The following is a 51,871-nucleotide window of genomic DNA, read 5'->3' on the forward strand; positions in this document are numbered from 1 at the left end:
GACGATCACACCGACGTCCACCCCGGTGTCCAGCGCCGCCTGACGGGCCGCGTCCAGCACGATCTCCAGCGCGGGCGTCAGGCCGCCGACGAACGGCGCGTACGACGTCGGGTCCACCTGGATCTCCAGCCGGCCTGATCCCTCCGCGGCGTCGTCCTGCGCCGCCTCCGCGACGATCCGTCGCATGTCGGCCTCGCTGCGCACGCACGCGCGTGCGGCGTCGTACAGCCGCTGGAACCGGAACCAGCCGCGCTCGTCGGCGGGCACGTGCAGCGGGTCGGCGTCGAGGAGCGCGGACGGGAGCCGGATGCCGTGCGTCGTCGCCAGGTCAGCCAGCGTCGAGACGCGCATCGACCCCGTGAAGTGCAGGTGCAGGTGGGCCTTGGGGAGCCGGCTCAGGTCTCGGGTCACACGCCAGCCGTGGTCGCGGTTGCGTCGATCAGCCGGTACCCGACACCGCGGACGGTGTCGAAGTGCTCGGCGCCGACCTTGCGGCGCAGGTACCGCACGTACACGTCGACGACGTTCGAGCCCGGGTCGAAGTCGAAGCCCCACACCTCCGACAGCAGGCGCTCGCGCGTCAGGACGTCGCCGGGATGACGCAGGAACGTCTCCGCCAGGGCGAACTCCCGGGCCGACAGGTCGACCTCCTGGTTGCCGACCTTCATCCGCCGCGTCCGCAGGTCCAGCTGGAGCGCGCCGTGCTTGAGCACCGACGTCTCGCCCGACGGCGTCCCCTGCGCCCGCAGCCGCAGCCGCACCCGGGCCAGGAGCTCCTCGAAGCGGAACGGCTTGGCCATGTAGTCGTCGGCCCCGGACTCCAGGCCGGTGACGGTGTCGGTCACGGACGACCGCGCCGTCAGCACGATCACCGGAACGGTCTCGCCGGCCGCGCGCAGCCGGCGCAGGACCTCGAAGCCGTCGATGTCGACGAGGCCCAGATCGAGGATGAGCAGGTCGACGCCGCCGGACTGCACGCGCGTCAGGGCCTCTTCGCCGGAGGTCACCGCGCTCGTCTCGAAGCCGGAGGCACGCAGGCCCTTGGCGACGAACGCGGCGATGCGTTCCTCGTCCTCCGCGATGAGGATGTGCGTCATAGGTACTCCACCATCTCGGTGACCGGTTGGGGTTCGCCGTCCACGAGGTCGACGGCCGGGAGGTCCAGCACGAAGACCACGCCGGAGCCGACGTTAGCCGGTGGATGCTCCACGAACACGCGTCCGTGGTGGGCGTGTGCGATGGCGGCGACGATCGGCAGCCCCAGTCCGGCACCGTGCGAGATGCGGTCGGCCTGTCCGCGGTGGAACCGTTCGAAGATGCGGTCGGCCTCGTCGGCCGGCACGCCGGGGCCCTCGTCGCGGACCCACAGGAGCAGCCGGTCGCCCGCCACCTCGCTGCCGAGCCGCACCGTGGAGCCCGGCGCGGAGTAGCGGTGCGCGTTCGCGAGCAGCTGCAACCACGCCTGGGTGATCCGCTGGGCGTCCAGGAGCACGTTCACGTCGGCCCGCGACGCGACCACCCAGCGCCGGTCCCCGAGACCCCGCGCCTTGTCGTGCACGTCGTCCGTCAGACGACCCACGTCGGTGGGAGCGAGCCGCACGAAGTCCGGCCGGTCCGCGGTCGCGAGCGTCATCAGGTCGTCGACCAGCCGCTGCATCCGGTCCAGCTCGTCCAGGGCGAGCGCCTGCGTCGCGCGGACATCGTCAGGGTCGTCCGCATCGACCAGCTCGAGGTGCCCGCGCACGATCGTCAGGGGCGTCCGCAGCTCGTGGCCGACGTCGTCGAGAAGCTCCCGCTGCGAGCCGAACGCGCGCTGCAGCCGGTCGAGCATCGCGTTCACCGTGCGGGCCAGGTTGGACAGGTCGTCCTTGCCGGTCACCGTGATGCGTTCCGAGAGGTCGGACTCCGTGATGCGACGGGTGGTGTCCCGCAGGAGCCGGATGGGTCGGAGCAGACGGCCGACGACGAACCACGCGACCACCGCGATGACGGCAAGAGCGCCGAGCCCGACCGCCGAGTAGGTGAGGAACGTGCTGCGCAGGCCCGACATCTCCGCGGACCGGTCGAACGCCACCACGAACAGGCCGAGGCCGGGGTCCCCGGCGATGAGGACCGGGACGGCGATCAACCGGTACTGCGTCGCGGACGTGGACACGGTCTGGGGCACGGCCGGGGTGTCGGCGTCCATCTGGGCCAGCACCGCGACCAGCTCGAGGTCCTCCTCGAGCCGGATCGACCGGGTCTCCAGCGCCGGCAGCCACTCCGCCTCGCCCTCGAGCAGCGCGAAGACGCCCTCGTTCTTGCCGGGGATGCGCCCGCGCACACCCTGCTTCAGGACGTCGCTCACGCTGCTGAACGGCTGCTTGGTGGCCTCGTCGCCCTTCGCCTCGATGTTGCGCAGCGCGGCGACCGCGCGGGACAGGGAGTTGTCCATCCGCTCGTCGGTCTCGGCCGCCTGCAGCGCGAACGCCGTCCCGCCGGCGATCATCACGGTCAGCGCGGAGAGCACCACCACGGCGGTCAGCAGCCGGGCACGGACCGTCAGGTGCGCGAGCGTGCGCTGGTAGGCGGGGATGGCACCCGTCGTCGCGCCGGGAACGTCGGCGCGGCGACCGGCGCTGGCGCTGCGTGACATGGACGCAAGTATGTCCGTCGCGCACGCTCGTGCGCAGGCGTCTCAGTCCAACGGGCGCATGAAGGACCAGAGGTGACCTTCGAGGTCGTAGGCGCTGTACACGCGGTACCCGTAGTCCTGGTCCACCGGTGCCTGCCGGACCTCGACGCCGGCCTCGACGGACCGCTGGTGGTGCGCGTCGACGTCGTCCACCAGCACCGCGACCGAGGCGGTCGTCGCGCCGACCGTGGCGGGAGAGGCCAGCCGGTACGAGGCCTGCTCCGGGTGCAGCCAGATCACGCCGTCGCCCGCATGGACCTCACCGTGCACCACCCGACCCGCACCGTCGCGCACGAGCGCGCCCGGCAGGAGCCCGAACCTCTCGACCAGCCACGCCTGCGCCGTGCCGATGTCCGCGTAGACCAGCAGCACGATGCGCTGCTGCGCGGGGGGCTCGAGCGTCGACAGCTCCTCGAGGACCGCGACGAGGTCGGTGCCTCCCGCGGCGAGCGCCCCGGCGACCTTGGAGCGCAACCGAGCCGTCGCGTCGAGGCGTGCGTCGAGCGCGCCCAGGTGGGCCTCCATGGCCGACCTGAGGTCCCACGCGGGGTCGTCGAGCGCGCGCTGGACCTCGGCGAGGTTCATGCCCAGCCGGCGCAGCAGACCGACCCGGTAGAGACGAGCCGCGTCGGCGTCGTCGTAGATCCGGTGGCCGGCGGGGCTCCGACCCGACGGGGTCAGCAGCCCGATCTGCTCGTAGTAGTGCAGCGTCCGGACGGTCAGCCCGGTCGCCTCCGCCAGCTCGCCCACCCGACGTCCTGTCGCCATGCGACCGACGCTAGGACCTCACGCCGCGTCAGGGGCAAGAGCTGGGCTCAGCCGTCGTCGCGACGCTGCCAGCGGAACGTCCGGACCCCGACGACCAGGGCGGCGACGGCCCACACGACCAGGACCACGGCGGTCGCCCCGTGCTGCCAGGACCCGCTGACCTCCCACGACTCGGCGCTGGGCGGCAGGAAGACCGAGCGCATGCCCTGCGCCATCCACTTCAGCGGGAACACCGACGCCACCTGCTGCATCCAGGTGGGCAGGTCGTTGAACACGAAGAACACGCCCGAGATGAACTGCAGCACGAGGACGATCGGCGTCACGACCGCGCTCGCGGACTTCCCCGAGCGGGGGACCGACGAGAACGCGACGCCGCAGAGCGTGCCGGCAGCGGTCCCCAGCACGAACACCCACGCGAACGTCGCCCACGCCGTCGCCGTCGTCGGCATCGGGACCCCGAACAGCAGCGCGGCCGCCGCCAGGAGCAGCGCGGTCTGGACGAGCGACGTCACGAGCACCTCGCCGGTCTTGCCCAGGAAGAACGCGGACGACGGCAGCGGGGTGCCGTGCAGGCGCTTGAGGCCACCCTCGTCGCGCTCGACCGCGATCGAGATCGCGAGGTGCTGGAAGCTGGAGAGCATGATGCCCGTGGCCAGCATCCCGGGCAGGAAGTACTGCGCGAACGGGATCCCGGGCGGCGGGCCCACCGTGGCGCCGTCCTGCCCGAACACCGTCGCGAAGATGGCGAGCATGATGATCGGGTACGCGAAGATGAAGACGACGGCGTCGCGCTCGCGGAAGAACGTCCGCACCTCGTAGCCGGTCCGCGCCACCCCGAGGCGCAGCACGCCCGGGAGCCGTGTCCGGGTGCCGACCTCGCTCATGACACGGGCCCGTCGATCAGGCTGAGATAGACGTCCTCGAGCGTGGGCCGCAGCACCTGCAGCCCGGGGACCTCCCCGCCCAGCGTGCCGGTCAGCTCGACGACGGTCTGCGTCGGGGTGTCGGTGCGGACCTCGCGCACCTGCCCGTCCTGCGTCCAGCGCACCACCGCCTGCCGCGCGGTGCGGCCGCCGAGGTCCGCCGGTGGCCCCTCCGCGACGACCTGCCCGTCGCGCACGACCACCACACGGTCGGCGAGGCGCTCGGCCTCCTCCAGGTAGTGGGTCGTCAGCAGGATCGTCGTGCCGTCGGCCGCGAGCTGCTCGATCAGGTCCCAGAACGAGCGCCGGGCCTGCGGGTCGAACCCCGTGGTCGGCTCGTCGAGGAACAGCAGCTCGGGTCGGCCGACGATGCCGAGGGCCACGTCGAGCCGACGCCGCTGCCCGCCGGACAGCTGCCGCGCGCGCGTCTTCACCTTCTCCTGCAGGCCGACGGACGCGATCACCTCGTCGGGATCGCGCGGGTCCGGGAAGAACCGCGCGAAGTGACGGACCAGCTCGGCGACCGTCGCCTCGGCGAGGTCGTTGTTGCTCTGCAGCACGATGCCGAGCCGCGAGCGCCACGCCCGGTCGCCGTCCTGCGGGTCGCGTCCGAGCACCCGCACGTCGCCGCCGTCCCGCGACCGGTAGCCCTCGAGGATCTCCACGGTCGTGGTCTTCCCGGCGCCGTTGGGCCCGAGGATCGCCACGACCTCGCCGTGCGCCACGTGCAGGTCCAGCCCGTCGACCGCACGCTTCTCGCCATAGAGCTTCCGGAGCCCGGCGACCTCGACGGCGTGCGGCACGGCTGTTACTCGGCCTCGGCCAGCAGCGACTGGATCCGGGTGACGCCCTCGACCAGGTCGGCGTCGCTCAGCGCATACGACAGCCGCAGGTAGCCGCTCGGTCCGAACGCCTCACCGGGCACCACGGCGACCTCGGCCTGCTCGAGGATGAGCGTGGCCAGCTCCGCCGACGTCCGCGGGGTCACCCCGCGGATCGTGCGGCCCAGCACGCCCTCGACGGACGGGTAGACGTAGAACGCCCCCTGGGGCGCGGGGATCCGCACCCCGTCGATCTGCGACAGCATCTCCACGATCGTGCGCCGACGGCGGTCGAACGCGGTCCGCATCTCCTCGACCGCCGCGAGGTCGCCGGTGAGCGCGGTGATCGCGGCCCGCTGCGACACGTTCGCGACGTTGGACGTGAGGTGCGACTGGAAGTTCGTCGCGGCGGTGATCACGTCGGCGGGGCCGATCATCCAGCCGACCCGCCAGCCGGTCATCGCGTAGGTCTTGGCGACGCCGTTGACGACGATCGTCGTGTCCGCCAGCTCCGGCACCGCGCGGACGATGGGCGTGAACACCGCGTCGTCGTAGGTGAGGTGCTCGTAGATCTCGTCGGTGATGACCCAGACGCCGTGCTCGAGGGCCCAGCGCCCGATCGCGGCGGTCTGCTCGGGGGAGTACACCGCACCCGTCGGGTTGGACGGGGAGCAGAACAGCAGGACCTTGGTCCGCGGCGTGCGCGCGGCCTCGAGCTGCTCGACGGTCACCAGGTAGCCCTGGTCGACGCCGGCGAACACCTCGACGGGCACGCCACCCGCCAGCCGGATCGCCTCGGGGTAGGTGGTCCAGTACGGCGCCGGCAGCAGCACCTCGTCGCCCGGGTCCACGATCGCCGCGAACGACTGGTAGACCGCCTGCTTGCCCCCGTTGGTGACCAGCACGCTCGACGGCTTCACCTCGTAGCCGGAGTCGCGCAGCGTCTTCGCGGCGATCGCCTCGCGCAGCGCCGGCAGACCGGCAGCCGGCGTGTAGCGGTGGTTGACGGGGTCCTTGGCCGCCGCGACCGCGGAGTCGACGATGTAGCCGGGCGTCGGGAAGTCGGGCTCTCCGGCGCCGAAGCCGATGACGGGGCGGCCGGCGGCCTTGAGCGCCTTGGCCTTGGCATCGACGGCCAGCGTCGCGGACTCGGCGATCGCGGCCAGTCGGGCGGACACACGGGGACGGGGAGAGGTCTGCTCGCTCACGGGGCCCATAGTGGCAGAGGTCACGTCGGGGGGTGCCAGGCGATATCGGTGGGTGACACGTTGCCCGGGCCCACCCACACGAGGCCGCGGGGGACGGTTCGACCCACGCGCGCTCGTCGCGTACAGTGGACCCCCGGCGGTTGACGTCCGCCATGATGAGCCGTGCCCCGGAGAACTCCGGTAGCTGCACGGACCCCCTCCGGGTGGTGTCCGTGAGTGTCGCGCGGGTTGTGTCATGGGGGCCAGGCCGCCGTAGGGCAGTGGCGCAATTGGTAGCGCAGCGGTCTCCAAAACCGCAGGTTGCAGGTTCGAGTCCTGTCTGCCCTGCGCACGCGTCTGGTCCTCCGGGTTCGCCCGGTGGCCCAGGAGAAGCGAGCAGGACCGCCGGTCGGTCCGGCGCGACGCGTCGGCCCGTCCGTCCGTCAGGTTCCGAACGGAGCCTGACCACCACGAGACGTAGGGGTCAGACGTGAGCGAAACAGCACCGGCTGCGGCGTCCGACGCCGAGGGTTCGGCGGCGCGCCCGTCGGCATCCAAGGCCGCCCGCAAGGGTGACTCGCGTGGCGGACTGTTCGCGCGCATCGCGCTCTTCGTCCGCCAGGTCGTCGCAGAGCTGAAGAAGGTCGTCCGGCCCACGCGGTCGGAGCTGATCACCTACACGAGCGTCGTGCTCGTGTTCGTCGCGGTGGTCATGGCCTTCGTCACCGTGGTCGACCTGGGCATCGGCAAGCTCACGTTCTGGGTCTTCGGAGGCTGACAGGTCATCGGGGCTCCGGTCCCGACGAACGAGGCTGTCGCCCCACCCGGGTCGAGCACCCACCGCACCGGCCCGCCGGTGCGCACACGCAGGAGAAAGCAGGTTCGCACGTGTCGCAGGAGTCGCAGGAGCCCACCACGGGCGCCGAGGCGGAGCTCGAGGACGCCATCGCGTCGGTTGAGGCCGTCGAGTCGTCGGCTGTCGAGGACGCCTCCACCGAGGATGTCAGCGCCGACGCCACCGAGAGCGACGAGCCGGCCGACGAGGGTGCCGAGCCTGCCGCTGACGAGGTCGACGCCGACGAGGCGGACGCCGAGGAGGACGAGCCCGACGTCGAGGAGGACCCGGTCGCCGCGTTCAAGGCGCAGCTCCGGAGCCAGCTCGGTGACTGGTACGTCATCCACTCCTACGCGGGCTACGAGAACCGCGTGAAGGCGAACCTCGAGAACCGCCGCCAGAGCCTGAACATGGAGGACTTCATCTACGCGGTGGAGGTCCCCATGGAAGAGGTCGTGGAGATCAAGAACGCGCAGCGCAAGGTTGTCAAGCGCGTCCGGATCCCCGGCTACGTGCTGGTCCGCATGGACCTCACCGACGAGTCGTGGGGCGCCGTCCGGCACACGCCGGGCGTCACCGGCTTCGTCGGCCACACGCACCAGCCCGTGCCGCTGACGCTCGACGAGGTCTTCTCGATGCTCGCGCCGTCGCTCGAGCCCAAGCAGCCGACCACGGCCGCCGGTGCCGCGAAGGCCGCGTCGCAGATCAAGGTCGACTTCACCGTCGGCGAGTCGGTCACCGTCACGGACGGTCCGTTCGACACGCTGCCCGCCACGATCTCCGAGATCAACGCCGAGAACCAGAAGCTCAAGGTCCTCGTCTCCATCTTCGGCCGGGAGACCCCGGTCGAGCTGTCCTTCAGCCAGGTCGCCAAGATCTGACTGACGCTTCCCCGCGTCTGCGGGTGAGCACTGCAACCGGGTCATCGCCCACGGCGTCGGCCCACGACACGAACGGAAGTAGCAATGCCCCCGAAGAAGAAGGTCACCGGCCTGATCAAGCTCCAGATCAAGGCCGGCGCGGCCACTCCTGCGCCGCCCATCGGTCCGGCACTGGGCCAGCACGGCGTCAACATCATGGAGTTCTGCAAGGCGTACAACGCGGCCACCGAGGCGCAGCGCGGCAACGTCATCCCCGTCGAGATCACGGTGTACGAGGACCGCTCGTTCACCTTCATCACGAAGACGCCGCCGGCCGCTGAGCTGATCAAGAAGGCCGCGGGTGTCGCCAAGGGCTCCCCGACGCCGCACACCGTGAAGGTCGCGACCCTCACCAAGGCGCAGATCAGCGAGATCGCGAGCACCAAGCTCGAGGACCTCAACGCGAACGACCTCGCCGCGGCCGAGAAGATCATCGCCGGCACGGCCCGCTCGATGGGCATCAAGGTCGAGGGCTGAACCAGCCAGCAAGAAACAGCGGGCTGAGTCCAGCTCGCTGAGACATGTGGAAGGGCCTGAACAGCCCGACTGACCACGAAGGAGAACAGCATGGCCAAGCACAGCAAGGCGTACCGCGCCGCGGTCGAGAAGATCGAGGCGGACCGCCTCTACACCCCGCTCGAGGCCGTCCGCCTCGCGCAGGAGACCTCGACCACCAAGTACGACTCGACCGTCGAGGTAGCCTTCCGCCTCGGTGTCGACCCGCGCAAGGCGGACCAGATGGTCCGTGGCACGGTCAACCTGCCCCACGGCACCGGCAAGACCGCCCGCGTCATCGTCTTCGCGACGGGCGAGCGTGCCGAGCAGGCCCGTGCGGCCGGCGCCGACGAGGTCGGTGGCGACGAGCTGATCGACAAGGTCGCGGCCGGGTACACCGACTTCGACTCCGCCGTCGCGACGCCGGACCTCATGGGCAAGGTCGGTCGACTGGGCAAGGTCCTGGGCCCGCGTGGTCTCATGCCGAACCCGAAGACCGGCACCGTGACGATGGACGTGGCCAAGGCCGTGTCCGACATCAAGGGTGGGAAGATCGAGTTCCGCGTGGACCGTCACGCGAACCTGCACTTCATCATCGGCAAGACCTCGTTCAGCGACACGGCGCTCGTGGAGAACTACGCCGCCGCGCTCGACGAGATCCTGCGTCTGAAGCCGTCCGCCTCGAAGGGTCGCTACATCGCGAAGGCGACCTTCTCGACGACGAACGGCCCCGGTATCCTCGTCGACCAGAACAAGACGCGGAACCTGCTCGACGAAGACGCCGCCTGACGGTCGTCCTCTGCACGACGAAGGCCCGGTCCCCCCTGCGGACCGGGCCTTCGCCGTTCGTGGGTGTGGCCGACCGTCAGTACGGCAGCCACTGCGTGAGGCAGGTGCCTCGCTCGCTCGAGCACTCCAGCCGCAGCGGCCCGTCCGGGTGGACGTCGAACCGGAAGTACCCCACGTCGTCGGTCTCGATGGTCGCGACGACACCCTCGGGCGTCCGCAGGCTCACCCGTCCCGGCGTCGCCGGCAGCAGCTGACCCTCGATCGACGACGACTCGACCTCCACCTCGACGCCGAGGTCATGACCCTCGAAGACGAGCGTGCGCGAGCTCCCGCCGGAGCGGTCGCGGACGCCGACGGGCGAGTCGAGCGCGGTGGAGTCGTAGACGAGCTCGAGCAGCAGGAGGTCCATCTCCAGCCCCGCGCGTGCGTCGACCATGCCGCGGTGCGCGCGGAACGCCACGTCGGCGCTGGCGACGACCCGGTCGTAGGTCTCTCGTTCGGTCAGGGCTGCGATCAGCTCTGCTCCGAGGGCCTCGTCGTCCACCCAGGGCGAGGCGGGGCCGGTGGAGCTGTGGGCGCGGTCATCCGAGTGCCAGGACATCGCGTCCTCCTTCTTCAGCCGTGGAAGCCGTCCAGGCCTTCACGTAGTTCTTGATCGCTGCCGTCTGTCGCAGGCGGGCGAGTCCACGGCCCCGGGTGGGGCCGATCGAGCCGACGGGAACGCCGAGCTGCTCCGCGATCTCCGCGTAGCTGAGCGGTGGGTCCACCGCGAGCATCAGCAGGATGTCGCGCTGGTGGTCGGGCAGCTCCGCGAGGCCCTCGCGCAGCGCACGCTCGCGTTCGACCGCCAGCATCCGCTCGTCGAGGTCGGAGTCGGACACACCGTCCAGCCGGCCGGTCTGCGGGTCGACCGGCACGGTGCGCCGGTTGACGTTGGTGACCCGGATGCACTCGTGCCGGGCCGTCGTGGCGATCCACCCGGGCAGGGCGTGCGGATCGCGGAGCTTCTCGAGGTTCTCGAGCAGGTTCAGCCACACGGTCTGTGCGACGTCTTCGGCCTGGTGCGGGGTGAGCCGGAACTGACGCACCCGCGCCACGACCGCCGGCGTGTGCCGGCGCACGATCTCGCCCCAGGCCCGTGAGTCCCCGGCCAACGCGCCCACGACCAGCGCGGGGGCGTCCCAGCGACGGTACGGATCCTCGTCATCCATGTCTGCATCCCTTCGTCCTGCGACTCGGGTGCCATCATGGCGCGCGGTGGGAACGGTGCCCAGCACTTCAGACTCCCGGCAGGATGTCGAACGTCTGGCCGAAGTCCGGCATGGCTCGGCCGGTGGCCAGCAGCTGGACGTACGCCTGGCGTGCGGAGAGTCCCCGCTCGTGCATGAGTCGCGCCACCGCCCCGGCCACCTGCGGGGCCGCGAACGACGTCCCGCTCCAGCGCGAGAACGCGTCGGCGGGGAAGGACTCGGGGTCCTCGGTGAAGTCGGGGGACTGCTCGCCCTCGACATAGGTCGACAGCACGCCCTCGCCGATGGCGGAGCAGTCCACCCACCAGCCGCGGCTCGAGAACGCGCTCGGTCGCAGGTCCGCGGTGAGCGCGCCGACGGAGACCACCCGGCGGAACGCTGCCGGCCAGGTGGGCGTGGTGTCGCCGAAGTTGCCGGCCGCGGCGACGATCAGCGCGTCCTCGCCCCGCTCGCGCTCGATCTCGCGGACGGCGTCGAGTGCGGCGGCCATCGCGAGCGACGGCTGGTCGTACTGCGTCTGCGTCCCGAGCGACAGGTTGACGATCTGTGCGCCGTCGCGGATCGCGCGGACGATCGCGCAGGCTACGTCGATCTCGCTGCCGGTCCCACCCGTGCCGAGCGCGCGGTACATCGTGATGTCGGCGGTCGGCGCGACCTGGGCGACGACGCCGCTCACGAACGTGCCGTGCCCGGCGGAGAAGTCGAGGAAGCCGTCCAGCGGGTCGGCATCGAGCGGGTCGACGTTGATGTCGTCGGCGTGCGTGGCCGGGTCGTTCTGGGTGACCCGCGGGATACCCGTCAGCCATCCGTCGCCGCGCAGCGCACCGTCGATGCCCGTGTCGATCACCGCGACGCGTGCACCGTCGCCCTCACCGGTCGCGAACGTGGCGTACGAGTCGAAGTCGCCGATCGTCGGCACCGCGACGCCGCTGAACGGCTTCACGATCGGTCCGAGCGGGGCGATGTGGGTGAGCGAGGCGGCGAACCCGCGGGCACGCAGCTCGCTGACGGTGTCCTCGAGGTGCTCCGTCGTGGTGGGCTGCTGGGTGACCAGCCGGACCAGTCGGCTCTCGAGGTCCGCACAGCCGAGCTCGGCCTCGACGAGCCCACGACGCTGGACGTACGTGCGCACGCCACGGTCCTGCCAGGACGACTCGGTCACCAGGATCTCCCCGGTCACCACCATCGTCTCCAGCCCGTTGTCCTTGACGAGCACCGCGAGCCGGGTCGCGTGGCGCAGGTTCCACCGCTCCTGGACCGCAGAGTTCAGCCGGCGACGGAGTCCCGCGTCCGTCCGGCGTTGTGCCAGCTCGTCGACCTGTCGTTGCACGCGCTGCCGTACTCGCGCCGGGACAGGCTCGACGGCCGCCCCGGTCCGGTAGTCGCGCCCGAAGGGTCGTCCCGGGATACGGGGTTCGTCCGATGACGTGCTCACATGCACTCCTTGCTCGCCTAGACTCCGAAAGATGTGCCCGTCCGGCCCCGGGTCCGACCCGCCACCGCCGAACGACAAGCCTCTTGCCCTACCAGAGGCCCGAGCCGACCTCCTGATACATCTGAGTTCTCTGATGGACGCCGTCGACGTCGATCCGAGGTCGGTGGAGCCCCAGGCGCAGGCCGTCGTGGTGGTGGCGCGTGCGCGAAAGGACCCCGAGCTGCTCGGGTTGAGCCTACGGCTGCTGGCTGCGACATTTCGGGCACGATGGGACGATTCGTCCGCGCGTCCGCTGCTGGACGAGGCCCTGCGGGTCACCAGGCGGCACCGCGTGTGGCACGTCGCGGCCACCGTGCTCGCCAGCCGCGCGTCCGTCCAGCACGAGCTGGGCGACGTGCGCGCGGCCGCGCGCGACCTGGACGCCGCGCTCGCTGCGATGAGCCGGGCGACGTCCATCGAGCCCGCCGAGCGTGCGCGGTTCCTCGTCCGCGTCGGGCTCTCGCTCGCTGTGGTCGAGCAGCATGCAGGTCGGCTCGCGGAGTCGGAGCAGCGGTACCGCACGCTGCTCGCGTCCGATGCCCTGGACCCGCGTTCGGCGGCGATCGCGACGAACAACCTGGCCCTCGTGCTCGCGGAGCGCGGGGAGTACGACGAGGCGATCGACGCCGCGGACGCCGCCGTGGCCCTCGCGACGTCGCAGGTGCCGAGCCTCGAGGCCCCGCTGGTGCAGAGCCGCGCATGGATCGCGGTGCGGGCCGGGCGACTGCAGGAGGGTATGCGCGACTTCGACCGGTCGGCGCAGGCGTACGTCGACGCGGGCATCCCGCTGGGGGAGTACTACACGGAGTACGCCGACGCGATGACCGACCTGCGGCTCCTCCCCGAGGCGGCTGCCGCTGCGGCCCGGGCGGTCGAGGAGCTCGACGCCGCCGGGCTCCAGCTCATGCTGACCGAGGCGCAGATGCGGCTCGCTCGGATCTTCCTGCTGACCGGTCGTGCGCGGGAGGCCGGCGACCTGGCAGACGTGGCCGCCCGAGCAGCCCGACGTCAGCGTCGCGCGACGTGGTCCGCCCGCGCCCAGCTCATCGGCGTCGAAGCGCGGCTGCAGGCGGGCACGGCGGGCCTCGACGAGCTCGCGGTCGCGCGTCGCGCCGCCGGTCGGCTCGAGAGCTCGGGCGACCTGCACAGCGCGGTGGAGGCGTACCTCGTCGCCGGGCGGGTGGCACTGGACCAGGACCGGCCGCGCTCCGCCGGGCCAGCCCTGTCCCGAGCGCGGGCGCTCGCGGGGAGGGGGCAGGTGCTCGTCCGGCTCCGCGGCCGGCTCGCGGGTGCGCTGGCAGAGCGGGCGTCGGGGAACCCGGCCGCGGTGCTCGCGGAGTGCCGGGCGGGGCTGCGAGACCTCGCCGTCCACCGCTCGGTCCTGCCCACCATCGAGCTGCGTGCGCTCGCGTCGGGGCACGGCGCCGAGCTCGGGGAAATCGGGCTGGGCGTCGTGCTCGCCGGGGCGTCGCCGGCCAAGGCGCTGGCGTGGATGGAGCGGACGCGCGCGGCGGCACTGAGCACGCGCCTGCCGTCGTCGGAGGCTCCCGCCGTCGACCGCCGCAGGGCCGCCCCGAGCGCGGGCGGCGGCGTCCGCGACGCGCCCGTGACGGGTGCGGACGTGCACGTGCCGGTGCTCGACTGGGCCGCGGGGCCGGACGCACCCACGAAGGTCGTGGCGCTGCCGCGGGTGCCCGGGCTCGCGGCCACCCGCGAGGCGCTCGACGGCCGGACCTTGGTCGAGTTCGGGAAGTTCGAGGGTCGGCTCGTGGCGGTGGTCGTCGAGCCGCGACGGACCCGGCTCGTGGAGCTGGGGGCGGAGCAGGACGTCGCCACCGAGCTCCGGCCGCTCCTGTTCGCCCTGCGCCGCCTGGCCAACCCCCGCGGCGGTGCCGCAGCGGACGCCGCACGCGCGAGCGCCGACCTGCGGATCGCCCGGCTGCGGGACCTGCTCATCGCGCCCCTTCGTGTCGGAGAGCAGGACGAGCTCGTCGTCGTCCCGGTGGGCATGCTGCACGGCGTGCCGTGGTCCTGCCTGCACGACGGCCCGCTCGCCCAGGCACCGTCCGCGACGTTCTGGGTCCGCACCCGCCGCGCCGCGCTGGCACGGGACGGAGCCGGTCGGACGGTCCTCGTGGCAGGTCCGGACCTGACGGGTGCGAGCGAGGAGGTCGACGCCCTGCGCGCGGTCCATCCCGGCGCCCTGGTGCTGGCCGCGGGGGACGCGCAGGCGGAGCCGGTGCTCGCCGCGCTGGCCGATGCCGACCTCGCGCACCTCGCCTGCCACGGCTCACCCCGTGCCGACAACCCGATGTTCTCCTCGCTGCTCCTCGCGGACGGTCCGGTGACGGTCCAGGAGCTGCACGGAGCGGGCGTCGCGCCGCACCGCCTGGTGCTCGCGTCGTGCCACTCGGGCGCCGACGTGGCGTATGCCGGCGACGAGGTGCTCGGCTTCGTCAGCGCCATGCTCGCGCAGGGCACGGCCGGCGTCGTCGCCAGCATCGCCGCGGTGCCGGACGTGGCCGCGGTCGACCTCATGCTCGAGCTGCACCAGGGACTCGGGGACGGTCTGACGCTCGCCCGGGCGCTGCACGCGGCCCGCGGACGCGTGGACCGGTCGACCCCCGAGGGCTTCGTCAACTGGTGCACGTTCAGCGCCCACGGCGCCGCCTGAGCGCGGATTTGGTCGGCCTCGGCCCGTGCCGTACTCTGGGAGCACCCAAAGACCGCCGGTCGTCGACCGTGTCGCGCGCACGCAGTGCTCGCGTCCCGATCGCCCGAAGTCCCGCAGCAGCGGAGGCCAGCGCAGGTGAGAGTTCCCGGATGGTTCGGCTTGCGCCGAGCTGCCTGCCGAGCCCCGCGCCTGCGCGGGGCTCTTTCGTCTGTTCGGGGCGTGACGACCGGTGGCACCACCATCGGAAGGATTGCCATGGCGAGGCCGGACAAGGCAGCCGCTGTCGCAGAGCTCACGGACCTGTTCCGTGACTCCAACGCGGCCGTGCTGACCGAGTACCGCGGGCTCACCGTTGCGCAGCTCAAGAAGCTGCGCAAGGCGCTCAGCGGCAACGCAACCTACGCCGTGGTGAAGAACACGCTGACCGCGATCGCGGCCAAGGATGCCGGCCTCGAAGGCCTCGACGACGCGCTCAAGGGCCCGTCGGCGATCGCCTTCGTCTCCGGTGACCCGGTCGAGGCCGCCAAGGGACTGCGTGACTTCGCCAAGGCGAACCCCGCACTGGTCATCAAGGGCGGTGTCCTCGAAGGACGCGCCCTGACCGCTGCGGACGTCACCAAGCTCGCGGACCTCGAGTCCCGTGAGGTTCTGCTGGCCAAGGCGGCCAACGTGTTCAAGGCGTCGCTCTTCCAGGCGGCCTACCTGTTCACCGCGCCCGCCGCTCAGGCTGCACGCACCGTCGACGCTCTCCGGCTCAAGCTCGAGGAGTCGACCGAGGTCGCTGCCTGAGCCATCCGGCCCTAGGCACTCAATGAACCCCCGCTCGGGACGGCCGCACCGGCCCCCGGGCATCGATCGGAAGGAACCGCCACCATGGCGAAGCTCACCACCACCGAGCTCATCGACGCGTTCAAGGAGCTCTCCCTCATCGAGCTCTCCGAGTTCGTGAAGGCGTTCGAGGAGACCTTCGAGGTCACCGCTGCCGCTCCCGTCGCCGCTGCGGCCCCCGCCGGCGCCGGTGGCGCTGCCGAGGTCGAGGCCGAGGAGGAGAAGGACTCGTTCGACGTCGTCCTCGAGGCCGCCGGTGACAAGAAGATCCAGGTCATCAAGGAGGTGCGCGTCCTGACGTCCCTCGGTCTGAAGGAGGCCAAGGACGTCGTCGACGCCGCCCCCAAGGCCGTCCTGGAGGGTGTCACCAAGGAGGCCGCCGAGAAGGCCAAGGCGCAGCTCGAGGCCGCTGGCGCCACCGTCACCCTCAAGTGATCGCCGCCTTCGTGCCGGCCGGTCCGCCGGCAGCACGGAGGTAGCACGCAGCTCGCACACGAGGCCCGCGTCCCGACAGGGAGGCGGGCCTCGTCGCGTTCGCGGCCCGGTCCGGATGGGGGACGGACTTTCGCGGTCACGCCACGTGTGCCACCATGTGCGCGGCGACAACGTCGTCGCCGTGCGGGCGGAGCCGCCCGTTCGTACCGGACGCCTCAGGGTCCGTCGCCCGACTTGTCGGGTGGCGCCAGGAGGTGTCGATGCCGGGTGGACTTTGACTCGGCGGCCGAGTATGCTAGCGCTTTGCGCTGGCCTGTGCCCGCGATCCCGTATAACCCGAGCCCACCCTCGTCGTCAAGACACGTCGTCGTGGGGCTCGCCGGCCGGGGGATCGCGCCTAGCCAGGACCAGTGCAGCGTGCACTCGATCCGCTGGGAAGGACCCCTCTTTTGGCTGCCTCGCGCACCCCTTCTGCTCCGACCGCCGACGCCATCGCGAACCGCACCGCCTCTCGCCGTATCTCCTTCGCCAAGATCCACGAGCCCCTCGAGGTCCCGGACCTGCTCGGTCTGCAGACGGAGAGCTTCGACTGGCTGCTCGGCAACGAGAAGTGGCAGGCCCGCGTGGCCCTGGCCCTCGAGGCCGGTCGGCAGGACGTTCCTGAGACCGCTGGTCTCGAGGAGATCTTCGAGGAGATCTCGCCTATCGAGGACTTCGGCGGATCCATGTCGCTGTCGTTCCGCGAGCACCGCTTCGAGCCGCCGAAGTACACGGCCGAGGAGTGCAAGGAGAAGGACTTCACCTTCGCCGCGCCGCTGTTCGTCACGGCGGAGTTCGTCAACTACACCACCGGTGAGATCAAGAGCCAGACGGTCTTCATGGGTGACTTCCCGCTCATGACCGAGCGCGGCACGTTCATCATCAACGGCACCGAGCGCGTCGTCGTCTCGCAGCTCGTCCGTTCGCCCGGCGTGTACTTCGAGCGCACGGCCGACAAGACGTCCGACAAGGACGTCCTCACGGCCAAGGTCATCCCGAGCCGTGGTGCCTGGCTCGAGTTCGAGATCGACAAGCGCGACAACGTCGGCGTCCGCGTCGACCGCAAGCGCAAGCAGAACGCCACGGTGCTGCTCAAGGCGCTCGGCATGACGGACGCGGAGATCCGCGAGGAGTTCGCCAACTACCCGGCCGTCATCGACACCCTGGACAAGGACCACGTCCAGACGCAGGACGAGGCGCTGCTCGACCTCTACCGCAAGATCCGCCCGGGCGAGCCGCCCACGGTCGAGGCCGGCCGCGCGCTCATCGAGAACTTCTACTTCAACCCGAAGCGCTACGACCTCGCGAAGGTCGGCCGCTACAAGCTGAACAAGAAGCTCGGCCTGGACGTCCCGCTCGCGGACTCGGTGCTGTCGCGTGACGACGTCGTCGCCACGATCAAGTACCTCGCGTCGCTGCACATCGACCTGCCGTCCCTGCCGGGCACGCGTGCCGGCGAGGCCGTCGAGATCCGCGTCGAGCCCGACGACATCGACCACTTCGGCAACCGTCGCATCCGCGCGGTCGGCGAGCTCATCCAGAACCAGGTCCGCACGGGCCTGTCGCGGATGGAGCGCGTCGTGCGCGAGCGCATGACGACGCAGGACGTCGAGGCGATCACGCCGCAGACCCTGATCAACATCCGCCCCGTGGTGGCGTCGATCAAGGAGTTCTTCGGCACGTCGCAGCTGTCGCAGTTCATGGACCAGAACAACCCGCTCGCGGGCCTGACGCACAAGCGTCGCCTGTCCGCGCTCGGCCCGGGTGGTCTGTCCCGCGACCGCGCCGGCATGGAGGTCCGTGACGTCCACCCGTCGCACTACGGCCGCATGTGCCCGATCGAGACCCCGGAAGGCCCGAACATCGGCCTCATCGGCTCGCTCGCCACGTACGGGCGGATCAACCCGTTCGGCTTCGTCGAGACCCCGTACCGCAAGGTCATCAAGGGCAAGGTCTCCGACGAGGTCCACTACCTGACCGCCGACGACGAGGACCGCCACGTCATCGCGCAGGCGAACGCCCCGCTCAAGGCGAACGGTGCCTTCGAGGAGGACCGCGTCCTGGTCCGCGTCAAGGGCGGCGAGATCGAGTACGTCGCCGGCGAGGCCGTCGACTACATGGACGTCTCCCCGCGCCAGATGGTGTCGGTGGCCACGGCCCTGATCCCGTTCCTCGAGCACGACGACGCCAACCGTGCCCTCATGGGTGCCAACATGCAGCGCCAGGCCGTCCCGCTGGTCCGTTCCGAGGCCCCGCTCGTGGGTACCGGCATGGAGCGTCGTGCGGCCATCGACGCGGGCGACGTCATCGTCGCGACGAAGCCGGGTGTCGTCACCGAGGTGTCGGCGGACCTGATCGTCGTCGCCAACGACGACGCCACCACGTCGACGTACCGCGTCGCCAAGTTCCGCCGCTCCAACCAGGGCACCTCGTACAACCAGCGCGTGCTGGTCGACACCGGCGCCCGCGTCGAGGTCAACTCGGTGCTCGCCGACGGCCCGGCCACGGACGAGGGCGAGCTCGCGCTCGGCCGCAACCTGCTGGTCGCGTTCATGTCGTGGGAGGGCCACAACTACGAGGACGCGATCATCCTGTCGCAGCGCCTCGTGCAGGACGACGTGCTCTCCTCGATCCACATCGAGGAGCACGAGGTCGACGCGCGCGACACCAAGCTCGGCCCGGAGGAGATCACTCGGGACATCCCGAACGTCTCCGAGGAGGTCCTCGCGGACCTGGACGAGCGCGGCATCATCCGCATCGGTGCCGAGGTCGGCGCCGGCGACATCCTCGTCGGCAAGGTCACGCCCAAGGGCGAGACCGAGCTGACCCCGGAGGAGCGGCTGCTCCGCGCGATCTTCGGTGAGAAGGCGCGCGAGGTCCGCGACACGTCGCTCAAGGTCCCGCACGGCGAGTCCGGCACGGTCATCGAGGTCCGCACGTTCAGCCGTGAGGACGGCGACGAGCTGCCCGCCGGCGTGAACGAGCTGGTCCGCGTGTACATCGCGCAGCGCCGCAAGATCACGGACGGCGACAAGCTCGCCGGCCGTCACGGCAACAAGGGCGTCATCTCCAAGATCCTGCCGGTCGAGGACATGCCGTTCCTCGCCGACGGGACCGCGGTCGACGTCGTCCTCAACCCGCTCGGTGTCCCCGGCCGCATGAACGTCGGCCAGGTCCTCGAGACGCACCTCGGCTGGGTGGCCAAGCAGGGCTGGGACATCGAGATCGCCGAGGGCGACGACCTGTCCTGGCGCGACGACGTCCCCGCGATCGCCTCGAAGTCGCCGGCCGGCAACCCGGTCGCGACGCCCGTGTTCGACGGTGTCCCGGAGACGACCCTCACCGGTCTGCTCTCGGCCACGCTGCCGAACCGTGACGGTGTGCGCACCGTGGGCGGTGACGGCAAGGCGCGCCTGTTCGACGGGCGCTCCGGCGAGCCGTTCCCGGACCCGGTCGCGGTCGGCTACATGTACATCCTGAAGCTGCACCACCTCGTCGACGACAAGATCCACGCTCGTTCGACGGGCCCGTACTCGATGATCACGCAGCAGCCGCTGGGTGGTAAGGCGCAGTTCGGTGGCCAGCGGTTCGGCGAGATGGAGGTCTGGGCCCTGGAGGCGTACGGCGCTGCCTACACGCTGCAGGAGCTCCTCACCATCAAGTCGGACGACGTCCCCGGACGCGTCAAGGTGTACGAGGCGATCGTCAAGGGGGAGAACATCCCCGACTCGGGCATCCCGGAGTCCTTCAAGGTCCTCCTCAAGGAGATGCAGTCGCTCTGCCTGAACGTGGAGGTGCTCTCCTCGGACGGCGTCTCCATCGACATGAAGGAGAACGACGACGAGGTCTACCGCGCAGCGGAGGAGCTCGGCATCGACCTGTCCCGGCGTCCGAACGCCAGCAGCATCGAAGAGATCTGACGTCGAGCCTGCCGCCCTTCCGTGAAGGGTGGGCGGCGGGCCCGCACCTTTAGCAACATTTCCGTTCAGCCGGGTCACCCCGGCAAGCGAAGGAAGTAGGACCCCCCTTGCTCGACGTCAACGTCTTCGACGAGCTGCGTATCGGCCTTGCCTCGGCCGACGACATCCGTGCCTGGTCGCACGGTGAGGTGAAGAAGCCCGAGACCATCAACTACCGGACCCTGAAGCCGGAGAAGGATGGCCTGTTCTGCGAGAAGATCTTCGGTCCCACCCGGGACTGGGAGTGCTACTGCGGCAAGTACAAGCGCGTGCGCTTCAAGGGCATCATCTGCGAGCGCTGCGGCGTCGAGGTGACCCGCTCGAAGGTCCGTCGTGAGCGCATGGGCCACATCGAGCTGGCCGCGCCCGTCACGCACATCTGGTTCTTCAAGGGTGTGCCGTCGCGTCTCGGCTACCTGCTCGACCTCGCCCCGAAGGACCTCGAGAAGGTCATCTACTTCGCGGCGTACATGATCACGTGGGTCGACGTCGACGGTCGCCACGAGGACCTCCCCAACCTCCAGAACGGGATCGACCTGGAGAAGAAGGAGATCTCGGACCGCCGCGACAACGACATCAACACCCGCGCCACCAAGCTCGAGGCCGACCTGGCCGAGCTGGAGGCCGAGGGTGCCAAGGCCGACGCCCGCCGCAAGGTGCGCGACTCGGCGGAGCGCGAGATGGCTCAGCTGCGCAAGCGTGCCGACCTCGAGCTCGACCGGCTCGACGCGGTCTGGGACCGGTTCAAGAACCTCAAGGTCGCGGACCTCGAGGGCGACGAGATGCTGTACCGCCAGCTCCAGGACCGGTACGGCAACTACTTCGAGGGCTCGATGGGCGCCGCGGCGATCCAGAAGCGTCTCGAGGCGTTCGACCTCGAGGCCGAGTCCGACTCGCTGCGCGAGATCATCAAGACCGGCAAGGGCCAGCGCAAGACGCGTGCCCTGAAGCGGCTCAAGGTGGTCAACGCGTTCCTCACGACGACCAACTCGCCGACCGGCATGGTGCTGGACGCCGTCCCGGTCATCCCGCCGGACCTGCGTCCGATGGTCCAGCTCGACGGTGGCCGGTTCGCCACCTCGGACCTGAACGACCTGTACCGCCGCGTGATCAACCGGAACAACCGCCTCAAGCGGCTGCTCGACCTGGGCGCGCCCGAGATCATCGTCAACAACGAGAAGCGGATGCTCCAGGAGGCCGTCGACTCGCTGTTCGACAACGGCCGCCGCGGCCGTCCGGTGACGGGTCCGGGCAACCGCCCGCTCAAGTCGATCTCGGACATGCTCAAGGGCAAGCAGGGTCGTTTCCGTCAGAACCTGCTCGGCAAGCGCGTCGACTACTCGGGCCGTTCGGTCATCGTCGTCGGCCCGCAGCTCAAGCTCCACCAGTGCGGCCTGCCCAAGCAGATGGCGCTCGAGCTGTTCAAGCCGTTCGTGATGAAGCGCCTGGTCGACCTGAACCACGCGCAGAACATCAAGTCGGCCAAGCGCATGGTCGAGCGCGCTCGTCCGGTCGTGTGGGACGTCCTCGAAGAGGTCATCACCGAGCACCCCGTGCTGCTCAACCGCGCGCCCACGCTGCACCGTCTGGGCATCCAGGCGTTCGAGCCCCAGCTGGTCGAGGGCAAGGCGATCCACCTGCACCCGCTCGTCTGCGCCGCGTTCAACGCGGACTTCGACGGTGACCAGATGGCCGTCCACCTGCCCCTGAGCGCCGAGGCGCAGGCCGAGGCCCGCATCCTCATGCTCTCGAGCAACAACATCCTCAAGCCGTCGGACGGTCGTCCGGTGACCATGCCCTCGCAGGACATGATCATCGGCCTCTACCACCTGACGAACGACAAGGACGAGGCGCTCGGCCACGGCCGGTCCTTCAGCACCGTCTCCGAGGCGGTCATGGCGTTCGACCAGGGTTCCCTGGACCTGAACGCCGTGGTCAAGATCCGCTTCGACGACCTCGTGCTGACCGAGGAGGACGCGCCCGAGGGCTGGACCGAGGGTGACACGCTCATCTTCGAGACGACCCTGGGTCGTGCGCTGTTCAACGAGCTGCTGCCCGTGGACTACCCGTACGAGAACGGCGTCGTCGACAAGAAGCGCCTCTCGGTCATCGTCAACGACCTGGCCGAGCGGTACCCCAAGGTCGAGGTCGCTGCGTCGCTGGATGCGCTCAAGGAGGCCGGCTTCCGCTGGGCCACCCGCTCGGGCGTCACGATCTCCATCTCGGACGTCGCGACCCCGGCGGCCAAGGCAGCCATCCTCGAGGAGCACGAGGGACGTGCGGCGAAGGTGCAGGGCCAGTACGAGAAGGGCCTGATCACCGACGACGAGCGTCGTCAGGAGCTCATCGAGATCTGGACGCAGGCCACCGACAAGGTCGCCAAGGCGATGCAGGAGAACTTCCCGCGCCAGAACACGGTCTACAAGATGGTCGGCTCGGGTGCGCGCGGTAACTGGATGCAGGTCCGCCAGATCGCCGGTATGCGTGGCCTCGTCGCCAACCCGAAGGGCGAGATCATCCCTCGCCCGATCAAGTCGAACTACCGCGAGGGGCTGTCGGTCCTCGAGTACTTCATCGCGACGCACGGTGCCCGCAAGGGTCTGGCGGACACCGCTCTGCGGACCGCCGACTCGGGCTACCTGACCCGTCGTCTGGTGGACGTCTCGCAGGACGTCATCGTCCGTGAGGACGACTGCGGCACCGAGCGTGGTCTGACCATGCCGATCGGCGTCCCGGGTTCGGACGGCGCCCTGCGTCGTCACGACAAGGTCGAGACGAGCGTCTACTCGCGCACGCTGGCGACGGACGTCGCGATCGACGGCGAGATCATCGGTCACGCCGGTGACGACGTCGGCGACGTGCTGCTGGACCGCCTCCTCGAGGCCGGTGTCACCGAGATGAAGATCCGCTCGGTGCTCACCTGCGAGTCCCGCGTCGGCACCTGCGCGCGCTGCTACGGCCGTTCGCTGGCCACGGGCAAGCTCGTCGACATCGGCGAGGCCGTCGGCATCATCGCGGCCCAGTCGATCGGTGAGCCCGGCACGCAGCTGACGATGCGTACCTTCCACACCGGTGGTGTGGCGTCGGCCGACGACATCACGCAGGGTCTGCCGCGTGTCCAGGAGCTCTTCGAGGCCCGCACCCCCAAGGGTGAGGCGCCCATCGCGGAGTTCTCGGGCCGCATCGCGGTCGAGGAGGGTGACCGTTCGCGTCGCCTCGTCCTCACGCCGGACGACGGCTCGGAGGAGATCGCCTACCCGATCACCAAGCGCTCGCGCCTGCTGATCTCGGACGGCGACCACGTCTCCGTGGGCACCCAGCTGGTCCAGGGTGCGGTCGACCCGAAGAAGGTCCTGCGCATCCTCGGCCCGCGTGCGACGCAGAAGCACCTGGTCGACGAGGTGCAGGTCGTCTACTCGTCGCAGGGTGTGGACATCCACGACAAGCACATCGAGGTCATCGTGCGGCAGATGCTGCGCCGCGTGACGGTCCTCGACTCCGGCACCACCGACCTGCTGCCCGGCGAGCTCGCCGAGCGTGGGCGCTTCGAGGACGCGAACCGCGCTGCGGTGTCCGAGGGCGGCCAGCCGGCATCGGGTCGTCCGGAGCTCATGGGCATCACGAAGGCGTCGCTCGCGACGGACTCGTGGCTGTCGGCGGCCTCCTTCCAGGAGACCACCCGGGTGCTCACCGAGGCCGCGATGTCGGGTCGTTCCGACCCGCTGCTCGGCCTCAAGGAGAACGTCATCCTCGGCAAGCTCATCCCGGCCGGGACGGGCCTGCCCCGCTACGGCAACATCGCGGTCGAGCCCACCGAGGAGGCGAAGGCCGAGCTGTACCCGACCTTCGGCTACGACGAGATCGACTTCCCCGCCCTGGGCCTCGGCTCCGGCGAGGCGATCCCGCTCGAGGACATCGACTTCGGCGACTACCGCTAGTCGACAGACGCACGACCGAAGGGCTCACCGGTTCGCCGGTGGGCCCTTCGGCGTTTGCGGACCCGGGTCCGGTCTGGGCCCGCGCTGGGTCCGGGGGCACTGCCCGCCCGTGGGTCGGTCCCGCGACGATCACGGGGTGGACCTCACCAAGCGGTACGGCCAGCGGGAGCGCGGCTCCGCGACCGTGGAGTACGCCGGGATCATCCTCGTCGTCGTCGCGATCATCGCGGTGCTCGTCGTGTCCGGCCTGGGCTCGACCGTCGCGACCAAGCTCGGCTGCGCGGTGCGCTCCGTCGGCACGCAGGCGGGTACGTGCGGGGGGCCCGAGGTCCCGACGACGTACGACGCCGATGGCGACGGGGTCGGCGCCACGGGGGACCAGCCGACCCGGATCGACGACGGGGGAGCCTCCGACACCGGCGGCGACCCGGTGGACTACGACACCGCCACCCCGTCCACGGACACCGTCGACCAGGATGCGGTCGACGAGGCGCTGGACGACGTCCGCGACGCGCTCGACGGGGGGTTCTTCGGCGTCCGTGGTGGCGACCTGGACGACGCGATGGAGGCGTTGGAGGGCCTGAACGGGTCGGAGCTGGACGCGTTGATCGCGTCGATGTCCGACGACGAGCTCCGGCACTGGATCAACGAGCTCGAGGACGGCTGGGTCGGTGGCGGGTGGGACCGGGAGAAGCGCCGCGAGCTGTGGGAGCTCATCGTCGGGAAGGCGAACAAGGCGACGCTGGACCGGCTCGCGGGCCTGACGGACGAGATCCAGCCGTCGTTCGACGACGTCGGCGGCGACGGTGCGCGCGACGACCCGGAGAGCGTGGCGAACACCGCGGAGTACGAGGAGGTCAACCACCAGCTGGTCGTGGGCGGCATCCGGCCGATGGACATCGCCCAGGGCGCGATCGGTGACTGCTGGTACATGGCGTCGCTGATGGCGATCGCCCAGGCCGACCCGAGCGTGATCGCGGACGCGATCTCCCAGAACGCCAACGGCACGTACACCGTGCGGCTGTACGACGACGGCAAGCCGGTCTACGTCACGGTCACTCCGGACATGGTCGTCCGCGAGGACAATCCCGCGTTCTCGTACCAGTCGCCACAGAAGCTCGCCGACGGGACCCAGGGCTACGAGCTGTGGCCGCTGGTCATGGAGAAGGCGCTCGCGTTGCACTGGGGCGACTACGCGGACATCGAGGGTGACTCCCCGGGGCTCGGCCTCGAGGTGGTGACGGGCCAGTCCAGCTCGTCGTCGTCGCTCGACGACGCACCCAGCGTGTCCGAGCTCGACTCCCTGCTGGACGGTGGGGGAGCGGTGACGCTCGCCTCGCACGGGGAGGGCGACGACCTGCCCGACACGTACGGCGACGCGGCCGACGGGGGTCTGGTGACGGGGCACGCGTACTACGTGAAGTCGGTGAACACGAAGAAGGGCACCGTGACCGTGGTCAACCCCTGGGGCTCGGCTTATGCGCCGATCACGCTGACGTACGCTGAGTTCCAGGACAGCTTCAGCACGATCTACACCAACGGGGTGGCACGGTGACCGGCTCGAGCAGGAGGACGGGGTTCGTGACGGTGCTCGTCGCCACCGTCCTCGTGCTCGCCGGGTGCGGCGGCTCCGACGACGAGGGAGACACCGTGGAGCACCCCGAGGGTTCGCGGGCGCTGGTGCTGAACCAGCCGACGCCCATCGGCGACTACCGGGTGGTCGCATCGAACGTGACCGCGGACGAGGCCGGGATCAACGTGGTCAGCGACGGCCCGGCCGAGGGTGGCACGGTCGCCCTGGGCGACGAGGCCACCATCGGCGGCTTCACGTTCACGCTGGTCGACATCGCGCTGGACGAGAAGGACTCGGCCCCGGGCGGCAGCCGGACGACGGTCTGGATCCTGCCCGCGGAGTGATGGCCGGCCTGGATGGGCCCGGGTGAGCCCGGCCCGTGCAGGGTGTGAGTGACCGTCGTCGCTTTGACTGCCCCCCAGGTGGCGGGTAACGTAGGACACCGTGCCCGCGCCGTCGGGCTCTCGCGCATGCACTCGGTGGACGCCCCTCGCGGGGAAGGTCGGGCCGGGCGCATCGGGTGGTCTCTCTCCACCGCGCCGTCTCTCCGCCAAGGCAACCTTGCGGACAGCGGTGCGGAGGGCCGGGGCGACACGCCCGGGTGCGGGGGTCGGTGCGGGACGCAAGAACTGCGAGGTAGTCGCGCGACGGGCGACGAACCTCGACCATGCCGGCCGTCCAGGGTGACGGGTGCCGGTCGACCAGAGATTCATCCAACAGACGGAGACGTAGTGCCTACGATCCAGCAGCTGGTCCGCAAGGGCCGGCAGGCGAAGACGAACAAGTCGAAGACGCCTGCCCTCAAGGGCTCCCCCCAGCGACGCGGTGTGTGCACCCGCGTCTACACCACGACCCCGAAGAAGCCGAACTCCGCGCTCCGCAAGGTCGCGCGCGTCCGCCTCTCGAGCCAGGTCGAGGTCACCGCGTACATCCCCGGTGTCGGTCACAACCTGCAGGAGCACTCGATCGTGCTCGTGCGCGGTGGCCGTGTGAAGGACCTCCCGGGTGTCCGGTACAAGATCGTCCGTGGTGCCCTCGACACGCAGGGCGTCAAGAACCGTAAGCAGGCGCGCAGCCGCTACGGCGCGAAGAAGGTGGGCTGATGCCTCGCAAGGGTCCGGCCCCCAAGCGGCCGCTCGTCATCGACCCCGTCTACGGGTCCCCGGTCGTCACGCAGCTGATCAACAAGGTCCTGCTCGACGGCAAGAAGTCCGTCGCGGAGCACATCGTCTACGGCGCCCTCGAGGGTGTCCGTGAGAAGACGCAGGGCGACCCGGTCGTCGTGCTCAAGCGCGCGCTGGACAACGTCCGCCCGTCGCTCGAGGTGCGTTCGCGCCGCGTCGGTGGCGCCACGTACCAGGTGCCCGTCGAGGTGCGCCCGGTCCGTCAGACCACCCTCGCGCTGCGCTGGCTCACCGACTACTCGCGCGCTCGCCGCGAGAAGACGATGACCGAGCGCCTCATGAACGAGATCCTCGACGCGTCCAACGGCCTCGGTGCCGCGGTGAAGCGTCGCGAGGACATGCACAAGATGGCCGAGTCCAACAAGGCCTTCGCGCACTACCGCTGGTAATCCCGGCACTCACGGGCGCTGCGCCGCCGGTCCGATCCTCGGGCCGGACCGGTGGCGCCACCCAAGCCAACCGACAAGGGGCAACTCACGTGGCACTGGATGTGCTGACGGACCTCACGAAGGTCCGCAACATCGGCATCATGGCTCACATCGATGCCGGCAAGACGACGACCACCGAGCGGATCCTGTTCTACACCGGGGTCAACTACAAGATCGGTGAGACGCACGACGGTGCGTCGACGATGGACTGGATGGAGCAGGAGCAGGAGCGCGGCATCACGATCACGTCCGCCGCGACGACCTGCTACTGGCACGACAACCAGATCAACATCATCGACACCCCGGGCCACGTGGACTTCACGGTCGAGGTCGAGCGCTCGCTGCGCGTCCTCGACGGTGCCGTCGCCGTCTTCGACGGCAAGGAGGGCGTCGAGCCCCAGTCGGAGACCGTCTGGCGTCAGGCCGACAAGTACGACGTCCCGCGCATCTGCTTCGTCAACAAGATGGACAAGCTCGGCGCGGACTTCTACTTCACCGTCGACACCATCGTGAACCGCCTCAAGGCCAAGCCGCTGGTCATCCAGCTGCCCATCGGCGCTGAGAACGACTTCATCGGCGTCGTCGACCTGGTCACCATGCGTGCCCTCGTCTGGCGCGGCGAGACCGCCCTGGGCGAGAAGTACGAGGTCGAGGACATCCCGGCCGACCTGGTGGAGAAGGCGGACAAGTACCGCGCGGAGCTCCTCGAGGCCGTCGCCGAGACCGACGACGAGCTGCTCGAGAAGTTCCTCGGTGGCGAGGAGCTGACGATCGCCGAGATCAAGGGCGGCATCCGCAAGCTCACCGTCAAGTCCGAGGCCTACCCGGTCCTGTGCGGCTCGGCGTTCAAGAACAAGGGCGTCCAGCCCATGCTCGACGCCGTCATCGACTACCTGCCGACGCCCCTGGACGTCCCGGCGGTCGAGGGTCACGACATGAAGGACCCCGAGCTCGTCGTCGAGCGCCACCCCGACTCGACGGAGCCGTTCTCGGCCCTCGCGTTCAAGGTTGCCTCGCACCCGTTCTTCGGCAAGCTCACCTACGTCCGGGTGTACTCGGGCAAGGTGGCGCAGGGCGCTCAGGTGCTCAACTCGACCAAGAACAAGAAGGAGCGCATCGGGAAGCTCTTCCAGATGCACTCCAACAAGGAGAACCCGGTCGAGGACGCCACGGCCGGCCACATCTACGCGTTCATCGGTCTCAAGGACGTCACCACGGGCGACACCCTGTGCGACCCGGCCTCGCCGGTCGTGCTCGAGTCCATGACGTTCCCCGAGCCGGTCATCGACGTCGCCATCGAGCCGAAGACGAAGGGTGACCAGGAGAAGCTCTCCGTGGCCATCCAGAAGCTGGCCGAGGAGGACCCGACCTTCCGCGTCAAGCACGACGAGGAGACCGGCCAGACCGTCATCGGCGGCATGGGCGAGCTCCACCTCGACATCCTCGTGGACCGCATGCGTCGCGAGTTCAAGGTCGAGGCCAACGTCGGCAAGCCGCAGGTCGCGTACCGCGAGACGATCCGTCGCTCGGTCGAGAAGATCGACTACGTGCACAAGAAGCAGACCGGTGGCTCGGGCCAGTACGCGAAGGTCCAGATGACCTTCGAGCCGCTGGACCCCGCCGAGGGCGAGCTGTACGAGTTCTCGAACAAGGTCACCGGTGGCCGCATCCCGCGCGAGTACATCCCGTCGGTCGACGCCGGCATCCAGAGCGCGATGCAGCTCGGCGTCCTCGCGGGCTTCCCGCTCGTGGGCGTCAAGGCGATCCTGCTCGACGGTGCCGCGCACGACGTCGACTCCTCGGAGATGGCGTTCAAGATCGCGGGCTCGATGATCCTCAAGGAAGCGGTCCGCAAGGCCGACCCGGTTCTCCTGGAGCCGGTCATGGCCGTCGAGGTCCGTACTCCTGAGGAGTACATGGGTGACGTCATCGGCGACATCAACTCGCGCCGCGGCATGATCCAGTCCATGGAGGACGCGACGGGCGTGAAGGTCATCCGCGCCCAGGTTCCTCTCTCCGAGATGTTCGGATACGTCGGTGACCTGCGGTCGAAGACCCAGGGTCGCGCGGTGTACTCGATGCAGTTCGACAGCTACGCCGAGGTTCCTCGGAACGTTGCCGAGGAAATCATCAAGAAGACCCGGGGCGAGTAGTCCCACAGGTCGAACCCTGTAGTTCCATCACACAAACCGACCCGTAGGACGCCGCGTCGAACGGCTACCGTCCGGTAGCCGCAGAACGTCGGCCAATCTCTACCAAGTCCTGAGGAGGACACCCAGTGGGCAAGGCGAAGTTCGAGCGGACGAAGCCGCACGTCAACATCGGCACCATCGGCCACGTCGACCACGGTAAGACGACGCTGACCGCGGCCATCTCGAAGGTGCTGCACGACAAGTACCCCGACCTGAACCCCTTCACGCCTTTCGACGAGATCGACAAGGCCCCTGAGGAGAAGCAGCGCGGTATCACCATCAACATCGCGCACGTGGAGTACCAGACGGAGAAGCGTCACTACGCTCACGTCGACGCTCCGGGTCACGCGGACTACATCAAGAACATGATCACGGGCGCGGCGCAGATGGACGGCGCCATCCTCGTGGTCGCGGCGACCGACGGCCCGATGGCCCAGACGCGTGAGCACGTCCTGCTCGCCCGTCAGGTCGGCGTGCCCTACCTGCTCGTCGCGCTCAACAAGACCGACATGGTCGACGACGAGGAGATCCTGGAGCTCGTCGAGGTCGAGGTGCGCGAGCTCCTCTCGGCCCAGGGCTTCGACGGCGACGAGGTCCCCGTCGTGCGCGTCTCCGGCCTGAAGGCGCTCGAGGGCGACCCGATCTGGGTCAAGTCCGTCGAGGACCTGCTCGAGGCCGTCGACGAGTCCGTCCCGGACCCGGTGCGCGACATCGACAAGCCCTTCCTCATGCCGATCGAGGACGTCTTCACGATCACCGGTCGTGGCACCGTCGTCACCGGTCGCGTGGAGCGCGGCAAGCTCAAGGTGAACGAGGAGGTGGAGATCGTCGGCATCAAGGAGAAGGCGATCAAGACCACGGTCACCGGCGTCGAGATGTTCCGCAAGCTGCTCGACTACGCCGAGGCCGGCGAGAACGTCGGTCTGCTCCTGCGTGGCACGAAGCGCGAGGAGGTCGAGCGCGGCCAGGTCGTCGTCAAGCCCGGCTCGATCACGCCGCACACCGAGTTCGAGGGTCAGGTCTACATCCTGGCCAAGGACGAGGGTGGCCGTCACAACCCGTTCTACGGGAACTACCGCCCCCAGTTCTACTTCCGCACCACCGACGTCACCGGCGTCATCACGCTGCCCGAGGGCACCGAGATGGTCATGCCCGGCGACAACACCGAGATCCACGTGAACCTCATCCAGCCCATCGCGATGGAAGAGGGCCTCGGCTTCGCCATCCGCGAGGGTGGCCGCACCGTCGGCTCGGGCAAGGTCATCAAGATCATCAAGTGATGCTCGCCCTCCGGGGCAGCTGAACTGACGGAAGGGCCCGGGAGCTTCGGCTCCCGGGCCCTTCCGTCGTCTGATCGCTGCGCGGCTCAGCCCGAGTCGGGATAGCCGGCGCGACCGTCTCCGTCGAGGTCCGTGCAGAGCCCGTAGGCCTCGTCGGCGCCGAACCGCGCGACGCAGTCGGCGTACCCCTCGACGTACCGGTACCCGCTGCCGTCCATGCCGGTCGCGTCCGTGCAGTCTGGGGAGCCGGCGGCCGGGTCGCAGGGGTCGCCCGGGAGGAGCGGGTCCGCCGTGTCCGGGCTGGGGTCCGTCGTGGGGGTCGGGCTCGGCGCGGACGTGACCGGCGGGGTCGACGGGCTCGGGCTCGGCGCGGACGTGACCGGCGGGGTCGACGGGCTCGGGTCCGGTGCCGGTGAGCTCGGTGTGCATGCGGCCAGCGCGAGAGCGAGCGCCACGCCGCCGACGGCGCGAACGGAGCGGAGTGTCATGGCCGCACCCTAGTGGGCGGAGAGCGGGCGCCGAGGGACGCCGACGTGACCCGGTCCGACGGCGCTCTGTGCGCGAGATCACGCGGATCCGGCCGCCGGGTGTGACGGACGCGATTGGAGTTCCGGGTCCCCGTCTGGCACACTGTTCAGGTTGCCTAGTTGAGGGCGGCGCGTTAGCGCGCGCAGCACACGACAGGGCTCACACACGTGGACGGCGTCTGGACCCCGGGATCACCCGGTGGTTGACGCCCGACAACAACCACCGATCTCGTGCCTGAGAGGGTACGCAGCGCAACGGTGTGTCGCGCCAAGCGACACGCCCGAGTGCGGGGGTCGGACGGGCCGGTTCCAAACAGAGGGAAGTAGAAGCGCCATGGCGGGACAGAAGATCCGCATCAGGCTCAAGTCCTACGACCACGAAGTCATCGACAGCTCGGCGCGCAAGATCGTCGACACGGTGACTCGCGCTGGTGCGTCGGTCGTGGGTCCGGTGCCGCTGCCGACGGAGAAGAACGTGTTCTGCGTCATCCGGTCGCCCCACAAGTACAAGGACAGCCGCGAGCACTTCGAGATGCGTACTCACAAGCGGCTCATCGACATCATCGATCCCACGCCGAAGGCCGTCGACTCGCTCATGCGTCTCGACCTGCCTGCGGACGTGAACATCGAGATCAAGCTCTGACGCTGGGAAGGAACTGATTTCTATGGTTACCCAGCAGAACGAGCGCGCAGTCACGGCCCTGCTCGGCACGAAGCTCGGCATGACCCAGGTGTGGGACGACAACGGTCGTCTCGTCCCGGTCACCGTCGTCGCTGTCGGCACGAACGTCGTGACCCAGGTGCGCTCCGCCGATGCTGACGGCTACGCCGCGGTCCAGCTGGCCCACGGCCAGATCGACCCGCGCAAGGTCACCAAGCCGCTGAAGGGCCACTTCGAGAAGGCCGGGGTCACCCCCCGCCGGCACGTGGCCGAGATCCGTACGCCGAACGCCTCCGAGTTCACGCTCGGCCAGGAGCTCACGGCCGCCCTCTTCGAGGCCGGCTCGCTCGTGGACGTCATCGGCACCACCAAGGGCAAGGGCACCGCCGGTGTCATGAAGCGTCACGGCTTCCACGGCGTCGGCGCCTCGCACGGTGCGCACCGCAACCACCGCAAGCCCGGCTCGATCGGTGGCGCTTCGACGCCGTCGCGCGTGTTCAAGGGCATCAAGATGGCCGGTCGCATGGGCGTGGACCGCCAGACCACCCAGAACCTGACCGTGCACGCGGTCGACGTCGAGAGGGGCCTGCTCCTCGTCAAGGGTGCCGTTCCCGGCCCCAAGGGTGGCGTCGTGGTCGTGCGTTCCGCTGTGAAGGGGGCGTGACCATGAGTGACACGCTGACTGTCGACGTGGTCGACTCCCAGGGCAAGAAGACCGGCTCCGCCGATCTGCCCGCGGACGTCTTCGACGTGCAGACCAACATCCCGCTGATCCACCAGGTCGTCGTCGCGCAGCTCGCGGCGGCACGCCAGGGCACCCACGACACGAAGAGCCGTGGCGAGGTCCGTGGTGGTGGGCGCAAGCCGTACAAGCAGAAGGGCACCGGCCGCGCCCGTCAGGGTTCGACGCGTGCTCCGCAGTTCGCCGGTGGTGGCGTCGTCCACGGCCCCACCCCGCGTGACTACTCGCAGCGCACCCCCAAGAAGATGAAGGCCGCGGCGCTCCGCGGTGCTCTCTCGGACCGCGCTCGTGCCGGCCGCGTGCACGTCGTCTCGGGCTTCGCCCCGGGCACGGCGCCGTCGACCAAGTCTGCGCTCGCCGTGCTCGACAACCTCTCGGGACGCAAGAACGTCCTGGTCGTCGTCGAGCGTCAGGACGAGATCACGTGGAAGTCGCTGCGGAACGTCGAGCGGGTGCACCTGCTGGTCGCTGACCAGCTCAACACCTACGACGTCCTGATCTCGGACGACGTCGTGTTCACGCAGGGCGCGCTCGACGCGTTCCTCGCGGGGCCGGTCAAGGGCTCCGCCGACGCGAAGGACGATGCCAAGTGACCGACATCGGCAAGAACCCGCGCGACATCCTGCTCGCGCCGGTCGTCTCCGAGAAGAGCTACGGCCTGCTCGACGAGGGGAAGTACACCTTCCTCGTCGACCCGCGGGCGAACAAGACCGAGATCAAGATTGCCGTCGAGCAGGTCTTCGGCGTCAAGGTCGACTCGGTCAACACCGCGAACCGTCAGGGCAAGGCCCGTCGGACCCGTTTCGGCATCGGCCGCCGCAAGGACACGAAGCGTGCGATCGTCACCCTCCGCGAGGGAACGATCGACATCTTCGGTGGTCCGGTCGGCTGAGCGAAGGACTGAGAACACATGGGAATCCGCAAGTACAAGCCGACCACGCCGGGCCGTCGCGGCTCCAGCGTCGCCGACTTCGTCGAGATCACGCGCTCCACTCCGGAGAAGTCGCTCGTCCGTCCCCTCCACAAGACGGGCGGCCGTAACTCCACGGGTCGCATCACCACGCGCCACCAGGGTGGCGGTCACAAGCGTGCGTACCGCGTCATCGACTTCCGTCGCCATGACAAGGACGGCGTGCCGGCCAAGGTCGCTCACATCGAGTACGACCCCAACCGCACCGCCCGCATCGCGCTCCTGCACTACGCGGACGGCGAGAAGCGCTACATCATCGCGCCGAACAAGCTGTCGCAGGGTGACCGCATCGAGAACGGCCCCGGCGCCGACATCAAGCCCGGCAACAACCTGCCGCTGCGCAACATCCCGACCGGTACGGTCATCCACGCCATCGAGCTGCGGCCTGGTGGCGGTGCGAAGATCGCCCGCTCGGCTGGTGCGTCCGTGCAGCTCGTCGCCAAGGACGGCCCCTACGCCCAGCTGCGTATGCCGTCCGGTGAGATCCGCAACGTCGACCTGCGCTGCCGCGCCACGGTCGGCGAGGTGGGCAACGCCGAGCAGTCGAACATCAACTGGGGCAAGGCCGGCCGCATGCGCTGGAAGGGCAAGCGCCCGACCGTCCGTGGTGTCGCCATGAACCCGATCGACCACCCGCACGGTGGTGGCGAGGGCAAGACGTCCGGTGGACGTCACCCCGTCAGCCCGTGGGGCCAGGCCGAGGGTCGTACCCGCCGTCCGAACAAGCCGAGCGACAAGCTCATCGTGCGCCGTCGGCGCACCGGCAAGAACAAGCGCTGATAGGAGCCTGAGATGCCACGTAGCCTGAAGAAGGGCCCGTTCGTCGACGGTCACCTGCAGAAGAAGGTCGACGTCCAGAACACCGCCGGCACGAAGAACGTCATCAAGACGTGGTCGCGCCGTTCGGTCATCACGCCGGACTTCCTCGGCCACACGTTCGCTGTGCACGACGGACGCAAGCACACCCCGGTGTTCGTGACGGAGGCGATGGTCGGGCACAAGCTCGGCGAGTTCGCACCGACGCGTACGTTCCGCGGCCACGAGAAGGACGACCGGAAGGGTCGTCGCCGCTGACCCCCGGGTCAGCCAGGCGACGCCCTCACCGGCAGAGACAAGAAGGCAGGACAGCAATGGAAGCCAAGGCGAAGGCGCGGTTCGTCCGCGTCACGCCCCAGAAGGCCCGGCGCGTCGTGGACCTCATCCGTGGCAAGCAGGCCGGCGAGGCTGTGGCGGTGCTGAAGTTCGCACCGCAGGCCGCGGGGGAGACGGTGCTCAAGGTTGTGGAGAGCGCGATCGCCAACGCTCGGGAGACCGCCAAGCGGTCGAACGAGCGTCTGGACGAGGCGGACCTCTACATCTCCGAGGTATTCGTCGACGAGGGTCCGACGCTCAAGCGGTTCCGTCCGCGGGCACAGGGTCGGGCCAGCCAGATCCTCAAGCGGACGAGCCACATCACCGTGGTCGTCGCTGAGCGTGAGACGAAGGGACGGGCCCGATAGTGGGACAGAAAGTCAACCCGCTCGGGTACCGCCTGGGCATCACCACCGACCACCGCTCGCGCTGGTTCGCCGACTCGACGAAGCCGGGTCAGCGCTACCGCGACTACGTGGGCGAGGACGTCAAGATCCGCAAGCTCATGGCCACGGGCCTCGAGCGTGCCGGCATCGCCAAGGTCGAGATCGAGCGCACGCGTGACCGCGTCCGCGTCGACATCCACACCGCCCGCCCGGGCATCGTCATCGGGCGTCGTGGCGCGGAGGCCGACCGCATCCGCGGCGAGCTCGAGAAGCTCACGGGCAAGCAGGTGCAGCTGAACATCCTCGAGGTCAAGAACGCCGAGATCGAGGCTCAGCTGGTCGCCCAGGGCATCGCCGAGCAGCTGGCGAGCCGCGTCTCGTTCCGCCGTGCCATGCGCAAGGGCATCCAGTCGGCCCAGCGCGCCGGTGCCAAGGGAATCCGCGTGCAGGTCTCCGGCCGCCTCGGTGGCGCGGAGATGAGCCGCACGGAGTTCTACCGCGAGGGCCGTGTGCCCCTGCACACGCTCCGCGCGAACATCGACTACGGCTTCTTCGAGGCTCGCACCACCTTCGGGCGCATCGGCGTCAAGGTGTGGGTCTACAAGGGCGACATGACCGAGAAGGAGTTTGCTCGCGAGCAGGCGACCCAGGCCCCGCGCCCGGCTCGTGGCCCGCGGACGGACCGTGGCGAGCGCAACGACCGTGGCCCCCGGGCCGGCGCTCCTCGTCGCGAGCGTTCCGACGCTCCTGAGGCAACCGAGGCCGCCTCCGCTCCCGCGGAGACCCCGGCCACTGACAGCGGAACGGAGGCCTGAGCCGTGCTTATCCCGCGCAGGCTGAAGCACCGCAAGCAGCACCACCCGGGGCGCTCCGGCGCCGCGACCGGTGGTACCGCGATCTCCTTCGGTGAGTACGGCATCCAGGCTCTCGAGCCCGCCTACGTCACCAACCGGCAGATCGAGGCTGCTCGTATCGCCATGACCCGCCACATCAAGCGTGGAGGGAAGGTCTGGATCAACATCTACCCGGACCGCCCCCTCACGAAGAAGCCTGCCGAGACCCGCATGGGTTCCGGCAAGGGTTCGCCCGAGTGGTGGATCGCCAACGTCAAGCCCGGCCGAGTTCTCTTCGAGCTCGCCGGCGTCCCGGAGCCCCTGGCTCGCGAGGCCATGCGCCGCGCGCAGCACAAGCTCCCGATGAAGACACGTTTTGTGGTTCGCGAGGGTGGTAACTGATGACTATCGGCACCAAGGACCTGGCTCCCAGCGAGCTGGACACCTTCGACGACGAGAAGCTTGTCGCCGAGCTGAAGAAGTCCAAGGAGGAGCTGTTCAACCTCCGCTTCCAGTCGGCGACCGGTCAGCTCGAGAGCCACGGGCGTCTCAAGGCCGTTCGCCGCGACATCGCGCGGATCTACACGATCCTGCGTGAGCGCGAGCTCGGCATCCGTACCGCCCCGAGCGCGAGCGAGTGAGTCTGATGAGCGACGAGAAGAACGAGAAGACGACAGCGATCGCTGAGAAGCGCGGCGACCGCAAGACGCGCCGCGGCTACGTGGTCAGCGACAAGATGGAGAAGACCGTCGTGGTCGAGGTCGAGGACCGGGTCAAGCACCCGCTCTACGGCAAGGTCATCCGGCGGACGAGCAAGGTCAAGGCGCACGACGAGCTGGGCTCGGCGGGCGTGGGCGACCTCGTGGTCATCATGGAGACCCGGCCGCTGAGCGCCACCAAGCGGTGGCGCCTGGTCGAGGTCCTCGAGAAGGCCAAGTAGGTCTCAGCGAGCCAGCACGTGCACGACCCCCAGTTGCCCACGGGCGCCGGGTGGAGTTCGACAGGACGACACCCGGCGCGACGTGTGCATCACGGCAACTATCCGTTCGGCCAGGCTCAGGCCACTCCGGCCCGAGAACCCGCCAGACGACAGGAGTAAGTAATGATCCAGCAGGAGTCGCGACTTCGTGTCGCTGACAACACTGGTGCCAAGGAGATCCTTTGCATCCGTGTGCTCGGCGGCTCCGGCCGTCGCTACGCAGGCATCGGTGACGTCATCGTCGCCACCGTCAAGGACGCCATCCCCGGCGGCAACGTCAAGAAGGGCGACGTCGTCAAGGCTGTCATCGTGCGCACCCGCAAGGAGCGCCGCCGTCCGGACGGTTCGTACATCAAGTTCGACGAGAACGCCGCAGTGATCCTCAAGAACGACGGGGAACCCCGTGGCACGCGCATCTTCGGCCCGGTGGGCCGCGAGCTGCGCGACAAGAAGTTCATGAAGATCATCTCGCTGGCGCCGGAGGTGCTCTGACCATGGCGAAGATCAAGAAGGGCGACCTCGTCGTCGTCATCTCCGGCCGCGACAAGGGACAGCAGGGCCGTGTGCTCGAGGTCCTGGTCGAGTCGCAGCGCCTCGTCGTGGAGGGTGTCCAGCGCGTCACCAAGCACGTCAAGGCCGGCCAGACGCAGCGCGGCACGCGCACCGGCGGCATCGAGACCATCGAGGCGCCCATCCACATCAGCAACGTGATGCTCGTGGACCCGGAGACCAAGAAGGGCACCCGGGTCGGCTACCGCACCGAGCAGGTCGAGCGCGACGGCCGTACCCGCACCGTTCGGGTCCGCGTCGCCAAGCGCTCCGGTAAGGACATCTGATGACCGAGACGACTCTCACGGCTCCGGCGCTCCCGCGTCTGAAGTCCAAGTACAACGACGAGATCAAGACCGCTCTCTTCGAGCAGTTCTCCCACGAGAACATCAACCAGGTCGCACGCCTGGTGAAGGTCGTCGTGAACATGGGCGTCGGCGAGGCCGCCAAGGACTCCAAGCTCATCGAGGGCGCGATCCGCGACCTGACCCAGATCACGGGCCAGAAGCCGCAGGTCACCAAGGCTCGCAAGTCGATCGCGCAGTTCAAGCTGCGTGAGGGAATGCCCATCGGCGCCCACGTCACCCTGCGTGGCGACCGTGCCTGGGAGTTCCTGGACCGCCTGCTCTCCACCGCGCTGCCGCGCATCCGTGACTTCCGTGGCCTCTCGCCGCAGCAGTTCGACGGTCACGGCAACTACACGTTCGGCCTCGTGGAGCAGTCCGTGTTCCACGAGATCGACCAGGACAAGATCGACCGCGTCCGCGGGATGGACATCACGGTCGTCACCACGGCTGACACCGACGACGAGGGTCGCGCTTTCCTCAAGCTCCTCGGCTTCCCGTTCAAGGAGATCTGACCATGGCGAAGACCGCCCTCAAGAACAAGGCTGCTGCCAAGCCGAAGTTCGCGGTGCGTGGCTACACGCGCTGCCAGCGTTGCGGCCGGCCCCACTCGGTGTACCGCAAGTTCGGCCTGTGCCGGATCTGCGTGCGCGAGATGGCCCACCGCGGCGAGCTCCCCGGCGTCACCAAGAGCAGCTGGTAACCCAAGCAACACGAACGTCGGTAGGTCCAGCCCCCTCGGGGGCGGGATACCCCGGCGAGGAAGGGCGGAAGCCCCATGACCATGACCGACCCCATCGCAGACCTGCTCACGCGGCTGCGTAACGCGAACTCGGCTCACCACGACACCGTGCTGATCCCGTTCTCGAAGCTGAAGTCGCACATCGCGGAGATCCTCCAGGCGGAGGGCTACATCACGGGCTGGAAGGTTGAGGACGCCGTCGTCGGCAAGAACCTCATCATCGAGCTCAAGTACGGCCCCAACCGCGAGCGTGCGCTCGCCGGTGTGAAGCGCGTGTCCAAGCCGGGCCTGCGCGTGTACGCCAAGTCGACCAACCTGCCCAAGGTGCTCGGCGGCCTGGGCGTGGCGATCCTGTCCACGTCCTCCGGTCTCCTCACCGACAAGCAGGCCGCCAAGAAGGGCGTGGGTGGGGAAGTCCTCGCCTACGTCTGGTAAGTCCGAGACGGAAAGGAGCTAGCCATGTCCCGAATCGGCAGAGTCCCCGTCCCGGTCCCCACCGGCGTGGATGTCAACATCAACGGCGCGGTCGTGACGGTCAAGGGCCCCAAGGGCACCCTGACGCACACGATCCCCGCACCCATCGAGGTGGCGCGCGACGAGGCAGGTGCCCTCGTGGTCACCCGCCCCGACGACGAGCGCGCCTCGCGCTCGCTGCACGGCCTCACCCGCACCCTGCTGGCGAACCTCGTCATCGGCGTGACGGAGGGCTACATCAAGAAGCTCGAGATCGTCGGTACCGGTTACCGCGTGACGGCGAAGGGTGCGGACCTCGAGTTCGCGCTCGGGTTCAGCCACTCGGTCACGGTCAACCCGCCGGAGGGCATCACCTTCGTCGTCGAAGCCCCCACGCGCTTCTCGGTGCAGGGCATCGACAAGCAGCAGGTGGGCGAGGTCGCCGCGAACATCCGCAAGATCCGCAAGCCTGAGCCGTACAAGGGCAAGGGTGTGCGGTACGCGGGCGAGAACGTGCGCCGCAAGGTCGGAAAGGCCGGTAAGTAACCATGGCTCTCAAGATCCTCGGCAAGGGCAAGCGTGTTGCCCGCCAGCGTCGTCACCTGCGCCTTCGCAAGAAGGTCTCGGGCTCGGCTGCGCGTCCCCGTCTCGTCGTGACCCGGTCCGCCCGGCACATCACGGCGCAGGTCGTGGACGACGGCATCGGCCAGACTCTCGTGTCCGCGTCGACCCTCGAGGCCGACCTGCGCGGCTCGAACGACGACAAGACTGCCAAGGCCCGCAAGGTCGGCGAGCTCATCGCCGAGCGTGCGAAGGCTGCCGGCCTTGACGCTGTGGTCTTCGACCGCGGCGGCAACAAGTACCACGGCCGTGTCGCCGCGGTGGCTGACGGCGCCCGCGAGGGTGGACTGAAGCTGTGACGACGACGACCTTCCGAACGAAGAAGAGGACTCACTGATGGCTGCTCCTCAGCGCAGCAACACCGGGGCGCCCGCGGGCGGCACCGGCGGGGGCGGCGACCGTCGTGACGGCGGTCGTGGCCGTGACGGTGGCGGCGGCCGTGGCCGCGACGCCGCAGAGAAGAGCGCGTTCCTCGAGCGCGTCGTGACGATCAACCGCGTGGCCAAGGTCGTCAAGGGCGGCCGCCGCTTCAGCTTCACCGCGCTCGTCGTGGTCGGCGACGGCGACGGCACCGTGGGTGTCGGCTACGGGAAGGCCAAGGAGGTGCCCGCGGCGATCGCCAAGGGTGTCGAGGAGGCCAAGAAGAACTTCTTCAAGGTCCCGCGCATCCAGGGCACCATCCCGCACCCCATCCAGGGTGAGGCCGCTGCCGGTGTCGTCTTCCTGCGTCCGGCCTCGCCGGGTACCGGCGTGATCGCCGGTGGCCCGGTGCGCGCCGTGCTCGAGTGCGCCGGTATCCACGACGTCCTGAGCAAGTCGCTCGGCTCGTCGAACGCGATCAACATCGTGCACGCCACGGTCGCGGCCCTCCGTGGCCTCGAGCGTCCCGAGGCCGTGGCCGCGCGCCGTGGTCTCCCGGTCGAGCACGTCGTCCCGGCTGCCCTCCTCCGTGCCCAGGCTGCCGGCCTGGCCGCAGCGGCGGGCTCGAAGGCAGGTGCCTGATGGCTCGACTCAAGGTGACCCAGACGCGATCTGGCATCGGCGGTAAGCAGAACCAGCGCGACACCCTGCGCACCCTCGGCCTCAAGCGGATCGGCGACGTCGTCGTCAAGGAGGACCGCCCTGAGATCCGCGGCATGGTCAAGACGGTGACGCACCTTGTCGCGGTCGAAGAGGTGGAGTGACCATGGCTGACGAGAAGAACGACAAGGCGGAGGCTGAGGTGACGGCCCCCAAGAAGGCCGCTGCCAAGAAGGCTCCCGCGAAGAAGGCCGCCGACACGGAGTCCGCTCCGAAGGCGACCAAGGCGAAGGCCGCTGCCGCGGACAAGCCGGCCAAGGCCGACAAGGCCGAGGCGACTGAGGCTGCACCGAAGGCGAAGGCCCCCAAGGCCGAGCCCAAGGCTGCTGCGCCGAAGAAGACGGTCTCCGCCGCGGCGGCGAAGGCGGCCGAGGCCGCTGCGCAGCCCGGCAACGGTGGCACGCTCAAGGTGCACCACCTCCGTCCGGCCCCGGGCGCCAAGACCGCCAAGACCCGCGTGGGTCGTGGCGAGGCGTCCAAGGGCAAGACGGCCGGTCGTGGCACCAAGGGCACCAAGGCCCGCTACCAGGTGCCGACGCGCTTCGAGGGTGGGCAGATGCCTCTGCACATGCGCCTCCCGAAGCTGCGCGGCTTCAAGAACCCGTTCCGCGTCGAGTACCAGGTGGTCAACCTGGACAAGCTCTCGGCGCTGTACCCGAGCGGTGGCGACGTGACGGTCGCCGACCTCGTGGCGAAGGGCGCTGTCCGCAAGGGCAAGCCCGTCAAGGTGCTCGGCACCGGTGAGCTCACGGTCAAGGTCTCTGTCGCGGTCGACGCCTACTCGGCGTCCGCGAAGGACGCGATCGTGGCTGCCGGCGGAAGCGTCGCGCAGGACTGATCGAAGGACGGGACCGGTGGGGACGTAGTTACCCACCGGTCCCGTTCCGTATGTCGACGGGCATCAGTTAGGGTGCCCCGGTGCTCGCGACTCGTCGCGGGCTGCACGGCCGGAATGGACCGGTCGTACGAGATGCCGCTCCGGCGGCCCAGGAGGACCAGGTGCTAGGCGCATTCGTGCGGGCGTTCCGAACGCCCGACCTGCGGCGCAAGCTGCTCTTCACCATCGGGATCATGGTGCTCTTCCGTGTCGGCTCGTTCCTGCCGACGCCGGGGGTCTCGTACCCGAACGTGCAGACGTGTATCGAGCAGTCGCAGGGCAACGACCTGCTCGGGCTGGTGAACCTGTTCAGCGGCGGAGCCTTGCTCCAGCTCTCGGTGTTCGCGCTCGGGATCATGCCGTACATCACGGCGAGCATCATCGTGCAGCTGCTGCGGGTGGTCATCCCTCGCTTCGAGCAGCTGCACCTCGAGGGTCAGTCCGGCACCGCGAAGCTCACGCAGTACACGCGGTACCTGACGATCGGCCTCGCGATCCTGCAGTCGACGACGATCATCACCGTCGCGCGCAGCGGTCAGCTGTTCAGCGGGTGCACCGTCGACGTCATCCCGAACGACAGCTGGCAGACGCTCCTGATCATGGTCATCACCATGACGGCCGGTACCGGCCTGATCATGTGGCTCGGTGAGCTCATCACCGAGCGCGGCGTCGGCAACGGCATGTCGCTCCTCATCTTCACGTCGATCGCGGCCAGCTTCCCGGGTGCCATGTGGTCGATCGCCGGTGGCGACAACGGCGCCTCGAAGTTCATCGTGGTCATGGCGATCGTCGTCCTGGTCATCGCCCTGGTGGTGTTCGTCGAGCAGTCGCAGCGACGCGTGCCGGTCCAGTACGCCAAGCGCATGGTCGGTCGCCGCATGTACGGCGGGTCCAGCACCTACATCCCGATCAAGATCAACATGGCCGGTGTCATCCCGGTGATCTTCGCGTCGTCGCTGCTCGCCGTGCCGGGGCTGCTCGCGCAGTTCGGTGACCCGACCGCAGGCTGGGTCCAGTGGGTCAGCCGCTACCTGGCGTCGCCCAGCGCGCCGCTGCACCTGGCGATCTACGTCGTCCTCATCATCTTCTTCTGCTACTTCTACACAGCGATCACGTTCAACCCGGACGAGGTCGCCGACAACATGAAGAAGTACGGCGGCTTCATCCCCGGCATCCGTGCCGGGCGGCCGACGGCTGAGTACCTCGACTACGTGATCTCCCGGATCACCGCGCCCGGCTCGGTGTACCTGGCGATCGTCGCGCTCATCCCGACCATCGCGTTCATCGTCCTGGGCGTCGGCGCGAACATCCCGTTCGGTGGGGCATCGATCCTCATCGTCGTCGGTGTCGGTCTCGAGACCGTGAAGCAGATCGAGTCCCAGCTGCAGCAGCGGCACTACGAAGGGTTCTTGCGTTGAGCACCCGTCTCGTCCTGCTGGGCCCTCCGGGGGCCGGCAAGGGCACCCAGGCCGCGCGGCTCGCCGAGCGGTTCGGGGTGCCCGCCATCTCGACCGGTGACCTCTTCCGCGCCAACATCAAGGGCGGGACGCCGCTCGGTCGCACCGTGCAGGAGTACACCTCGCGCGGCGCGCTGGTGCCGGACTCCGTCACCAACGACATGGTGCGCGACCGGCTGGCGCAGGCCGACGCCACGGACGGGTTCCTGCTCGACGGGTACCCCCGCAACGTGGCGCAGGTCGGGGAGCTCGACGCGATCCTGGCCGATGCCGGTCTGACTCTCGACCTCGCGGTGGAGATCACGGCGGACCCGGACGTCGTGGCCGAGCGGCTCCTGAAGCGTGCCGAGATCGAGGGCCGCGAGGACGACACCGAGGACGTCATCCGTCACCGGCTCGACGTCTACGCCGAGGAGACCGCCCCGATCGCTCAGGTCTACGCCGAGCGCGGCCTGCTCGTCCAGGTGGACGGGATCGGCGACGTCGACGCGGTCACCGAGCGTCTGGTCGCGGCGATCGGCGCCACCACCGGGCGCTGACGGTGTTCGGCCGCGAACGGATCGAGTACAAGAGCCCGGACCAGGTGCTGCTCATGCGGCGCGCGGGCCTGGTGGTCGCCGAGGCGCTGGCCGCGGTCCGTGAGCGTGCGGCGCCCGGTGTCACCACCGGCCAGCTCGACGCGGTCGCGGCCGAGGTCATCGCCGACCACCACGCGACCGCCTCGTTCCTGGGCTACCACGGGTACCCCGCCACGCTCTGCGTGTCGGTCAACGACGAGGTCGTGCACGGCATCCCGGGAGCCCGGGTGCTGGAGCCGGGTGACGTGGTCTCGATCGACTGCGGCGCGATCGTCGACGGATGGCACGGTGACTCCGCGATCACGGTCGTCCTCGACGGCGCTGCGCCCGAGGACGTCGACCTGGCGGCCACCACCGAGCGGGCCATGTGGTCCGGCATCGCCGCGCTGACCGGGGCCGAGCGCCTCGGGGTCGTGGGGGAGGCGGTGGAGGACGTCGTCGACGCCGCCGAGGCAGCCGGCCTGAACGGCGGCGCGCGGTACGGCCTCGTCGAGGAGTACGTCGGTCACGGGATCGGCACGTCGATGCACCAGCCGCCGGACGTCCCGAACTTCCGCAGCCGTGATCGCGGCCCGCGGGTGCGCCCGGGTCTGTGCGTCGCCGTCGAGCCGATGGTCGTCCGCGGGCAACGGTTCACGCAGGTCCTGGACGACGACTGGACGGTCGTGACGTCCGACGGTTCACGCGCATCGCACTGGGAGCACACGGTCGCCGTCCTGGACGACGGCATCTGGGTGCTGACGGCAGTCGACGGTGGCGCGCAGGAGCTCGGCGCGCGCGGGGTGGCCATCGCTCCGCTCGCCTGAGCGGATAGCTACCCACCAGTAGGTCCAACCAGGTGAACTTGCGTCCAGTTATCCACAAATCGCCCGTGAGCGGCCGAAATACGCGCGCGATGACCGGTTTGTCGGATACGGTCCTGCCCGGCGGTGAACGATCCGCCACGGGTGCTCCTCGGGGCCCGCGCGGTCTGATCCGTGCGGTGAGGGGTGTGAGCGCCCGACTCCGGCAGGCACGTGGTCAGCGCGCGCCTGCACTCGACGTGATGGGTGACTCATGCAGCGCAGCGTTCCTCCCTCCCTGACCTCCCCTCGTCCTCGTCGGCGCGCCCGCCTGCTCGGTGCCGTCGCGATCACCTCGGCCCTCTTCCTGACGCTCGGAGCAGGCGCGGCCCACGCCACCGGCGGCGGTGACAAGCAGGAGACGACTGCCGCGTACGTGTACCTCAAGATCGACCGCCACAAGGACGCTGCGTGGGAGAACTCCACCCAGCAGTACCTGATCACGACGTGGCCGGGACGAAACTGGCGCAGCGACTTCACGCTCCAGGAGATCAGTGCGGTCCTGCCTGCCGGCGTGACGCTGTGCGGCAACGGCTGGGGGATCCAGCAGGACTCGGCGTACGGCGACGCGACGGTCTTCACCGGCAACAAGGCGCCGTTCTACCCGAAGGACTACATCGGCTGGTGGAACGAGAAGACCAAGAAGGGCTACATCTTCCAGGCCGACCACTGGGAGCTGCGCGAGGTGGTGAAGGAGTCGGTGCCGAAGTGCGGCACGACACCAACCCCCACACCGACCCCCACGGTGACCGTGACCCCCACCCCGACCCCGATCCCGACGCAGACCCCGACGCCGACCCCGACGCCGACGCAGTCCGTGCCGGTGCCCACGCCGAGCCAGACGCCGACCTCGACGCCGGCCCCGACGCCGACGGTCACGCCCACCCCGGTCGCTGAGGTGGACGACGACGTGCCGCCGACCTCGACGCCGAGCCCGACTGCGGTGGTGGTCGCCTCGACGCCGACGCCCAGCGCGTCGGTCTACTCCCAGGTCCTGGCAGCCCCCGCCACCGGAGGAGCGACGCTCGCTGCGACCGGGTCGTCCCCGCTGCCCGGCCTGCTCGCGGGCGGGATCCTGGTGCTCTCGGGTGCCGCCCTGCTCCTGCTCCGGCGTCACCGCACCAGCTGATCGAGCGTAGGAGGGCCGCCGTCGACTCGACGGCGGCCCTCCGTCCGTCTCCGCCTGCGTCGAGCGCAGGGGTGAGTGTGGTGGACTGCACAGACACTCGTGTCCGCTCAGCCCGGGCGCGGTTTCGTCCCCTGGGCCAGATGGCGTAAGATTGTCCGTTGGGTGTGCGCCCGGTTCTCGAGGCGCGCTGTGCCCACCGATATTTCCCAGCACGATCCCACCACGCCTACCCCGTCCAGTCCTGGGCGGGACGGCCGATGTGGGCTGATCCATCAGAACCGACAGTTAGCGGAGGATATGGCGAAGAAGGACGGTGTCATCGAGATCGAGGGCAGCGTCGTGGAGGCTCTGCCTAACGCGATGTTCCGCGTGGAGCTCACCAACGGCCACAAGGTGCTCGCCCACATCTCGGGCAAGATGCGACAGCACTACATCCGGATCCTCCCTGAGGACCGGGTGGTGGTGGAGCTGAGCCCGTACGACCTGTCCCGTGGCCGGATCGTCTACCGCTACAAGTAACAGCCACTCGATCACGCCGTCAGCCCTGTCAGGGGCGCAACGGCGGCGGAGGAACACGCGATGAAGGTCAAGCCCAGCGTCAAGAAGATCTGCGACAAGTGCAAGGTGATCCGCCGGCACGGTCGCGTCCAGGTGATCTGCGAGAACCTGCGCCACAAGCAGCGCCAGGGCTGATGCCCTGACGCCGGTCCGTCGGACCAGCAGCTCGACCAGCACCACCGGTCCTCCGCGGAGGACCAGCAAGCGCACAGCCACTCCGGCGATCACTCGCCGGTGCACCCTCGGTCGGAGGCCGGGGCCCGCAGCACGCGGGAGGGCAGTGCGGCAGACCTCCGAAGCAGTTCAGGAGCCACCAGGCACATGGCACGTCTTATCGGCGTCGACCTCCCCCGCGAGAAGCGGCTCGAGATCGCGCTCACCTACATCTACGGGGTCGGCCGTACCCGCGCCCAGGCAACTCTGGCCGCGACCGGCATCAGCCCGGACCTGCGCGTGAAGGACCTCGGCGACGCCGAGCTCGTCGCGCTGCGTGACTTCCTCGAGTCGAGCTACAAGCTCGAGGGTGACCTTCGCCGTGAGGTCGCTGCGGACATCCGCCGCAAGGTCGAGATCGGCTGCTACGAGGGCCTGCGCCACCGCCGTGGCCTTCCGGTGCGCGGCCAGCGCACCAAGACCAACGCGCGTACCCGCAAGGGTCCGAAGCGCACCGTCGCCGGCAAGAAGAAGGCCGGGCGCAAGTAGCCCTCCGCCCCGGGCGCCTCGCGCCAGGGCAAGCCGATCAGACCTCGAGAGAAGAAGAGAATGCCTCCCAAGACCCGTTCCGCCGTGCGCAAGCCGCGCCGCAAGGAGAAGAAGAACGTCTCCCACGGCCAGGCGCACATCAAGAGCACGTTCAACAACACGATCATCTCCATCACCGACCCGACCGGCGCCGTCATCGCGTCGGCCTCGTCGGGCCAGGTGGGCTTCAAGGGTTCGCGCAAGTCGACCCCCTTCGCGGCGCAGCTCGCCGCCGAGGCGGCCGCTCGTCGCGCCCAGGAGCACGGCATGAAGAAGGTCGACGTCTTCGTCAAGGGCCCCGGCTCCGGCCGTGAGACCGCGATCCGTTCGCTGCAGGCGACCGGCCTCGAGGTCGGCTCGATCCAGGACGTGACGCCCCAGGCGCACAACGGCTGCCGTCCGCCGAAGCGCCGTCGCGTCTGACCTCGATCTCCGTCGGGTCGGTGCGCGACCGCACGTCGCGCACCGACCCGCACATCCTTACGTCGACCAGGTGGACCGAGACCAGGCCGGCCCGTAGTACTGCGCAGCGTCATATGGCGGACGCCCGCTGAGAGGAAACACACCGTGCTGATTGCACAGCGCCCCACCCTGACCGAAGAGGTCATCTCGGAGAACCGGTCGCGGTTCTCCATCGAGCCGCTGGAGCCGGGTTTCGGCTACACGCTCGGCAACTCGCTCCGCCGGACGCTGCTGTCCTCCATCCCCGGTGCCGCCGTCACGTCCATCCGGATCGACGGCGTGCTGCACGAGTTCTCCACCGTGCCGGGCGTCAAGGAGGACGTCACCGAGATCATCCTCAACATCAAGCAGCTGGTCGTCTCCTCGGAGAACGACGAGCCCGTCGTGATGTACCTGCGCAAGCAGGGTGCCGGTGAGGTCAGCGCCGCGGACATCGTGCCGCCGGCCGGTGTCGAGGTGCACAACCCCGACCTGCACCTGGCCACGCTCAACGACAAGGGGAAGCTCGAGATCGAGCTGACCGTCGAGCGCGGTCGTGGGTACGTGTCGGCGAACCAGAACAAGTCGTTCGACACCGAGATCGGCCGCATCCCGGTCGACTCGATCTACTCGCCGGTCCTCAAGGTGACCTACAAGGTCGAGGCGACGCGTGTCGAGCAGCGCACGGACTTCGACAAGCTGGTCGTCGACGTCGAGACGAAGTCGGCGATCGGCCCGCGCGACGCGCTGGCCTCTGCCGGCAAGACCCTCGTCGAGCTCTTCGGCCTGGCACGCGAGCTGAACATCGAGGCCGAGGGCATCGAGATCGGCCCGTCGCCGACCGACGCTGCGCTCGCCGCGGACCTCGCTCTGCCGATCGAGGACCTGCAGCTCACGATCCGCTCGTACAACTGCCTCAAGCGCGAGGGCATCCACTCCGTGGGTGAGCTCGTGGCCCGCTCCGAGGCGGACCTCCTGGACATCCGCAACTTCGGTGCGAAGTCCATCACCGAGGTCAAGGAGAAGCTCGCCGAGCTCGGCCTGACGCTCAAGGACAGCCCGCTCGACTTCGACCCGTCCGCAGCCGGCGCCTACTACGGCGACGACGAGGGCGACTTCGTCGAGGACGAGCAGTACTGACGCCGGGGACGTAGACGGTCGGCCTGAGGCTGACCGTCCACAGCCCATCACTGGAACTCAAGGAGTAAAGACCATGCCTACGCCCACCAAGGGTCCCCGGCTCGGTGGCGGACCGGCGCACGAGCGGCTGATCCTCGCGAACCTCGCGACGTCGCTGTTCGAGCACAAGCGCATCACGACGACCGAGACGAAGGCCAAGCGCCTCCGTCCGCTCGCCGAGCGCCTCATCACGTTCGCCAAGCGTGGTGACCTGCACGCCCGCCGCCGCGTGATGACCGTCGTCAAGGACAAGTCCGTCGTCCACGTGCTGTTCACCGAGATCGCCCCGGCCGTCGCCGAGCGTCAGGGTGGCTACACGCGCATCACCAAGATCGGTCCGCGCAAGGGCGACAACGCCCCGATGGCCGTCATCGAGCTCGTGCTCGAGCCGCTCTCCCCGAAGCAGGCCGTCGTGAAGGAGGCCACCAAGGCCGCCTCGAAGGCTGCGCCGAAGGCGAAGAAGGCCGAGGACAAGCCGGTGGAGGACGTCGTCGTCGAGGACGCCCCCGCGGAGGACGCGCCCGTCGAGGACGCGCCCGCCGAGAGCAAGGATGACGCCGACAAGGCGTGATCTGACAGCTACGTCGAGAAGGCCCGGGACCGAGTGGTCCCGGGCCTTCCGTCGTCCCAGGGCACCGCGTGGCGGGCGAGCCTAGAGTCGGTCGTATGAGCCTGCCGGTGGTCCTCGTGCACGGGCTGCGGACCTCGCGCACCATGTGGCGGGCGCAGGTCGAGGCGCTGCAGCGGGTGGGGCACCGCGCCGTCGCGCTGGACCTCCCTGGCCACGGGACCCGGATCGGCGAGCCGTTCACGCTGGACGCGGCCGTGGACACGCTGGCGGACGCGATCGACGAGCTCGGCGGGCAGGCGTTCGTGGTCGGGCTCTCGCTCGGTGGGTACGTGGGGATCCGGCACGCCGCACGGCACCCGCACCAGGTCGCGGGGCTCGTGGCGGCGTCCTGCTCGACCCGCCCGCACCGCGTGCTGCTCGCAGGGTGGTCGGTCGGTGCGCAGGGGATCGCGCGGCTGCCGGACCGGGGCGCCCGCCTGAACCAGTTCTTCGTCGACCTCACGCTGCCTCCCGTCGGTGCGGCGGACGTCGGTGCCGGCGGGTTCGCGCTCGACGCCACCAACGAGGTCCTGCGGGAGATGTCGATCGCGACGCCACTGGCGGACCTGGCGCGGATCGAGGCGCCGGTGTGGCTGGTCAACGGTGCGTTCGACCACTTCCGCGGGGAGGAGCGCCGGTTCCTGGCCGCGTGCCGGGACGGGCGGCTGGTGGTGGTGCCGCACGCGACCCACCTGGTGAGCCTCGTCCAGCCGGCACGGTTCACGCGCGTGCTGCTCGAGGCGCTGGACGAGGTCGAGGCGCGAGCCGCGGTCGCTGCCGGGACGTGACGAGGGCGGACGTGGCCGCCGGAGCGTGAGACGGCGTCAGGTGGCCGGTCAGCGGCCCAGGGACCACGCCCGGACGCCGCCGACGATGCCGGCCTGGTTGGGGACGACCACGACGTCGTCGCCGAGCCGGGCGAGCGTGGTCGCGGTGACCTGACGCGCGTTCCCGCCGCCGAGGTACAGCCGGTCCCAGACGAACACAGGACGGAATCCGTCGACGACGCGGCGGACCCGTCGCGACCAGAGCGCGTCACCGAGCCGGGCGCGCTCGACCTGCCCGATGTAGGCGTCGTAGGTGGTGCCCCAGCGCACGGGCGCGTGCGAGAGCTCGAGGTGCGGCGCGAGGACCCCGCCGTCGAACAGCGCGGTACCGAGCCCCGTGCCGAGGGTCAGGACGAGCTCCACGCCCGTCCCGGAGATCACCCCGGCGCCGTGCACCTCGGCGTCGTTCAGGACGAGGGTGGGCAGCCCGAGGCGTTCCTCGACCGCGGCGCGGATGTCGCAGCCTGCCCAGGCGGCGAGGAGCGCGGGGTCGATAGCGGTCCGCGGGCCGGAGCGGGTCACGTAGTGCGGGGTCGCGACGACGACGCCGTGCCGGATCATCCCCGGCATCCCCACGGTCGCGCGGTCGGCGGCCGGGAGATCGGCGGCGATGTCCGCGATCGTGGCGACGAGGCGTTCCGGGGGCAGCGGGTACGGCGTCGGCACGCGCACCGCGGGTGCGTGGAGCGTGCCGGCCGCGTCGAGGACCGACGCCTTGATGCCCCCGCCGCCGCAGTCGACGGCGAGCGTGAACGGGTCGGAGCCGGAGGCGGGCACGACCCCACGCTAGGCGACGGCCGGTGCGGACGCGCTGAGACGCGGCGAGCTGGTGGGCCGGACGCGGTGCGGGCGAGCGGGGAACCTCCGTGGGCCGACTACCGTGTGGACCCGTGAGCGAGAGCATGGACGTCGTGCCCACGGGCGTGCCGACGCAGGAGCCCGCCGTCCGGCTGCGGCTCGAGCTGGCCTACGACGGCACGGGCTTCGCCGGCTGGGCCATCCAGCCGGGCCTGCGGACCGTCCAGGGGGTGCTGGAGGCCGCCCTGGGCACCGTCCTGCGGACCGACGGGCCTCCGCGCGTGACGGTGGCCGGTCGGACGGACTCGGGCGTCCACGCGCGCGGGCAGGTGGCACACGTCGACATCCCCACCGGTCTGATCGAGAAGAGCAGCGGTCGCTCGTCGCGACCCGTGGACGAGGTTCTGCTCACGCGGCTGGGCGGCATCCTCCCGTCGGACCTCGTCGTGCACACCCTCACCAGGGCTGCCGAGGGCTTCGACGCCCGGTTCTCCGCGCTGCGCCGCCGCTACACCTACCGGATCTGCGACGACGCAGCGCGGCGCGACCCGCTGTCCCGTACGCACGTCCTGTGGCACCGCCGAGGGCTCGACGTCGACGCGATGGCGGCCGCGGCACGGCCCCTGGTGGGCCGCCACGACTTCGCGTCGTACTGCAAGCCGCGGCCGGGTGCGACGACGATCCGCACGCTCGAGGCGTTCGCGTGGTCCCGCCCCGTCGACGGTCCCGACGCCGGCCTGGTGGTCGCGACGGTGCAGGCGGACGCGTTCTGCCACTCGATGGTGCGCTCCCTCGTCGGTGCGAGCCTCGCCGTGGGGGAGGGCCGTCGGGGATCGGGCTGGCCGGCGGAGCTGCTCGCAGCTCGGCGTCGGGGCGAGGGTGTGCACGTCGTCGCCGCGCACGGGCTCACGCTCGAGGAGGTGGGCTACCCGCCCGACGAGGAGCTGGCCGCGCGGGCGATGCAGACCCGGGCGCGGCGGGCGGCCGAGGACCTGCAGCACGCGAGCGGCTGCTGCGGCTGAGACGGGTCAGGCCTCGCTCCGCCCCTCACCCTCCGCTGCGCTCCAGGTCAGTCCTCGCGGGTTGTCGGTCGGGCTGACCTTGCGCTCCGCTGCGGGCGAGTGACGCTCCGCGCCCCTCACCCTTCGCT

General features: G+C 69.7%; 60 protein-coding genes and 1 tRNA gene (1 of these 61 only partly in view). 49 read left to right on the forward strand and 12 right to left on the reverse strand.

Annotation, left to right across the window (positions count from 1 at the left end; all coding sequences use genetic code 11):
* The 7 genes in view from J2X26_RS18185 to J2X26_RS18215 are tightly spaced (at most 47 nt apart) and all read right to left on the reverse strand, a layout consistent with a single transcriptional unit that may run on beyond the window.
* Positions 1–411: the start of an adenosine deaminase gene (locus J2X26_RS18185; RefSeq protein ID WP_307494111.1), read on the reverse strand. 609 nt of this gene lie to the left of the window's left edge; the window shows 411 of its 1,020 coding nt (coding positions 1–411); it begins with the start codon at positions 409–411; its stop codon lies beyond the left edge, outside the window.
* Positions 408–1,097, reverse strand: a complete 690-nt coding sequence (locus J2X26_RS18190; protein WP_307494112.1) for a response regulator transcription factor — start codon at positions 1,095–1,097, stop codon at positions 408–410. Before J2X26_RS18190 ends, J2X26_RS18185 begins: the two co-directional genes overlap by 4 nt.
* Positions 1,094–2,635 carry a sensor histidine kinase gene (locus tag J2X26_RS18195; RefSeq protein ID WP_307494113.1) on the reverse strand — a complete coding sequence of 514 codons (1,542 nt, stop codon included), beginning with the start codon at positions 2,633–2,635 and terminating at the stop codon, positions 1,094–1,096. The genes J2X26_RS18190 and J2X26_RS18195 overlap by 4 nt, the downstream gene beginning before the upstream one ends.
* A gap of 42 nt (positions 2,636–2,677) precedes the next feature.
* Positions 2,678–3,442, reverse strand: a complete 765-nt coding sequence (locus tag J2X26_RS18200; protein ID WP_307494114.1) for a MerR family transcriptional regulator — start codon at positions 3,440–3,442, stop codon at positions 2,678–2,680.
* Positions 3,443–3,489: 47 nt separating this feature from the next.
* The gene (locus J2X26_RS18205) at positions 3,490–4,326 is read right to left on the reverse strand and encodes an ABC transporter permease (protein ID WP_307494115.1); all 837 of its coding nucleotides are present in this window, start codon (positions 4,324–4,326) and stop codon (positions 3,490–3,492) included.
* On the reverse strand, positions 4,323–5,168 hold the full coding sequence (locus J2X26_RS18210; RefSeq protein ID WP_307494116.1) for an ABC transporter ATP-binding protein: 846 nt from the start codon (positions 5,166–5,168) through the stop codon (positions 4,323–4,325). The genes J2X26_RS18205 and J2X26_RS18210 overlap by 4 nt, the downstream gene beginning before the upstream one ends.
* 5 nt (positions 5,169–5,173) lie before the next feature.
* Complete coding sequence (locus J2X26_RS18215) at positions 5,174–6,403, reverse strand: pyridoxal phosphate-dependent aminotransferase (RefSeq protein WP_307494168.1); 1,230 nt, start codon at positions 6,401–6,403, stop codon at positions 5,174–5,176.
* A gap of 245 nt (positions 6,404–6,648) precedes the next feature.
* Between J2X26_RS18215 and J2X26_RS18220 the strand changes: the two genes are divergently transcribed.
* The 5 genes from J2X26_RS18220 to rplA all read left to right on the forward strand — a co-directional run bounded on the left by J2X26_RS18220 (position 6,649) and on the right by rplA (position 9,412).
* Positions 6,649–6,721: transfer RNA gene (locus J2X26_RS18220), tRNA-Trp, on the forward strand.
* Positions 6,722–6,863: 142 nt separating this feature from the next.
* The gene (gene secE / locus J2X26_RS18225; protein ID WP_307494117.1) at positions 6,864–7,151 is read left to right on the forward strand and encodes a preprotein translocase subunit SecE; all 288 of its coding nucleotides are present in this window, start codon (positions 6,864–6,866) and stop codon (positions 7,149–7,151) included.
* Positions 7,152–7,261: 110 nt separating this feature from the next.
* Positions 7,262–8,089, forward strand: a complete 828-nt coding sequence (gene nusG, locus J2X26_RS18230; protein WP_307494118.1) for a transcription termination/antitermination protein NusG — start codon at positions 7,262–7,264, stop codon at positions 8,087–8,089.
* 84 nt (positions 8,090–8,173) lie between these two features.
* A complete protein-coding gene (gene rplK, locus J2X26_RS18235; RefSeq protein ID WP_055912123.1) occupies positions 8,174–8,605 on the forward strand; it encodes a 50S ribosomal protein L11 in 432 nt (143 codons plus the stop codon).
* A 90-nt stretch (positions 8,606–8,695) separates the two neighbouring features.
* Positions 8,696–9,412 (forward strand): 50S ribosomal protein L1, encoded by a 717-nt coding sequence (gene rplA, locus J2X26_RS18240; protein WP_307494119.1) that lies wholly within the window; start codon positions 8,696–8,698, stop codon positions 9,410–9,412.
* A 76-nt stretch (positions 9,413–9,488) separates the two neighbouring features.
* On the opposite strand, the gene J2X26_RS18245 is transcribed toward rplA, so the two are convergent.
* From J2X26_RS18245 to J2X26_RS18255, 3 genes are all read right to left on the reverse strand, one after another.
* Positions 9,489–10,013, reverse strand: coding sequence for a hypothetical protein (locus J2X26_RS18245; RefSeq protein WP_307494120.1), 525 nt, complete (start codon positions 10,011–10,013; stop codon positions 9,489–9,491).
* A complete protein-coding gene (locus J2X26_RS18250; RefSeq protein ID WP_307494121.1) occupies positions 9,994–10,623 on the reverse strand; it encodes an RNA polymerase sigma factor in 630 nt (209 codons plus the stop codon). The genes J2X26_RS18245 and J2X26_RS18250 overlap by 20 nt, the downstream gene beginning before the upstream one ends.
* Before the next feature lie 67 nt (positions 10,624–10,690).
* A complete protein-coding gene (locus J2X26_RS18255) occupies positions 10,691–12,097 on the reverse strand; it encodes a S8 family peptidase (RefSeq protein ID WP_307494122.1) in 1,407 nt (468 codons plus the stop codon).
* 133 nt (positions 12,098–12,230) lie between these two features.
* Between J2X26_RS18255 and J2X26_RS18260 the strand changes: the two genes are divergently transcribed.
* The 11 genes from J2X26_RS18260 (at position 12,231) to tuf (ending at position 30,666) form a co-directional block, all read left to right on the forward strand.
* Positions 12,231–14,810 (forward strand): CHAT domain-containing protein, encoded by a 2,580-nt coding sequence (locus J2X26_RS18260; protein WP_307494123.1) that lies wholly within the window; start codon positions 12,231–12,233, stop codon positions 14,808–14,810.
* Between the two features lie 255 nt (positions 14,811–15,065).
* Positions 15,066–15,599 carry a 50S ribosomal protein L10 gene (rplJ, locus tag J2X26_RS18265; protein ID WP_056585871.1) on the forward strand — a complete coding sequence of 178 codons (534 nt, stop codon included), beginning with the start codon at positions 15,066–15,068 and terminating at the stop codon, positions 15,597–15,599.
* An 84-nt stretch (positions 15,600–15,683) separates the two neighbouring features.
* A complete protein-coding gene (gene rplL, locus J2X26_RS18270; protein ID WP_056585868.1) occupies positions 15,684–16,073 on the forward strand; it encodes a 50S ribosomal protein L7/L12 in 390 nt (129 codons plus the stop codon).
* 449 nt (positions 16,074–16,522) lie between these two features.
* Complete coding sequence (gene rpoB / locus J2X26_RS18275) at positions 16,523–20,032, forward strand: DNA-directed RNA polymerase subunit beta (RefSeq protein ID WP_055912135.1); 3,510 nt, start codon at positions 16,523–16,525, stop codon at positions 20,030–20,032.
* A 107-nt stretch (positions 20,033–20,139) separates the two neighbouring features.
* A complete protein-coding gene (locus J2X26_RS18280; protein WP_307494124.1) occupies positions 20,140–24,009 on the forward strand; it encodes a DNA-directed RNA polymerase subunit beta' in 3,870 nt (1,289 codons plus the stop codon).
* A gap of 136 nt (positions 24,010–24,145) precedes the next feature.
* The gene (locus J2X26_RS18285) at positions 24,146–25,564 is read left to right on the forward strand and encodes a C2 family cysteine protease (RefSeq protein WP_307494126.1); all 1,419 of its coding nucleotides are present in this window, start codon (positions 24,146–24,148) and stop codon (positions 25,562–25,564) included.
* A 26-nt stretch (positions 25,565–25,590) separates the two neighbouring features.
* The gene (locus J2X26_RS18290) at positions 25,591–25,926 is read left to right on the forward strand and encodes a hypothetical protein (RefSeq protein WP_307494127.1); all 336 of its coding nucleotides are present in this window, start codon (positions 25,591–25,593) and stop codon (positions 25,924–25,926) included.
* 387 nt (positions 25,927–26,313) lie between these two features.
* A complete protein-coding gene (gene rpsL, locus J2X26_RS18295) occupies positions 26,314–26,685 on the forward strand; it encodes a 30S ribosomal protein S12 (RefSeq protein WP_013770160.1) in 372 nt (123 codons plus the stop codon).
* Positions 26,685–27,155, forward strand: coding sequence for a 30S ribosomal protein S7 (gene rpsG, locus J2X26_RS18300; protein ID WP_028045072.1), 471 nt, complete (start codon positions 26,685–26,687; stop codon positions 27,153–27,155). Before rpsL ends, rpsG begins: the two co-directional genes overlap by 1 nt.
* Positions 27,156–27,244: 89 nt before the next feature.
* The gene (gene fusA / locus J2X26_RS18305; protein ID WP_055912141.1) at positions 27,245–29,347 is read left to right on the forward strand and encodes an elongation factor G; all 2,103 of its coding nucleotides are present in this window, start codon (positions 27,245–27,247) and stop codon (positions 29,345–29,347) included.
* A 125-nt stretch (positions 29,348–29,472) separates the two neighbouring features.
* Positions 29,473–30,666 carry an elongation factor Tu gene (gene tuf, locus J2X26_RS18310; protein WP_307494129.1) on the forward strand — a complete coding sequence of 398 codons (1,194 nt, stop codon included), beginning with the start codon at positions 29,473–29,475 and terminating at the stop codon, positions 30,664–30,666.
* Positions 30,667–30,752: 86 nt separating this feature from the next.
* On the opposite strand, the gene J2X26_RS18315 is transcribed toward tuf, so the two are convergent.
* On the reverse strand, positions 30,753–31,154 hold the full coding sequence (locus tag J2X26_RS18315; RefSeq protein ID WP_307494130.1) for a hypothetical protein: 402 nt from the start codon (positions 31,152–31,154) through the stop codon (positions 30,753–30,755).
* Positions 31,155–31,527: 373 nt separating this feature from the next.
* Between J2X26_RS18315 and rpsJ the strand changes: the two genes are divergently transcribed.
* From rpsJ to J2X26_RS18475, 32 genes are all read left to right on the forward strand, one after another.
* Positions 31,528–31,836, forward strand: coding sequence for a 30S ribosomal protein S10 (rpsJ, locus tag J2X26_RS18320; protein WP_013117879.1), 309 nt, complete (start codon positions 31,528–31,530; stop codon positions 31,834–31,836).
* Between the two features lie 22 nt (positions 31,837–31,858).
* Positions 31,859–32,518 (forward strand): 50S ribosomal protein L3, encoded by a 660-nt coding sequence (rplC, locus tag J2X26_RS18325; RefSeq protein WP_055912147.1) that lies wholly within the window; start codon positions 31,859–31,861, stop codon positions 32,516–32,518.
* 2 nt (positions 32,519–32,520) lie between these two features.
* Positions 32,521–33,189, forward strand: coding sequence for a 50S ribosomal protein L4 (rplD, locus tag J2X26_RS18330; RefSeq protein WP_307494131.1), 669 nt, complete (start codon positions 32,521–32,523; stop codon positions 33,187–33,189).
* On the forward strand, positions 33,186–33,488 hold the full coding sequence (gene rplW, locus J2X26_RS18335) for a 50S ribosomal protein L23 (RefSeq protein WP_055912151.1): 303 nt from the start codon (positions 33,186–33,188) through the stop codon (positions 33,486–33,488). The genes rplD and rplW overlap by 4 nt, the downstream gene beginning before the upstream one ends.
* Before the next feature lie 18 nt (positions 33,489–33,506).
* Positions 33,507–34,346 (forward strand): 50S ribosomal protein L2, encoded by an 840-nt coding sequence (gene rplB / locus J2X26_RS18340; RefSeq protein ID WP_055912153.1) that lies wholly within the window; start codon positions 33,507–33,509, stop codon positions 34,344–34,346.
* Positions 34,347–34,358: 12 nt separating this feature from the next.
* Positions 34,359–34,640, forward strand: coding sequence for a 30S ribosomal protein S19 (gene rpsS / locus J2X26_RS18345; protein WP_055912154.1), 282 nt, complete (start codon positions 34,359–34,361; stop codon positions 34,638–34,640).
* A gap of 56 nt (positions 34,641–34,696) precedes the next feature.
* Positions 34,697–35,065, forward strand: coding sequence for a 50S ribosomal protein L22 (gene rplV, locus J2X26_RS18350; protein WP_055912156.1), 369 nt, complete (start codon positions 34,697–34,699; stop codon positions 35,063–35,065).
* A complete protein-coding gene (gene rpsC, locus J2X26_RS18355) occupies positions 35,065–35,898 on the forward strand; it encodes a 30S ribosomal protein S3 (protein WP_307494132.1) in 834 nt (277 codons plus the stop codon). Before rplV ends, rpsC begins: the two co-directional genes overlap by 1 nt.
* Positions 35,899–35,901: 3 nt before the next feature.
* Complete coding sequence (rplP, locus tag J2X26_RS18360; RefSeq protein ID WP_055912160.1) at positions 35,902–36,318, forward strand: 50S ribosomal protein L16; 417 nt, start codon at positions 35,902–35,904, stop codon at positions 36,316–36,318.
* Positions 36,318–36,557 carry a 50S ribosomal protein L29 gene (rpmC, locus tag J2X26_RS18365; RefSeq protein WP_056023416.1) on the forward strand — a complete coding sequence of 80 codons (240 nt, stop codon included), beginning with the start codon at positions 36,318–36,320 and terminating at the stop codon, positions 36,555–36,557. Before rplP ends, rpmC begins: the two co-directional genes overlap by 1 nt.
* Before the next feature lie 5 nt (positions 36,558–36,562).
* Complete coding sequence (gene rpsQ, locus J2X26_RS18370; RefSeq protein WP_307494133.1) at positions 36,563–36,856, forward strand: 30S ribosomal protein S17; 294 nt, start codon at positions 36,563–36,565, stop codon at positions 36,854–36,856.
* Positions 36,857–37,018: 162 nt separating this feature from the next.
* Positions 37,019–37,387, forward strand: a complete 369-nt coding sequence (gene rplN / locus J2X26_RS18375) for a 50S ribosomal protein L14 (RefSeq protein WP_034625870.1) — start codon at positions 37,019–37,021, stop codon at positions 37,385–37,387.
* Between the two features lie 2 nt (positions 37,388–37,389).
* Positions 37,390–37,731 carry a 50S ribosomal protein L24 gene (rplX, locus tag J2X26_RS18380; RefSeq protein ID WP_055912166.1) on the forward strand — a complete coding sequence of 114 codons (342 nt, stop codon included), beginning with the start codon at positions 37,390–37,392 and terminating at the stop codon, positions 37,729–37,731.
* Positions 37,731–38,303 carry a 50S ribosomal protein L5 gene (rplE, locus tag J2X26_RS18385; RefSeq protein WP_055912169.1) on the forward strand — a complete coding sequence of 191 codons (573 nt, stop codon included), beginning with the start codon at positions 37,731–37,733 and terminating at the stop codon, positions 38,301–38,303. The genes rplX and rplE overlap by 1 nt, the downstream gene beginning before the upstream one ends.
* A 2-nt stretch (positions 38,304–38,305) precedes the next feature.
* Positions 38,306–38,491 carry a type Z 30S ribosomal protein S14 gene (locus tag J2X26_RS18390; RefSeq protein ID WP_028045055.1) on the forward strand — a complete coding sequence of 62 codons (186 nt, stop codon included), beginning with the start codon at positions 38,306–38,308 and terminating at the stop codon, positions 38,489–38,491.
* A gap of 75 nt (positions 38,492–38,566) precedes the next feature.
* Positions 38,567–38,965: a 30S ribosomal protein S8 gene (gene rpsH, locus J2X26_RS18395; protein WP_055912171.1), complete on the forward strand. Its 399-nt coding sequence runs from the start codon at positions 38,567–38,569 to the stop codon at positions 38,963–38,965.
* 24 nt (positions 38,966–38,989) lie between these two features.
* Positions 38,990–39,529, forward strand: coding sequence for a 50S ribosomal protein L6 (gene rplF / locus J2X26_RS18400; RefSeq protein WP_307494135.1), 540 nt, complete (start codon positions 38,990–38,992; stop codon positions 39,527–39,529).
* Positions 39,530–39,531: 2 nt separating this feature from the next.
* A complete protein-coding gene (gene rplR / locus J2X26_RS18405; protein ID WP_055912174.1) occupies positions 39,532–39,903 on the forward strand; it encodes a 50S ribosomal protein L18 in 372 nt (123 codons plus the stop codon).
* Between the two features lie 37 nt (positions 39,904–39,940).
* Complete coding sequence (rpsE, locus tag J2X26_RS18410) at positions 39,941–40,606, forward strand: 30S ribosomal protein S5 (RefSeq protein WP_055912175.1); 666 nt, start codon at positions 39,941–39,943, stop codon at positions 40,604–40,606.
* On the forward strand, positions 40,606–40,788 hold the full coding sequence (rpmD, locus tag J2X26_RS18415) for a 50S ribosomal protein L30 (protein WP_028045050.1): 183 nt from the start codon (positions 40,606–40,608) through the stop codon (positions 40,786–40,788). Before rpsE ends, rpmD begins: the two co-directional genes overlap by 1 nt.
* A 2-nt stretch (positions 40,789–40,790) precedes the next feature.
* Entirely contained in the window at positions 40,791–41,522 is a 732-nt protein-coding gene (gene rplO, locus J2X26_RS18420; RefSeq protein WP_307494136.1) for a 50S ribosomal protein L15, read from the forward strand.
* 161 nt (positions 41,523–41,683) lie between these two features.
* Positions 41,684–42,979 carry a preprotein translocase subunit SecY gene (secY, locus tag J2X26_RS18425; protein ID WP_307494137.1) on the forward strand — a complete coding sequence of 432 codons (1,296 nt, stop codon included), beginning with the start codon at positions 41,684–41,686 and terminating at the stop codon, positions 42,977–42,979.
* Positions 42,976–43,557: an adenylate kinase gene (locus tag J2X26_RS18430; RefSeq protein WP_307494138.1), complete on the forward strand. Its 582-nt coding sequence runs from the start codon at positions 42,976–42,978 to the stop codon at positions 43,555–43,557. Before secY ends, J2X26_RS18430 begins: the two co-directional genes overlap by 4 nt.
* A gap of 2 nt (positions 43,558–43,559) precedes the next feature.
* Positions 43,560–44,402 carry a type I methionyl aminopeptidase gene (gene map, locus J2X26_RS18435; protein ID WP_307494139.1) on the forward strand — a complete coding sequence of 281 codons (843 nt, stop codon included), beginning with the start codon at positions 43,560–43,562 and terminating at the stop codon, positions 44,400–44,402.
* Between the two features lie 250 nt (positions 44,403–44,652).
* The gene (locus J2X26_RS18440; protein ID WP_307494140.1) at positions 44,653–45,567 is read left to right on the forward strand and encodes an LPXTG cell wall anchor domain-containing protein; all 915 of its coding nucleotides are present in this window, start codon (positions 44,653–44,655) and stop codon (positions 45,565–45,567) included.
* 297 nt (positions 45,568–45,864) lie between these two features.
* Positions 45,865–46,086, forward strand: a complete 222-nt coding sequence (gene infA, locus J2X26_RS18445; protein WP_013770189.1) for a translation initiation factor IF-1 — start codon at positions 45,865–45,867, stop codon at positions 46,084–46,086.
* 60 nt (positions 46,087–46,146) lie between these two features.
* Positions 46,147–46,260: a 50S ribosomal protein L36 gene (gene rpmJ / locus J2X26_RS18450; RefSeq protein ID WP_013117849.1), complete on the forward strand. Its 114-nt coding sequence runs from the start codon at positions 46,147–46,149 to the stop codon at positions 46,258–46,260.
* Between the two features lie 186 nt (positions 46,261–46,446).
* Positions 46,447–46,827, forward strand: coding sequence for a 30S ribosomal protein S13 (gene rpsM / locus J2X26_RS18455; protein WP_307494141.1), 381 nt, complete (start codon positions 46,447–46,449; stop codon positions 46,825–46,827).
* A 60-nt stretch (positions 46,828–46,887) separates the two neighbouring features.
* Complete coding sequence (rpsK, locus tag J2X26_RS18460; RefSeq protein WP_055912186.1) at positions 46,888–47,289, forward strand: 30S ribosomal protein S11; 402 nt, start codon at positions 46,888–46,890, stop codon at positions 47,287–47,289.
* 144 nt (positions 47,290–47,433) lie between these two features.
* Positions 47,434–48,447, forward strand: coding sequence for a DNA-directed RNA polymerase subunit alpha (locus J2X26_RS18465; protein WP_055912188.1), 1,014 nt, complete (start codon positions 47,434–47,436; stop codon positions 48,445–48,447).
* 73 nt (positions 48,448–48,520) lie between these two features.
* Positions 48,521–49,057 carry a 50S ribosomal protein L17 gene (gene rplQ / locus J2X26_RS18470; RefSeq protein WP_307494142.1) on the forward strand — a complete coding sequence of 179 codons (537 nt, stop codon included), beginning with the start codon at positions 48,521–48,523 and terminating at the stop codon, positions 49,055–49,057.
* 95 nt (positions 49,058–49,152) lie between these two features.
* Positions 49,153–49,884, forward strand: a complete 732-nt coding sequence (locus J2X26_RS18475) for an alpha/beta fold hydrolase (protein WP_307494143.1) — start codon at positions 49,153–49,155, stop codon at positions 49,882–49,884.
* Positions 49,885–49,932: 48 nt separating this feature from the next.
* Here J2X26_RS18475 and J2X26_RS18480 read toward each other — a convergent pair whose 3' ends face one another.
* The gene (locus J2X26_RS18480; RefSeq protein WP_307494144.1) at positions 49,933–50,700 is read right to left on the reverse strand and encodes an ROK family protein; all 768 of its coding nucleotides are present in this window, start codon (positions 50,698–50,700) and stop codon (positions 49,933–49,935) included.
* A 125-nt stretch (positions 50,701–50,825) separates the two neighbouring features.
* Here J2X26_RS18480 and truA point away from each other — a divergent pair, with 125 nt between their 5' ends.
* Positions 50,826–51,743 (forward strand): tRNA pseudouridine(38-40) synthase TruA, encoded by a 918-nt coding sequence (gene truA, locus J2X26_RS18485; RefSeq protein WP_307494169.1) that lies wholly within the window; start codon positions 50,826–50,828, stop codon positions 51,741–51,743.
* Positions 51,744–51,871: the final 128 nt, after the last annotated feature.

Origin of the sequence: Cellulomonas humilata (assembly GCF_030814415.1) — a bacterium.
Lineage (GTDB): Bacteria > Actinomycetota > Actinomycetes > Actinomycetales > Cellulomonadaceae > Cellulomonas > Cellulomonas humilata_A.

Excerpts from the sequence above, each read along its gene's own strand:
- rplJ (WP_056585871.1), top strand. The coding sequence starts at position 15,066 with ATGGCGAGGCCGGACAAGGCAGCCGCTGTCGCAGAGCTCACGGACCTG.
- rplB (WP_055912153.1), top strand. The coding sequence starts at position 33,507 with ATGGGAATCCGCAAGTACAAGCCGACCACGCCGGGCCGTCGCGGCTCC.
- rpsJ (WP_013117879.1), top strand. The coding sequence starts at position 31,528 with ATGGCGGGACAGAAGATCCGCATCAGGCTCAAGTCCTACGACCACGAA.
- rplQ (WP_307494142.1), top strand. The coding sequence starts at position 48,521 with ATGCCTACGCCCACCAAGGGTCCCCGGCTCGGTGGCGGACCGGCGCAC.
- J2X26_RS18195 (WP_307494113.1), bottom strand. The coding sequence starts at position 2,635 with ATGTCACGCAGCGCCAGCGCCGGTCGCCGCGCCGACGTTCCCGGCGCG.
- rpmC (WP_056023416.1), top strand. The coding sequence starts at position 36,318 with ATGACTATCGGCACCAAGGACCTGGCTCCCAGCGAGCTGGACACCTTC.
- J2X26_RS18215 (WP_307494168.1), bottom strand. The coding sequence starts at position 6,403 with ATGGGCCCCGTGAGCGAGCAGACCTCTCCCCGTCCCCGTGTGTCCGCC.
- rplR (WP_055912174.1), top strand. The coding sequence starts at position 39,532 with ATGGCTCTCAAGATCCTCGGCAAGGGCAAGCGTGTTGCCCGCCAGCGT.
- J2X26_RS18245 (WP_307494120.1), bottom strand. The coding sequence starts at position 10,013 with ATGTCCTGGCACTCGGATGACCGCGCCCACAGCTCCACCGGCCCCGCC.
- J2X26_RS18205 (WP_307494115.1), bottom strand. The coding sequence starts at position 4,326 with ATGAGCGAGGTCGGCACCCGGACACGGCTCCCGGGCGTGCTGCGCCTC.
- rplV (WP_055912156.1), top strand. The coding sequence starts at position 34,697 with ATGGAAGCCAAGGCGAAGGCGCGGTTCGTCCGCGTCACGCCCCAGAAG.
- J2X26_RS18200 (WP_307494114.1), bottom strand. The coding sequence starts at position 3,442 with ATGGCGACAGGACGTCGGGTGGGCGAGCTGGCGGAGGCGACCGGGCTG.
- rpmD (WP_028045050.1), top strand. The coding sequence starts at position 40,606 with ATGGCTCGACTCAAGGTGACCCAGACGCGATCTGGCATCGGCGGTAAG.
- rpmJ (WP_013117849.1), top strand. The coding sequence starts at position 46,147 with ATGAAGGTCAAGCCCAGCGTCAAGAAGATCTGCGACAAGTGCAAGGTG.
- truA (WP_307494169.1), top strand. The coding sequence starts at position 50,826 with ATGGACGTCGTGCCCACGGGCGTGCCGACGCAGGAGCCCGCCGTCCGG.
- J2X26_RS18250 (WP_307494121.1), bottom strand. The coding sequence starts at position 10,623 with ATGGATGACGAGGATCCGTACCGTCGCTGGGACGCCCCCGCGCTGGTC.
- J2X26_RS18190 (WP_307494112.1), bottom strand. The coding sequence starts at position 1,097 with ATGACGCACATCCTCATCGCGGAGGACGAGGAACGCATCGCCGCGTTC.
- J2X26_RS18475 (WP_307494143.1), top strand. The coding sequence starts at position 49,153 with ATGAGCCTGCCGGTGGTCCTCGTGCACGGGCTGCGGACCTCGCGCACC.
- rplE (WP_055912169.1), top strand. The coding sequence starts at position 37,731 with ATGACCGAGACGACTCTCACGGCTCCGGCGCTCCCGCGTCTGAAGTCC.
- J2X26_RS18315 (WP_307494130.1), bottom strand. The coding sequence starts at position 31,154 with ATGACACTCCGCTCCGTTCGCGCCGTCGGCGGCGTGGCGCTCGCTCTC.
- J2X26_RS18440 (WP_307494140.1), top strand. The coding sequence starts at position 44,653 with ATGCAGCGCAGCGTTCCTCCCTCCCTGACCTCCCCTCGTCCTCGTCGG.
- rplN (WP_034625870.1), top strand. The coding sequence starts at position 37,019 with ATGATCCAGCAGGAGTCGCGACTTCGTGTCGCTGACAACACTGGTGCC.
- rplO (WP_307494136.1), top strand. The coding sequence starts at position 40,791 with ATGGCTGACGAGAAGAACGACAAGGCGGAGGCTGAGGTGACGGCCCCC.
- rplF (WP_307494135.1), top strand. The coding sequence starts at position 38,990 with ATGTCCCGAATCGGCAGAGTCCCCGTCCCGGTCCCCACCGGCGTGGAT.
- rplL (WP_056585868.1), top strand. The coding sequence starts at position 15,684 with ATGGCGAAGCTCACCACCACCGAGCTCATCGACGCGTTCAAGGAGCTC.
- rplA (WP_307494119.1), top strand. The coding sequence starts at position 8,696 with ATGGCCAAGCACAGCAAGGCGTACCGCGCCGCGGTCGAGAAGATCGAG.
- J2X26_RS18390 (WP_028045055.1), top strand. The coding sequence starts at position 38,306 with ATGGCGAAGACCGCCCTCAAGAACAAGGCTGCTGCCAAGCCGAAGTTC.
- rplD (WP_307494131.1), top strand. The coding sequence starts at position 32,521 with ATGAGTGACACGCTGACTGTCGACGTGGTCGACTCCCAGGGCAAGAAG.
- infA (WP_013770189.1), top strand. The coding sequence starts at position 45,865 with ATGGCGAAGAAGGACGGTGTCATCGAGATCGAGGGCAGCGTCGTGGAG.
- rpsS (WP_055912154.1), top strand. The coding sequence starts at position 34,359 with ATGCCACGTAGCCTGAAGAAGGGCCCGTTCGTCGACGGTCACCTGCAG.
- rpsM (WP_307494141.1), top strand. The coding sequence starts at position 46,447 with ATGGCACGTCTTATCGGCGTCGACCTCCCCCGCGAGAAGCGGCTCGAG.
- rpsK (WP_055912186.1), top strand. The coding sequence starts at position 46,888 with ATGCCTCCCAAGACCCGTTCCGCCGTGCGCAAGCCGCGCCGCAAGGAG.
- rpsE (WP_055912175.1), top strand. The coding sequence starts at position 39,941 with ATGGCTGCTCCTCAGCGCAGCAACACCGGGGCGCCCGCGGGCGGCACC.
- rplK (WP_055912123.1), top strand. The coding sequence starts at position 8,174 with ATGCCCCCGAAGAAGAAGGTCACCGGCCTGATCAAGCTCCAGATCAAG.
- rpsH (WP_055912171.1), top strand. The coding sequence starts at position 38,567 with ATGACCATGACCGACCCCATCGCAGACCTGCTCACGCGGCTGCGTAAC.
- rplC (WP_055912147.1), top strand. The coding sequence starts at position 31,859 with ATGGTTACCCAGCAGAACGAGCGCGCAGTCACGGCCCTGCTCGGCACG.
- J2X26_RS18260 (WP_307494123.1), top strand. The coding sequence starts at position 12,231 with ATGGACGCCGTCGACGTCGATCCGAGGTCGGTGGAGCCCCAGGCGCAG.
- rpsQ (WP_307494133.1), top strand. The coding sequence starts at position 36,563 with ATGAGCGACGAGAAGAACGAGAAGACGACAGCGATCGCTGAGAAGCGC.
- rpsG (WP_028045072.1), top strand. The coding sequence starts at position 26,685 with ATGCCTCGCAAGGGTCCGGCCCCCAAGCGGCCGCTCGTCATCGACCCC.
- rplX (WP_055912166.1), top strand. The coding sequence starts at position 37,390 with ATGGCGAAGATCAAGAAGGGCGACCTCGTCGTCGTCATCTCCGGCCGC.